We start from the raw sequence: 57671 nt of genomic DNA on the forward strand, positions 1-57671 counted from the left end.
AAGACAAATGGCCTTCTCAAAAGTTAGCTAAGCACCTTGCTATGCTTCCTCAACACAGCACATTGACCTTCCCATTCTTGGCTCATGAAGTTGTCGAGCTTGGTGGGATTCCTCTGCAAGAATCCAACAAGAAGCTGACCAGCATTGCTAGCCAAAAAATGGATGTTGCTGATGTGACTCACTTGAGTGAAAGGCTTTATCCTTCGCTATCAGGCGGTGAAAAGCAGCGAGTGCACTTGGCTCGAGTATTAACTCAGCTTCACCACTCTGGTGACCAATGTATTTTGATGCTTGATGAACCAACGTCTGCACTGGATCTTGCCCACCAGCACAACACCTTAAAGATTGCGAGAGAATTAGCCGACAACCACAATGCCGCGGTTATCGTAGTTTTGCATGATCTCAACTTAGCCGCGCAGTATTCCGATCGATTGGTGGTATTGAAAGATGGCAATTTGGTGTGTGATGGCAAGCCTTGGGATGCACTGAAACCTTCGATGATAGAAGATGTGTATGGTTACAAAAGTATCGTAGAAAAACACCCAACCATGAGCTTCCCTCAGGTTCACCCCGCACAATAAGTCCGATTAAGGAGCGACTCGTTTTGAGTATTCGTTCTTGATAACAATGACGTAATCCTAAGCCTCGATTTGTTCGGGGCTTTTTATTGGCTCACAGCCACTCTCTCGGCTTAAACTCAATTTTATTAATAACCACAGCAGCAAGCACCAAAACGACTCACCTTGAGCATTTGAGGCTCTAGAAATGAACACTACCCGTTAGGGTTACTTAGCTTTTAACACTGAAGAGTAAAACAAGCCGCGAGCGTAAGCATATAAAAAGAAAGGAAATAACATCATTCAACAAGACTGCGACATCGATGTGGGATTGAGAGAAAAACGTACAAGAAGTGAAACTGCAAGCACAAAAAAGCCCCCGCAGGAGCTTCTTTTATTGAGTGCTGATTATTGGCTCATACGAATCAATGATTTACCAATCAACCACTCTAGTTCTTTACCGCTAGTATCGCCAAACTGAGTTTCAGTCAGCTTGTATAGACGATCAATACCGTTTGCAGCGAACTCATGTGCGCTCTCAGCAGTAACGATATGATGGAAAAGTAAACGTAAGATTGCTAGGAACTCAGCGTCTTCAAGTGCTGCAACCCAGCTAGCTGAAAATGCGTCAAGGCCATTTTCGAAGTCAATGTGTTCCATGAACATCTTGAAAATACGACCGTCTAGAGCAGCAGTAAAATCCGTTTTCTTTGGAAAGTGATGACTTATACCTGTACGAGAAACACCCGTTTGTTGACTCAACGTCGTGTATGACATCTTGTCGTAACCCAATCTTAGTAGCTGGTCTACAACGGCATCCATGATTTTCTGGATCGTGATTTCTGTATCTTCTTTACTACGCTTTGGCATATTCAGGCTCTTCTCTTTGTAAATCCATCTAACTCAATCAAATGAAGTCAGAATGAAAATCGTTATCAGCATTATGTGAGCAAGGTATTTTTTCGCAAGTATTTCCATTAAATACCAACAAATACTTTGTACGAACAATTTTACAGTGCTGCCTCTTTGGGCACTTTGTCTAATTATTCTTCGAAAGTCACCTTACCTCTCTAAGTGGTTAATCTAAAATAACAACTTAGAATATCAAATACCCAACAATAAATTCATTGTATAAATACCTATCAAGCAATAGATAGTCTTATAAAATTAGTTACGACGCAACTAACTGAATGATATTCTAACAAATTAATGACACTGCTTATCAACAAAACATGAGATAGATCACATACATATTTGGCGACGCGAATGTACACATTCATTTAACCCCTTCAACAAACAACATAGCATACCAGTATAAATTAGTTCAAAGATTTTAATTTTTGTAGATACAGTTCAAATTGCTCGTTAGAATAACCTCAGACTTTGTAAGAGGATTATTGTTATGAGCCAAGATATTGGTAACAACGATGTATGTGAGGCTTGCGGCTGTGCAGGCGAAATCGGGTTCATCATTAAAGAAGGCGACGATGTTGCTGAAGTAACGGTTTACGGAAACTCAAAAGCACTTATTGAAGCTGAGTTTGCTAAGTACGTTGAACTTGCTAAACAAGTGTCTAGCAACGTTGAATTTGAAGCATCAGAGATGACTGAAGAAAGCACAGAGTTGAACGCTCGCTTTAAATTTGAAGTTAGCGCTGAGAAGATTATTTTTGAACTTAAGACTCGCTCTCTAGCGCGTTAATATAAGCATTTATATTCTTATTAAAAGACGAGTTGAATTACTCGTCTTTTTTTAATTGAACCCAAGCCAGTGAACCATTTTGCTCAAAATCATTTTCTGCAGCGCACTGAATCACTACGCCCCCCACCTCTAACACAGCCCCAATGCTATAAGCCTTGTCATCGTAATAACAAACTCGTTGCTGTTGACCGCCTTGTGTCACCACCACTGCAGCTTTACCGGGCGTTGAAATTACTTTGTTGGCACTCGCAGACATTGAGCCAAACATTGAAGCGGCTATCAGAAATACCTTAATAATTCGTATATTTACTCTAATCATTGATTTACCTATCATCTTTGCTCCATTCCTCGTTAATCTACCACCAAATGGGTAAAACACTATGCGAGATTAATTTTTCCATTATAGTGTAAGCGTCTATCGTAATAAGAAGCCTGTTATGCTCAGAATAATTGCACTTATTATTGGTTCCTTAACCATAACAAATGTCAGTGCTGAACCACTCGATCACTATCAAATATTGAACCATCTCGATAATTACGGAAACTTATATCTACGAAATAAGCCTTATACATCACTTCCAACTGGCTTGGTGGTAGATGGTAATCTCAATATAGAGAACACGGCGATCACACGCCTACCCAAAGGGTTAGAAGTGAACGGCAGCCTTAAAGGCTCTAACAGCCAACTCGCTCGAGTCCCGAGCGGGGTTAAGATAAAAGGTTACGTCGACTTGATTGGCAGCCAAATCACCAGTTGGCCAAGAGGAGTAAGAGTGGGCGGTTTTATCAACCTCACCGATACTCCACTGGAAAGGCTACCGAATGGCTTTAGGGTGAAAGGCGATCTGAGCGTGATCCGCACTCCTTTAACCGAGCTACCCAACGGGATCGTGATTGATGGCGACCTTTATATAGGCGGTTCTGGAATTACAGCATTCCCCGAGACTATGACTGTCAGAGGCAACATCTATCTGGGCGGCAACACTGTAACCACATGGCCAACCAATCTAGATCTCGGTGGCGCTGTCGCACGCTAATTCAGACTAATGCTCTAATGCTCTAATGCTCTAATACGTTAATGCTCGATCGCAGCAGCAAGTAGCGATTCAGAAACAAAAAAAGGAGCCCAAGGCTCCTTTTTCAATTCAATCAAGTTGCTAATCAACTAGCAAGCTAACTAACGCTCGTTAACCAATGTTCTTCACTGGGTTGGCGTAGCTATCGATCAAGTACTGACGCGCACCTTGTGGCAGGCTCGACAGTTTAGCTTCAAACTCTTGTTTAACGGCCGCTGTAATCGACTCATCTTCTTTTTCTGCTGCCAGCAAGTTTACTGGGAACAGTTTGTAGTTATCGTGGATCTGACGATCGATCTCTTCAGCAAGCGCTTCAGGCGTATCAAAATCTTGGTCGATAACCTGACCGAAACCAACGTGAACGCGTCCTTTATCACCGATGATGCCTTGAATGATACTTTCGATATCTTCAAACTCACCCTTTTCGTAACTGCCGTTTACGTCTTTTTCGAAAAGCTCTATCGCTTTAGCCGTGTCACATGGGTCGTTCTCGTAAGAAATAGCCACAGGAACAATCTTCAATGACTTCACGTATTCAGGGAAAGCAATTTTTTGCTTACGTCCTTCAACGTGGAACATTTTCAAAATTGCTGGCTCAGTAAAATCGTTACCGTCTTTCGCACGACCTTCCTTTTGAGCGATCCAGATTGAGTTGCCCGTTTCTAGAGAGTGCTTAATGTAAGAAGACAACTGCCCTAGCGCTTTCATCATCTCACGCGGTCCTTTCAAAGAACGCTTTACGATGAAGCTCTTGTTTAAACGCATCAATTCAGTCGCACATGGCTTTTTCAACAGGTTGTCTCCGATAGCGATACGACAAGTCTGATGATTATTTTGATGCAGAGCGTAATTTACTAACGCAGGATCCATAGCAATGTCACGATGGTTTGATACAAACAGATAAGCTTGGTTCGCATCCAGTGACTCGATACCAGTGTACGTCACACCGTTAGTGGTTTTCGCTAACGTGTCGCGTAAGTACTTTTTCACTTCAATCTGAATGGATTCAACGCTAGTCAGCTTGCTCCACTTCATTTTTAAGTACACACGCAAAATCGGGCTCATTAATGCTTTGAACCAAGACGCATGGTTTGAAAAACGGTAGTGCAAGATTGCACTGATAAATTCTTCATCATTAATAAGACGGTTTAGTGCCGCTGGAATTTCATCATCGCCGTAAGGACGAATATCAACATATGGATCGGTTGGAGAGGTCATTTTTTAATTCATATAATAAAAAGCTGGCTCATTCTACGCGTTGTTTTGACTTCTCGCAGCTACAGAGCCCATACTTTTGACAAGGTCAGACCAGAAACATTGAAAATCCCCTGTTATTGTTGGCATTCTTTAAGATTAACGGTAATCTTGACGCCCCAAAATTAAGGTACTATCTATGAACTTCGCTATTGAATATACATCGGCTTACTTTTCACACTTGGTGACCACACCACGCAAGAAAGTACTTAAACATAGCCTTGTATCGGTTCAAAGTGGCTTGGTTTTGATTAAGTTAGGCAAACAAGAGTATGCCGTTGAACCAGGACAAAGCGTCTGGATTCCATACGACTGCCTAACGTCACTGACCTACTTTCCAAACACTCAGGTTAACCGTGTCGATTTTTCTGTTCGTTTGACGGATTCATTCCCAAGACAAGCGGGTTACATCACGCAAACGAACCTCTCTTCGGCACTACTAGAAAAGCTAGAACAAACCAAAGCTCGTGCTTCCAATGCCAATAATACGGAACAAGCGTTTAAAGATATGCTTTCTGTCTTGAAGCAAGAAGTGTTGTCGTTTAAACCACTGCTTTGCGAAAGTGCTCTTTCTCAGCGATTCAATCAATGGAACATTGATGACTCAAACTTGCCACAAGAGCACACTCTGGTGATGGTGATGCGAGAAGCGAAGAAGCGCATGCAGTCAGGTCAAAAACGTTCACTTGTGATTGATGATCTGTTCTCAGGTAAAGAAGAAGAGTTCGAGCAACTGTGTATGCTTGTTTTTGGTGAAGATTTATAGCTTGGCGGAAAGTGAGTGCTGGTATTAAAACTCGCAAGCCAGATACTAAAAAGCCGCAAAAACTGAGTTTTTGCGGCTTTTTTAATTTTTACTATTTAGACGTAGATAGCAATCTATCTGTGTATCTGCCTGTCTAAAATGGCAACTCAACCTGCATCATTAGGTCGGCGTCACGTGAGTCGTGCCAACGATAATCAAAGCGCATACGCGGCTGCCCTTCGACTTTATCGCCAAAACCGATGCTGAGTTGAAGACCATGATTCATCAACCACTCCTCTGTAGACATATCATACTGCTCGTCTTCAAGGTCTTCTGGAAACCACATACCCAAGCCAACATAGTTTGACTCAATGCTTTGTGTCAGCAATGGCGAGTCTTTACTTTGAAGTACCCAATCAGACCAATAGTCCGGTGTGCTTTCAGGTTCATCATCGCTCAGCCCACTGATTTCCATCATACGTTGGCCAAAAGACTCAATGCTGGTCGAGAAATCTAGACAATTGTCATCTTCATCAGAAGTCAGCATGATTGAATCTAAGCTAAAAAAATCACACTCAGCATACGCAGGCATACTACATGCTGCCATGATCAACGTCGCTGATATCGCGCTCTTTAGCATAGTCCTCTGACCTCTTGATTAGTGAACTTACATTATCTGATACAGTCCACTATCTTGCAACATCTTTGTAACTGACTTTGTACTCAGTTTTGCAACATCGCTTCCACTTATCAGTGCATTACGTATGTCTGTGCTGCGAATTTTCACTTTTTCAGGGCAAGCCATTACAGACCACTGCTCGGTAATCTCATCTGATTTATAGAAAGATGAGAACTTAAAGAAGTTATCTGGGCCAATAACAAACGTCAGTTCAGCGTCACGATGTAACTTTTGAAGTTCACTGAGCACTGCATAAGTCGTGACGCTTTCACCTGGGGTAAATAGGCTCTTTTCGATCAAAGAAAGCTCCACTTGATCCAGTGAAAGATCGCTAATAAATGCGTTAACTAACTGACATCTCATATCAAAGTCTAGCATCTCTTTTCCCCAAGCATGGGCAATACTTGGAACGAGTAGAATTTTGTCAAAGTGAGCCAACGAATCAATCACACTTTTGTGCCCTAAGCTCGGTGGATTAAACGCACTACCGAAAATGGCTATTTTTTCCATTGTTTATTACTGCCTTCTCTTTCTAAGCTTGTGCAAAGAGGTTTTTAAATCGGATGATTTAGGTATGATAACACTAGATTTTTAATTTGCTTGCAGGAAAGGAATACGAATGGAACAGTTAATTCGTGACGAAATGCGCGTACTACCTTCAATTGACCCTCACTTCGAAGTGACTCGTCGTGTGGACTTTATTAAAACGAAACTTCAGCAGTCAGGCTGCAAGTCTCTGATCCTTGGTATCAGTGGCGGTGTAGACTCAACGACCTGTGGCCGCTTGGCACAGATGGCCGTGGATAGCCTGAATGAAAACTCTGGCAGCAACGACTACCAATTCATTGCGGTTCGCCTACCTTACGGCGAACAAAAAGATGAAGATGAAGCACAACTTGCTCTCTCTTTCATCCAGCCTTCTCAATCTGTTTCTGTAAACATCAAAGCGGGTGTTGATGGGCTTCACGCAGCATCTCACGTTGCACTTGAAGGTACAGGTTTACTACCAACAGACTCAGCAAAAATCGACTTTGTTAAAGGTAATGTGAAAGCTCGCGCTCGCATGATCGCGCAATACGAAATTGCGGGTTACGTTGGTGGTCTTGTGATTGGTACTGACCACTCAGCAGAAAACATCACTGGCTTCTACACCAAACACGGTGACGGTGCATGTGATTTAGCGCCTTTGTTTGGCCTGAACAAGCGTCAAGTTCGTGAACTTGCAGCAACGCTAGGTGCGCCAGAGCTATTGGTTAAGAAAGTGCCTACTGCCGACCTAGAAGAGCTTGATCCACAGAAAGCCGACGAAGCAGCATTGAACCTTTCTTACGACCAAATCGATGATTTCCTTGAAGGTAAAGAAGTCCCTCAAGACGTGTCAGACCGCTTAGTAGGCATCTACAAAGCAACACAGCACAAGCGTCAACCGATCCCAACGATCTACGATTAATTGTTTGAATTAATCTTAGAATCAAAAAGGCCGGAAGTTCATTTCAGTGAACTTCCGGCCTTTTCTATTCAATGTGCTTTTCTTTCTGGCCTTCCGACCTACCGAGTTAGTCTACAACTTCGATATCAGTTTGAGGCACACTGCAACACGCCAGTATTTGCCCCATGTTGCGTTCATGCTCTTGCAACGCCGGTACATCAGGTTGATGAACTTGCCCAGACTCAAGGGTCACTTTACAAGCACCACAGAAACCCGCGCGACAGCTTGATGCGATAGACACACCTGCCGACTCAGCTTGCTCTAGTAGTGTTGATTGGTTGTTGCCTTCGAACAGGTAGCCGTTAACGCTCAACTGCAGTTGCTTCACCGCTTCTTCCGTTGATTGAGCAACACCAAACGCTTCTTGATGATAATGCTGAGGATTCAGCCCCATTTGAATCAGCAATTTCTTGGCATTATCCATAAAGCCGTCAGGGCCACACACGAATGCTTGGCGCTTATGAAGGTCCTCAATTTTGGCGACATGAGACACACTCAAACGACCTGACAAACCATCCCACTCTTTCGTTGGTTGGCTTAGTGAATAAATCACACTTAGACCAGCATGTTCGCGAGCGATCTTATCAATCTCAGCTTGATAAGGGATATCTTCTTCACTGCTGCATTGGTGATAGAACACCACATCATCAATCTGACCATGGTCGGCTAAGTAACGAAGCATCGACAACATAGGGGTGATGCCGCTTCCCGCTGATAACAGCAGTAATGGATGTGTTGGGTTATCTTCTAAGTAGAATGCGCCATCTGGATTCTGAGCAACTAGCGTGTCACCGACTTGGAAGTGATCATTGAGCCAGTTTGAGATTTGACCATCGTCCACTCGCTTCACGGAAATCGCCAAACGACCTGCGCGTGAAGGGCTAGAAGATAACGTGTAACGACGAGACACTTTCTCGCCATTAATCACCATTTCAATCGGTAGATGCTGCCCCGGCTGATAGCTTGGTAATAAATTGTTCTCTTTCGCTGGCTCTAGCCAAAAGGTTGTGAAGTCGCGAGCGATCTCTTCACGCTCGACGCAAGTTAAGTGCAGTGACTCGACCCAAGAGTCTTCGTAGTGTTCTTTCTCTTTGGTTTCAAGTACCTCAACAACGTCACCCGCTTTCACCAGACCTTCATTTTTCGCCACAAGGTTCTGACCAAAGAAAACGCCACCACGTTCATTGGCTCTGAACGTAGAAAAGGTATTGAGTGGCTCTTTTGTTGCTCTGAATTCGCCGCTCTCAACATCGACTGTCGTTAGGATACAGCGCTCACAAGGCTTCACCGCTTCGAATTCAACCTCACCAATTCGAATGCGCTTCCAACCATCTTCAGCAAACGCTTCAGTGTTTGAGACGACAAAATTGGTGCGGAACTGATCCATGGAATGCGTTTCAGGACTACGGCGATTCAACTCATCAAGCGAAGCTTGGCTGATGATTAACATCGGGTAACCATCGGCGAAACTGACATTCTGACCAAGCTTTTCTCGAACACGATTAGATTGCTCACCACAGAACAGAAGTTCTACGCGAACACCAAGCACATCGCTAAACCAATCATCCGCCTCGTCGTTGGTGGTATACGCAGTGAAGCTATCTTTCCACACTGTTGCAGGCGCTTCTTGCATCTTGAAGTTTGCATATTTTAGGCGCAGCGGTTCTTTGCCTTCGTAAGTAAAAATCAAACCGTCTGGCTGCAAGCTAGAAGACACATTGACCATTTTAGGGTACTTACGCGCCGTCACCATTGAGCCGTCAGCCAAGGCCAACATAAAACGTCTGTCGAAGGTAAGGCCCTGTTTTTCGACCCAAGCAGAAGAGAGTGCAATCCCACCTACTGATTTAACCGGAAACACATTAATTTGAGATAAGGAGGGCTGTTGACCTGAAAGCTCTTGCTCCAAAGCCTTTTGATCCAAAGGTGACTGCGACATAACGATTCCAATGTTTTGTTGTTTGTCCCAATGCTAACAAATGGTTATAAATAGATAAACTGGCAGGCATTAAACACTTGATACTAAGTAGGCATGATTAAACTAATAGAATGGCATTATGTTCCGGCAAACCTAAAACTCTTGAAACTAACGATGATGCTTTACACACTAAAAGTAACCCGAATTTATTCACGCTATTTTTAAGTAGATCAGCAATATGCTGCACCTTGTTTCGACAATTGACTCAATGAGCCAGGTTTGCCTAAGTGATAGCCCTGAAAATAATCTATGCCCTGCGATTGTGCAAAACGTAAATCTTCATGGTTTTCTATACCTTCAGATAACAATTCAATCTGATACTTCCGAGCTAAAAATCTAAGACGCTCCCAAAAGGTCGAATTATCACTCCGGTTTCTCATTAACGACCGATCTATTTTCACTATGTTCGGTTTAACAACCCTAATCAGTGCTTCACCAGTGTTATAACCACTGCCATAGTCGTCTATCGCGATTTTAATTCCAAGACCACGACATACTCCAAACTGGGACATCATCCTTTTCTCGTCAATGCCAACCGGGTATTGTTCATTCTCAGTAAGCTCAATCCATAAGGTTATACCCAACTTATTACATGCTTGCCAAATTGGGGAAATATCACGTAGAAAAGTGAAACTTAAAACGTGATCAGGGGAGATATTAATAGTCAGAAAATCAATCATTTTCTTCTGAGACAATAATTCCTCGGACACTCTTAACAAGAATATTTGAGTAAACCATGCAATCTTCTTAGAGTCTAACAGACAGCGAATTGACGATTCAACATCGTGCCCTTTTTCCCAACGTAACAAAACCTCAGCACCGACAGTTCCATTGCCATTAGTTATCGGTTGAAAAACAGGATAAAACAATCCCTGATTAACATCGTCAATAAGTGCTTCGGCTTGTAAATTTTCAGACAACATATTCGTATTCATAAACAAACCTCTTTTTGTGATTAATCCATACTACAGATCAATAACTAGCAAGGATTAGCATGAACAAATCATATGTAGCTTTACATGCCTACTTCTTAACCGTGAAGACAAACTGCATAAGTAGTTAAACGAACTCCTGTACAAATACACAATGCCGTTTCAAAACGGTAATCTCGAGTCTGTTACATTTAGATAGGTTATTAAAAAATGCCATAAACTATCATAGATGACTATACTTCAATTAGATCAAATTACGCTTAGGGATAATGTATGTTTGGTGACTATTTAAAGGAATTGAGAGTCTCACTAGGTCTTACTCAGAGTGAGCTTGCTGTTAAGTTAAACCTTGCAAATGAAGAGTTTCGCTCTGTAGACGTGGTAACTCTCAGTCGTTGGGAACGAGGAAAAACCAAACCAACACTTGCAAAATGCCTAAGAATCTTGCGTTGTTTACAGGTTGACCTGAGTGACTTTTATGAATTAATACCTAATCCAAGCGAAACAAAGCTACTAGACGAGATTGAACAACTTCGTTTTAATAACAGGGTAACGAAGCTTTCATCATTAAGTTATGAAGAGCCACAAGAGCCACAATCAACTTTAATTACTGAGATGCCACTTCTTTTGAAAGATGATGACAAGATACTATCTAGCCTTAAAATCTTTTACGAAACAGCCATCCATACACCGAAGGGTTTTTTCGACATTAATCTATATGACTACCAACAAAACAAACGAGCTATTTTAAAAAGATTTATAACAGAAAGCGGGCAGTTGGTAGGTCACTCAATTAGTTTTATATTCGAAAGTGACTATTTTGACAAAGTTACTCATTCAAAAATCATTGATATCGACCTGACAAAATCTGTCAGTTATAAAAATTCGACTAAGTTATCGGTTTGTAATTATAATCGTTACTCTTCTAATTTCCAGATATTTCGATGTATGTTAGTTTCTCAATTTATAAACCTAATTCACTATTCAAATGTTCAACGTTATTATTTCTTTAGTGCATGGCCTGAAATCGGACAAATTTTAGAGCAACTTGGATTTAAGAAAATAGCATTTGATATTGAGTCAGAAAAAGGAGGTTTTAAATTAGGCAACCGCTCATTCGAACATTGCTTATACGAAATTGATACAGCGACACTTCTTTCTCAACCCGAAATAATAACCCTCATAAAAACAACCCAGTGGGATAACCAATACTCAATCAAAAATCATTAGGCATAGCCAAACAGCCTTTAAATTAAGATGCCTACCATCTTAAGTTTCTACACATAATAATACTTCGCCTTATGCAAAAGATTGGAGAAAACTACTGTGTTTGGCGAATACTTAAAAAAATATCGAATCGGGAATGAACTAACACAAAGTCAAGCAGCTACAAAGCTCAACTTACTCGGAGGAGATCTATCGAACATTGATACAGTTACACTTAGTCGATGGGAAAGAGGAACAACTAAACCAACTCTTAGCCGTAGTATTCGTGTTTTGCGAGAATTTACCAACGATCTTGAGCCTTATCTATCTAAAGTTAGTCATTTACTACATCAAGACCCTAGTTCTAAAAATAGAGTTGATCAATTCGACTCTCTGATGGAAGAGAAATACCGTAGTTTAAATAACTTGATCGCCAGAGCAAATTATCAGTCAACATCGATGATCGAACACAATCCTGTTTGTGAATATCCGATTGGAAATTCTAATGATAGTGAGATTGTAAATTCTGTACTTGTTTTTCATGAGAAAACCTCTGATGAGAATATTAAGCATGGACTCTATAAAATCGATTTTTTAAACTATTGCAATGAAAAACGTTTCATTGCCTATAAATATGTCGACAGCGTCACAGGGGAGCTATTAGGACATAACATAGGCACTATATTCACGACTGAAGGTATGATCTCCGAAATTGAAACACTTTCTCAAAAGTCGATTGATGAAATAGATTTAAGAAAAACCGTTCCTTATAATAAAATCCGAAAATTAGCTTATTTTGCGGTGAGCCAGCATTCGCTGTACGAGCGACCTTTTCGTCTACAATTAAATAGAGAATTCAGGTTTCTAGCAAAACACGCTAACATTACCGACTACTACACAACAGTTGCTATAAAGAGCTCAGCAGAAGTACTCGAAAAAATGGGATTTTCTGTTGTTTCGTACGAGAAAAAATCAACCAACGGTGCAATCAAAATTGGTAAACACTATTATTCTAAAGCTTTAATGCACATAAAAACAAGCCAGCTATTTACTCAACCCGAGTTCTTGAACTTGCTTACAGGCTGTCAAACCTGTTCAAACCCATGCTAAATTAGCTCTCAGTGTTGCTAAGCGGTCTCTTTCCGCGCACATTAACAGGAGTACCAATCCATCGAAAGATAGTTCTGATGGATGAACTCCTGCTTGCTTCAATCTTTCAAAACACAGCTCTACAGTTTTGACATTCGTATTCGATATTATTGAACCAATATACCTCATTATTTTCCCACTTAAATTATCAGTACAATCTATATACTATGTAATTAAGCGATTGAGTATTAAAGCATATGGTAAAAAGTTAGAATCTAATATGCTATGTTCGCTTGACTACATGTCAACCTCACGAACAATTACATCATCTACTTCATTGTTTAGTAATGTTACATAACTGCTCTGAGTCATGCCTCTTACAGCTTTCGTGTTTTGCATGCCATCCACATTCGTTAGACTTTTGTCAGAATAAATTGCTCGTATATCTCCATCGACTCGGCCTGAAAACGTGACATCATCAGCACTAATAGAAGCAATCGCTGAGGTTGCAAAAAATAAAAACGAACATAAAACGACCTTAATATTGACAAACGACTTCATAAACACCTCAAGTGCAATTGGTTACATATGAGAGTTTAGCTTATTCGCAGGAAAAAAGAAGTCTAATGCCTACCAGCCACTCTTGCATCCGTGATGTTAGATTTGTAAACATTAATTTGTTCAGAAAAGTCCATTCATAACGATCATGATATAGCATGGATACGGCCACATCAATTCACCAGACTTATGCATATTATGCACTGGTTAGCGATTTGATGGCAGTTAAACCTTAGGGAGAGACCGAAGAGTAAAATGCTAATACATATCTTGCAAGTCTTCATAGTAGTTTAATGGTTTTACATTAAGAGAATTAAATTTTATCTAACTTCGTAATATTTAATACCTGAACCTAAGATCTGGTATGTAAACCATGATTCTTGGCAACACTTGATTATTCACATCAACGTAAGCTATGTAAGATCATAGATGAATAGTTAGACAGATTTAATCGAGTGCAAAAAAAAAGCATCACCATACCTTATAAGAAATAGGTCTAGTAATACTTTAATATTGATCAGGTTACCGGTAAGAGCTTATTCTAATACTTGGCCAGGAATGATCAAATCAGGATTTTCAATATCATTACTCTCAATGATCTCTTCTAAATCGAAGCCGAACTTTCTACGTAGTTCATATAACCAATCACCTTCTTGTACGACATAAGGTAATGTCGGCTTAACAGCAACTTCGGATATACTGTTAGACATAGTATCGAAGTCACAGTCCGTATCAGTTGGGTCAGATGTGCAATCCGGAGCTTTCGTAATTTCAAGTGACGAAGGGCGAGGTTCAACTTGGTCAGACTCAATCTTACGCTTGCTGTCATTGAAATAATAAGATAATCCGACCACGGCTTCTCGTTGATTTTGCCCAAAATCATCATTCAACGTTTGATTAAGTGCGATACTCGCACCGAAATATTCATTCAAAGCATACTCAGCAAGGTACTCTATTGTTGGATATTTATCTTCAAATCCGACTCCAACCTTTAAATCAATTTCTTCTCCATCATGTATACTATAAAGCAAACCTAAATCAGGTATGTACTCAGAATCATCTAATAATTTATAATGTTTGATACCTAGATTCAATTGAAGTCGGTTATATTGGTAGAGAAAATAAATAGATTGAGAATTCTCAAACATATCTCCATCAAAATTATAGCCATAGTTTGCCCCTACCCCCAAAATATGAGCAGTTGGCTTCTCAGCAACCGCTGCACCGCTGGTTAGTACTAGAAACATAAAAAAAATATTATTAATTAGTCGGTTCACAGGTTCACCTCATAAACAACATTAAACGACCCTTGGTAATTACCTGAACTAAGTGCATTTCCATCGACATCAAAACTAACATCGTATGCTACATCAACTTTGTTACTACCTTCTCCATTCACTGTAATCACTTCTGAATCAGGAAAAGATGCGGTATTAAGTACTCCGTCTTGGACAATCACCTTGTCAGGGCTTTCGCAGCCAATGGCACACGTGATTGTGTAGGGTATCTTTTCTAGCGAGTTATCAATATTTGTAAGCTCATAGTCACCTGACGTAGGGCTAAATGTCATAATAACGCCTGTAGGTAAAGTCCCTAACAAGCTAACATCATACCTCGTTGTACCAGAGATCCTTTTTGTTGCAGTATCATACTGGGGTTCAATATTCCCGTCTCCAAGTACCGTTAATGATTCAAGGATCGCAGCTTGATAATCAATCGTGATAATTAACGTCTCCGGCACTCTGGTATAAGTCATCGTACCGGTTTGACTTGTAAAAAAGTAAGTCGGTGAAAGGTTAATTGATGCCGTAAAAGTTCCAGATCCAACAGGGGCTGCGAACACATCATTACTGATATTAGGCAAAGAGAAAGCAGGTCGATAAAACTTAAAAGGCTCTATTCGGCTTGTTGCTGTGTAACCCATTCGCGACACACACAAAGTCGACTCTTGGCCCACTTTCGCACTCGAACCACTTATATTTGTAGCTGCACACTCATTGGCAACTCCCATTCCCACATTTGACCCGTAGTCTTTTGATGTGAAATAACTAGCCGAGCTACCCAAATTGTACTCAACACCTAACAACTCCAGGCTGGTGTTAAAACTTTCGCCTGTAGAATGATTAACAAAGCTAACGTTATTAACGGGTTGGTTATCCATCGTTGCGGGATACCACTCTGCCGTTGGTTGCTCTTGCGCTATCGTCCATGCAGATGGAGATATAGCTTCACTACCGAAATAACTATTTGGCGCCGCATTGTTCCAAACCACAGAGTTGTTTGCTGTAATCGTTCCGTATACATCTGCAGCATGGCTACTATCTAAAGCCGTGAATAATAGCGCTATACTAATTAGGCTATTTCTTTTTAATAGTGATATTTTTGTTATAACTGTAATCATGGTTGGCTACCTTAACGGATAACGAATCGACATTTTGCAGGCCTTCTGCTAATTTTATGGTTTTCTTTCGACCAGATAGTATTGTATTAGTTTGTTTACATTTGTTACTAACAGAATTCGGTTTACAGTTATCAAACTGTATGTAGAAAAATGTGTTACCATTATTTTCCACATAAACTTCTGAACCGTTATATTTAACTTTGTAGTCAACATTAGTATTTTTTGCAGGTACAATATAATAAGGAGCATAACCATAATTAATACCAATTATACTTTCTTTTTTATCTCCATCGATAACGCTAGGCATGAAAGTCACTTGATAAACTTTGTCCTTCTCTAAATCATCACAATTAACCTGACATAAATTCTTTACTGATACACGACGTCTTTCCCCCGGATTTAATATCAGTTTATTGGGTAATAGCGCAAGATCCCATAAAGGTAAATTATCTTTTGTTAGCTCTACCTTTTCTAACTCTCCGTTTTCAACCTTTACTTGGCTAACGTTACCTTTTATATATTCAGGTTCAGTTTTCGAACTAGTCAGAGTAAAAACTTCATTACCATCTTCTCCAGCTATAAGAAGCATTTTATCTATGCTAAATGCATGGCTAAAAGAGGTCGTCATTAATAGTATCGAAGTAAATATTACACGTTGCATAATTTTCTCTATGTTAGTTATAAGCATATGGCGTCATCTCCATATGAACTGCATAATTAATGAGTTCATCAACATACAGTTTGTTTGCCGTAGTTAGTTGCTCAGGAGACTTAGCGAATATATACAAATAACCGCCAAGCTTTTTGTTTATAATTTCAACACCTGAGTTGTTCAGTTTGTTCTGATAGTTCAATACAATATTACTATCCTTGTATTGCCCTAAGTAGTAATAATAAACACCATCAACTAGGGCTATCTGATAACCTTCACTATTTTCTTCGAATGATGGCATACAGAAGTTATTACCTAAATTCAAATTATTAACCGATGATAACTCCGGTATTACACATTGGTTTTCCTTAGATATAATTTTGTAAGGTTGTTTATCTTTCACCTTAAATTGATACACACCTTCAACAAGCTTGTCAGTAGAAACACAACCTCCACCGATACATTCAACTCCGTCTATTGGATTTCCATTTATATCACTAAACGTCGATATAAATGATTTCAACTCAGACAACGACGTATCCAAACGGATAACAGTTCCTGGATAACTAGTAGCCGACGTATAAGACTCACCATTGTTGTAAAAATCAGAGGCTTCCGTATCAAGCTTGAATTCATATTCATAGAACTCTTTTAATGGATATACCGTCAAAGCATCTCCACTAACATAAGCATTGCTTTGTTTTCCATTCTGCTCGGAGTTAACTACCGCCAAGAATTTTCCATCCGAAGACAGTTCCCCTGTATCATTATTCGAAATAAAATAAGAAGATGACTTTTCACTCGTAAACTCTATTCCTTGAGAAGTTATGATATTACTTGTACCAATATATGCAGAAACACTTGTATTACTACTTGAATTGATATAGGCATAAGAGTTTGAGTCAATATGTTTATTCTTATAATTTGCAGACAATGATAAATCGGCACTGCTTTGGTCTTCAGTAGAATCTTGATAATAAAGTCCCGCAGAGCTTGATACATTTAGATTGTTTCTGTTAATTAGACTACTTGAGACTGTATCTCTATGCGATAGCGCAACATCACCACTATCATCTATTTGTGCTTGTGTACTATGTGTGTATGTGTTTTCCTGGCCTATTGGAATAATTATTGAGGCCATAACACCATAATTTATATCGCTCGATTCACTTGCTGATAACTCTAAGTTCACCTTTGAGTCAAGTGGTAATGATGATATCTGCACGCCACTTCTTGCAGACCAACTTTCTGATTCATTATTATAACCATTACTAAAATCTTTATATTGGTTTTTTGTTAATATACCCGATATATATGATGATATATTTCTCGTTAAGTACTTGTTGTAATTTACTGATAATGATGTATAGTTCGAGTTACTGAATAAAAGTTCAGACAAACTAATATCTCCAATACTATTATCATTTTCACTATCAAATTTTGTGTAAGATACACTTAAGTTATAAATCCCCACATCAAAATTATAAAAACTAGATCCATCGTCAAATAATCCTGTTACTGCCGATATTCTGGACACTTCCCCTAAAGATAAGTGACCACCAACATAATTATAATTATCTTCCCCTGTAATAAACGAACCTGCACCCAGTGCAAAAAAATCCGTAACTTGATAGCTCAATTTCCCATTGGTGAACATTGGACTTTCATAATTATCATAAGCAAAGTTGATGGATTTCTGGTCAAAATCGTCCTCTAGTCCCGTATTCGTCAGGTCTCTTGATAAATAACCGGCTGTAATATGATAATCTAGTTCGCCGGTTTTAATCGACGAAGAGCTTGTATTGACTATCAACCTATCTTCTGTGTAAAACTCTTCACTGCCATCAAATATTCGAATTGTCGCAGTATAAGTACCAGATGGTAGCTCGTTATAGTCAAAGTATTCTTGCCCTGCATCCACATTACGACTTAATAGAACACGGCCTCTATCATCATTAATTTCTAGTCGACCAGCTCTTGAAATGTTCAAATATACTCGTCTAGAATTAGGAGATGATTTTTTTACTAGCTCTCTCGTCGATCCAATCGACAACATGTAACCAGAAGTTTTGCTGCCATTTTCTAAAAACTGAGTACTATTCCAAGAGCGTTCTTGGTATTTATACCCGACAGAGAAACGAGTATTACCACCAACATAGTTATACGATGAGTCATCCGAACTGAAACCATTGACATCACTAAAGTTTAGATCATTATGCAAATAGCCATACTTGCCAAAACCTGCATAATTTTCATGTTGATAAGAATAAGACGATGTATAATCAGTGTTGTCGCTATAAGAACCAGATAGATTCAAACCATGTGACATAATGATCGCGTTTTGATCGATCTCTTCTTTTACAAATTTTATTTCTGACTCTTCTATTATCTCAGTTAAGAATTGTGAGTTAACATGAATAATCAATGATTGGCTATCTGGAACATAAACAAAATCATATAAATCAGGTAGTAGACCACATTCACTTCGATAACCTTTACAATCTAGGCTCGATTCAACCCCATTTACCAGTGTTGTTGCCATCGCATCGCTAACATCTTTCTCAATACCAAGTTCATTCGCCAATGCTTGTGCTACAAGTTGTTTTTGTGAAGTGGGAATTCTTACTTCATCACCCGAGATGAAAGCTTCCGAATAGAATAATTTGTTCTTATCAGCCGAGAGAATTAGTGGCATTCTTATCAACTTCTCTTCAAACATATCTTCAAATCCATCTGGAATATTTGCGACGGATTTTGAACTATATATTATGGCCAAGAAAAATATGATAATTAAGTTTAAACCAAACCAAAGTCTAATAAACATTATAGTTGAAGCTCCACATTGAACGTAATACGACCATTGCAATCTAATGGCTCATCACTCGGTATATTTTTATTTGTCACTAATTCAAATTCATTGGTAGAGTTTTCATATTCAGTATTTTTAATATTATTAAATTCAAAGTTTGGTATATCTGAAATATCAGAGTAATGTTTTCTATCGATATAGAGATCGATAAAATCATCATACATAGTCTCACCGCTATCGTTGAGAACACATTTAGAAGTTAACTCTGATATGTTATAACTGTATTCAAACGAATCCCCAGTGCTTGTTGGTATATTCGTTCTAATATAAGAATAAAAACGCCCATTTAGAAAGGTTTCGTTCTCACTATCATACTTCAGTGCAATAAACTCATCAGATAAATCTACATTTATAGAATAGTCATACAAATTCGCTCTATTTATTTGTGTATTTACTGGAAATGAATAGCTTTCATAGCCAAAGCTATTGAAACTAAAAATAACAAGCAATAATAGAAAGAAATAATTTATATAGATATTCATTTTCATCAGCCTCGAAAAACAAGGCACTTAATTAATTAAGTGCCTATCAAATAATGAGATTGTTTCTTATGGCAAAGTTGCAATCATATCAACGTTAACGATAACTTCTGTACCAGCAATATCATCTGGAGTTGAGTGTGCTGTATCGTTAGCAACATACAGTTGAACCGTATCGCCTGCTGAAAGTTGAGTTGAAGCTAAGTAGTCAGCTGCAGTAAGCTCCGTCGCTGAAATGTTATCGCCGACGACAATGTTAGACTGTACTTCACTCATTGAAGCTGGAAGCACATTTACTTGTGATACCGTCCAGTTAGCTGGAGTTAAAGCCCCAAGCACAGCCCCCGTGTAGTCATGCGCTTCCAAAACAACTGGTTTAGTCGTTGCGAACGTACCGTCAGCGTTCACCTGTAACGTACCAACAAAAGAAGCAGGGTCTTCACTACCGCCCGCACCAGTAACAAGGATGTCACCGTTGGATACAAAACCAGGAACAAAGCCGCTGAATACTACAGAACCAATAGAGGTATCGCCAGGTGCAGCAAAAGCCGGAACAACAGTAATTGCAGACAATAATGTAATGAGTGTTAATTTTTTCATTTTATTTCCTTTAATATAATATAAGCATTGCGTTAGCCTCTTGCTAAACAACAGGCATATAATATTAAAATAACTACGCTTTAGGTTAGCACGTTGAAATTATTTATAGTTAAATATGCCTAGTCGATATATCGCCGACTAGTTCATTTATCTAGGGAATAAGATCTGTACAATAAATACTTTCAGTTACACTAAATTGGATATCATAATAACCATTATCAAACTTTGAGAAAGGTGTTTCAATTGGATATGAGAAGGGGTAACGCTGGTGACTATCTGAGTTATAAAAATGAGCATCATAACTATTTTATTATATTGCTTTATATAATATTAATTATGACCATCACAAGTTAAACTACCTAAATCGTAACCTAAGTTATTATAATCTAGCGTTTAATTTACAAGTGATGTCTTTAGTTGGGGAAATAGAGTGAGACGGAGAATTTACCTTGCGGTTATTAATTAATAAATATCAACATGACAATAACACGTAAATAATTCGCATTAAAAATGCCAGTAACATCGCTACTGGCTTACTAAAGATTTTCAACCTACTTTAAAGGGAGACAGACTCATAACTATCATCTATAGCATGATAAAAAAACGTGTACTTGGCTACCAAAGTAATTTTGGTCGGCCTCAGGAGTATCTTCAGGACCTCTATAATACGTGATACCACCGTTATCACTAGTTGGTTCCGCGTAATTATTAATGTAAAACTTATAGAGAAAACCATTTCCTCGGAACCAAAACTCATCTTGGTAATCGGAATTTGAATATATACGACCTACAGTTATGGCTTTATATGCAGGGTCTGCATTCCAAGCGCCAGCAAACCGAAGTGCAATAGTTGACGAGTCAAATTCTTTCCACCCACCACCATCGAAGTTTATTGATGAGCAGTAATATTCAGTCTGGCTGCTATCATATCCAGACTCTATAAAGTTCGTGTCATTTGCGTTATACCCAAAACTTCTGATTACCGAATACGAATAATCGTCAGTATCATTCGGAGCAAAAATCGAAGTATTATTATCACTATAGCGGAGTACTTGTTCTCTCGTAAACAACGGAAGAAATTCACTTCCTTCATATGAAGTTATACCCAAAGGTGCGAATAAAGTAACGTTCAAGTTATCACAAAATGATTCATAGCAAGCTTCAATATTAACATTAAATTGAGGTTCAGTATTTGCGGTAGAATACGCTGTCAAGATACCTGTATGTTCATCAAAGGTAGTAACGTTCAACTCAGTTACTGTCCAATTGACATATTCGGCTGGAACTTGTTCCATTTGGCCAATTGAGTTAGTTATAGTCGCCTGATATAATTCATGTTTATCTACATCTAAGTCACGTTGAATCGAAGTCACACCATTTAAACTGATAGATACTGGGGTGATTTCTGGGATATACTCAGTATTAGTACAAAGAACATAATTTACCTCTTCATTATTACTAGCAGTGACTGAACCATCAAATAGATTGACTAGTGTTGTGGTAGTTTCATCAACCTGGTCACTAGTCCAATACGGTTTGTCATTTGGATATCTATAGTCTGTAAATATTTGACCATCAGGCTTCCAAGCATAAAGTTCTTGCAAATCTACTTGATTCGGTAAAAAAGCACCTCTTGCAGTACAAATTGCTTCAGCAACACCTTTCGAATGCGCTACGGTTGTTACATTATCGACGGCATTGGTGCCATCTCCTGTTCCTATTATTTCGAATTCAATACTCGCAGTTTCTGCCTGCTCCATAGTTAAAGGTGGAGTAACAGATTGATATACATTGCCTTCATTAAAAACAATTATCGGGTATAAGTCTTCGGATTTTAACTTTATTATCCCGGTGGCAAAGCCTCCTTTGTTATCAGAGACAACGTAAGTGATATTGTGATAGCCAGAATTAGAAGTAGTAAACGTGAAAATAGTGTCATTGAACAGATTACCATCTAAGTTAGCATCTTCTATAATGGCAACATCAGCATCGTAAGCATAGACATCAATTAATTGTAATGAATCACCATTAGGATCAGAAATGAGACTCAAAACGTCAATTGTGACCGTTTTCCCGTATGGAACTTCTGACACTATTTTTAAGGTATCAGGATCGGTAAATGTCTGTATATATGTAGAGTTAGCTATTGGAGCACCATTTACTGTTGTTGAAACTGCAATATCCAGGCTACCACTAAGAACATTTACTCCATCACTATAGCTATATAAAACCCTCTCAACTCCAGATTCAAGTCCAGCACCTGGAGTATACTCTATAACGTTATTCGCGGGATCAGATACTGCTGATGAAAGCGTTGAATCGCTATTAGGCAAAGTTAGCGTCATACTAAGTGTATAGCGACTCGTGTCGACCTCGTACCCCAAATTTGCTAACTCGTCCTTCACGTTCACCGAAATGGGTGTTCCAGTTGAAGTTGCAGATGATATGGGTATTAATTGTTCACTGTTTTCAGCTATAGCGATTCGAGCTGTAGCCTCACTATAGCCATCATAAGATATCGCTGTTGACATTCTTGACACAGAGGATCCAACACGAAATCGGTAGTCACATAGGTTTACTTGCGTTGCTTTAATATAAAAACCATTTTGGTCGTTAGAAACCACATCGCAATGATAGTCAGAATTAAGGGATTCAACATTCAGCAGAGCAACAGGTGTCCCATCAGAACTTTCCATATTGTTGGAGAGATCAACATAAAAAGTTTCACGAGGTTTAGTGTGCTGCATGGTATCTTGAACGGAGTAAAGTACGTTCGATTGATCTGGCCTATCTGGGCTATCTGGGCCCGAAGTAGAACCAACTCCTGAATCACCATTACAACCTGAAACAGCCAAGATTAAAGCTACCTGCAACAAATTAGCCTTCTTTGGCAACACATCTAACATATCGTTTGACCTTTTTAAAATTTAACCTTGTAGCATACGAATGCTACATTAGATTGCGATGTTATCTTTTTGTAACTGGATATGTTTAGCAAATATGTAAAATTGACTCTTGGAAATGCCTAGTCATAAAATCACGGCCAAACTTCAAATGATTAAATGTATATCTTGATGGGAATACTGATTATAAGCATTTGGTTATAAATAGATAAACTGGTAGGCATTAAACACTTGATACTAAGCTAATATCTTGAGATGTTTAAACGGCTGTCTTATATACATAAAGACACCAATGCATTAGCTTTCGCCATACGTTCTATAATTTGAACACGGTTATCGCATTGAACCTTCATTGAATAAAAAGGATTTATCATGAACAAACTCGTCATTATCATTTTATGTGTACTGCTTCCGCCTGTTGGCGTGTTCTTCGCTCGTGGCGCCGGGAAAGATTTGGTGATTAATATCATTCTTACTTTCTTCTTCTGGGTTCCAGGAATGATCCATGGTCTGTGGGTAGCCACCCGCTAACCCTTATTAACAAATAGATACCGAATAAAATATCCATAAAAACAAGCTCCTAGCCATGAAGAGTTAAAAATAGGATGAAATGAAAGTACTTTTCCACTATCATCCTGTCGCCTAAACGTAAGCGATTGCTTTCACAGATTTCGCCGAGTTTAGGCTCCAACTACATAACACTTCAAATGGTGGGAGCCTTCAATGACACAACTTACGATTACTCGTCCTGACGACTGGCACGTTCATCTACGCGATGGCGAAGTATTAAAAGATACAGTTCGCGATATCAGCCGTTACAATGGTCGAGCGTTAATCATGCCAAATACGATCCCACCGGTAACCGATACCGAAATGGCTCTTGCTTACCGTGAACGCATCATGGCACAGCAGCCAAGCGAGCAATTCCAGCCTCTAATGGCACTTTACCTGACAGACAACACAACACCTGATGAAATTCGTAAAGCGAAAGAATCTGGCGCTGTTGTAGCAGCGAAGCTATACCCTGCTGGCGCGACGACTAACTCTGATTCAGGTGTAACTTCAGCTCAAAAGATTTACCACGTACTCGAAGCAATGCAAGAAGTGGGTATGTTGCTGCTGGTACACGGTGAAGTAACGGCTCACGATGTTGATATCTTTGACCGTGAGAAGCAGTTCCTGGACACAGTACTTGCACCGATTGTTAACGACTTCCCTAACCTGAAGATCGTTCTAGAGCACATCACGACGGCAGATGCTGCGACTTTCGTTAAGAACGCTAACGAGAACGTAGCGGCAACCATTACTGCTCACCACTTGCTTTATAACCGCAACCACATGTTGGTTGGCGGCATTAAGCCACATTTCTACTGCCTACCTATCCTTAAGCGCAACACACACCAGTTAGCACTTATTGAAGCAGCAACAAGCGGTAGCAAGAAGTTCTTCTTGGGTACAGACTCTGCACCACACGCTAAAGGTGCAAAAGAGTCAGCGTGTGGTTGTGCAGGTTCTTACACAGCGCACGCTGCGGTTGAACTGTACGCTGAAGTATTCGATTTAGAAGGCAAGATTGAGAACCTAGAAGCATTCGCGAGCCACAATGGCCCAGACTTCTACGGCATGCCACGTAACTCAGATACAATTACGCTCGTTAAAGAAGAGTGGAATGTTGCTGAAACCATGCCTTTCGGTTCAGACATCGTTGTGCCAATCCGTGGCGGCGAGACGATTGCTTGGTCTGTAAAATAAGCACTTGGGCTGTTAAATAAACACCCTCCATTTAGCGAAAAGGGTCACCATAATAATTATGGTGACCCTTTTTTGTTTCGATAAAAGACTGTCTTATTCCCAGCAGTAATTTAACGATTACTTACCGCGAATTTTTCCGATAGCAGTCCAAATAGCAACGACAATCAATCCAGATAAAACCCCAATCACACCATTTAATAGCGTTGGTACCACCGCAGTCGCAATCGTATGTCCACTAAAATCCATAATAATCGGTTCAATTAAATGATGAATCGCAGGAACGTTGTGCACCACAATACCGCCACCAACCAAGAACATCGCAGCCGTGCCGACAACCGCAAGCATCTTCATCAGCTTTGGTGCAAAGGCGACTAACCCATTACCCAATCGGGTTTTAATGGTACTCCCATTCGATGTGCGCTGGAGATAAAAACCTAAATCATCCAGCTTAACGATCCCAGCCACTAAGCCATAAACACCAATCGTCATCACAACGGCTATCAAACTTACGACAAGAATCTGAGTCACGATACTTGTACCCGTTACGGTACCCAGAGCTATCACAATGATTTCCGCAGATAAGATGAAGTCGGTACGAATTGCGCCTGAGACCTTTCGCTTCTCATACTCTTCAACAGATTCACCCGAGCTGCTTTCCTCATCTTTCTCTTCGTGTTGATGAGCATGAGGAAAAAGCTTTTCTAAGATTTTCTCTGCCCCTTCAAAACAAAGAAACAGACCACCAATCACCAGTAGTGGCATGATCAACCAAGGAATGAATGCACTGATCAATAGTGCTGCCGGAACCAAAATCAGCTTGTTTTTAAATGAGCCTTTTGCAACCGCCCATACCACTGGGATTTCTCTTTCAGCAGAAACACCGGATACCTGCTGGGCGTTAAGGGCTAGATCGTCACCTAATACGCCTGCGGTTTTTTTAGCGGCTACCTTAGACATCAATGCGACATCATCCAACACGGTTGCAATGTCATCTAACAGTGTTAGTAAACTTGCTCCAGCCATTTTGTTGTCTCTTTATAAAGAATTGAACCATCAATAAAATGTAACACCATCAATTCACTCATCAAAGTTATGAGTCTGTAAAAAATAAAGTCACAAGTTGTGTTTTCTATTGCTGTCTCTGTTAGACAGGAATAATCTGTCTTAATCTTTCACGAACATAAAAGAAAAAGTATAGATGAAAAGTGAATCTACCTACCCGATTGGTAAGCTAGGGCAAAAATGGCAACAAGCAGAACGTGAAACATGGTTAGCTCAACGAACGGTTAAGCGTGAATACCAGCAAGAAGTTGTACCAAAGATTAAAGCACTGGCAGACCGCTTTGACATCGAACAATACGGCGCACTGAGCTACGACGAAGCTCGCTTCCCACTCTTCGCTATCAAGAGCAAAAACTGGGACGAGTCAAAGCCGACGATTCTGGTAACAGGTGGTGTTCACGGTTACGAAACCAGTGGCGTGCATGGCGCGATCAAATTCGCTGCGACTCAAGCAGAGAAATACGCAGCGCACTTCAACATTGTTGTCGCACCTTGTGTAAGCCCTTGGGGCTACGAAGTGATCAACCGCTGGAATCCAAATGCTGTTGATCCAAACCGCTCTTTCTACGACGGTACGCCAGCAGAAGAATCAGCAAACCTACGAGCTCTAGTAGCGTCTCTGCCAGAAGTATTGGTTCACGTTGACCTGCATGAGACGACTGACTCTGATGAAACTGAATTCCGACCTGCACTCGCAGCTCGTGATGGCATTGAGTACATCGAAGGTATGATCCCAGACGGTTTCTACACTGTTGGCGATACTGAAAACCCACAACCTGAATTCCAAGCTGCTGTCATCGCTTCAGTTGAAAAAGTAACCCACATTGCGCCTGCGGATGACGAAGGCAAGATCATTGGTTCAGACGTCACTCAACACGGCGTGATCAACTACCCAATGAAGAAGCTTGGCTTATGTGGCGGCGTGACTGACTGTAAGTACGGTACAACCACAGAGGTTTACCCAGACAGTGACAAAGTAACAGACGAAGAGTGTAACGATGCTCAAGTTGCTGCTGTTGTTGGTGCTTTGGATTACGTTATTCAGCACGAATTGAACGCGTAAGCGTAAACCCGCTCATAGCTAGAACCGGGCACCTAGACTAATAACTAAGAGCCAAGAACTAAAAGAGCCACAAATGACTACTCACTTGTGGCTCTTTTTTGTTTCTCTTTCGCTGATGTCTTCTACGGCATAAAAAAGCTCCCTTGCACGCGGTGCAAGGGAGCTTTGAATCTGCTGATTAGAGTAAGTTCCTATCTAGAGGTACTTACTTAGTGGCCGGAGTAACCGTTTCTTGCCCTTTACCGACTTCTGTCAGTAGGCCTTTCAACAAGCTCACACAACCAATCAAAAGAATGATCGTAAACGGCAGTGCTGCAATAATCGTAATAGATTGCAGAGCTTGGATTGATTGAGTACCACCAATCCACAGCATTACCATTGCGATAGCGCCTGAGATAACCGCCCAAACGACTTTCTGTTTCACTGGCACTTCTAGTTTACCACCCGCTGTCATGCCATCGATAACGATAGAGCCTGAGTCCAACGTTGTAACGAAGAACACAATGATCAGTGCGACTGCGAGAACTGACAGAATGCTACCGAACGAGTAAGCATCTAGCATGTAGAACAAGCTTAGAGATACGTCTGTAATGCCTTGGTCGAGGCCAAGTTGTCCCACATGGTTAATTACTTGCTCGATAGCTACGCCACCGAAGATCGACATCCAAGCCGACGTTACCAATGTTGGGATAATCAATACGCAAAGTAGGAATTCACGAACCGTACGGCCTTTAGAAATACGCGCTACGAACATACCGAAGAAAGGTGCATACGCTACCCACCATGCCCAGTAGAACACAGTCCAACCATGCAGCCATGTTGTGTCTTCACGACCCGCACTTTGGCTCAAAGCTACGATATTTTTCACATAGCCCGTTGCCGCCGTTGCCATTGAATCAAGCACAGTTGTGAAATTCAATACAGCGATAAGACCAAGGAATATGAATGCAATAACCATGTTCAGGTTACTTAGGAACTTAACACCACCGTCCATACCACGTAGTACAGAGATGATCGCCAAGCCCATGATCAGAACGATGATAGATTGCTGAAGGAAGATGTTGTTTTCCAAACCGAACACGTGGCTAATACCACTTGCTGCTTGTGTACCACCTAAGCCCAATGAAGTCGCAAGGCCAAACAGAGTAACCAGTACGGTTAGTACATCGATTACATCACCAGTTTTGCCCCACACACGCTCACCCAGAATTGGGTAAAACACAGAACGCATTGATAGCGGTAAGCCTTTGTTATAAACAAAGTACGCCAGACAAAGCGCCGTCATGCCATAGATAGCCCATGCATGAAAACCCCAGTGGAATACGGTTGCGCCTAGCGCCAGTTCACGACCAGCGGCTGTGAAAGGTTCTGCGTCTAATGGCGTTCCGAACCAGTTCGTGAAGAATGCAGTTGGCTCTGCAACACCCCAGAAGATAAGTCCAATACCCATACCTGCTGCGAATAACATCGCAATCCAAGATGACATTGAATAGTCCGCCGTCGCGTCTTCACCACCTAAACGGATTTTACCCAACGGTGAAAAAGCAAGAACAACAGCAAACGCTAGCATGATGTTAGCTCCCCACATAAACAGGAAGTCAAACTTTGATAGAACAGCACCCTTAATAGAATCAATTGCAGCTTTAGCATCTGCAGGAGGAAGAGCAAGAAGAGTGATGATGAAGAGAAGAGATAAGCCTACTGAGGCTACGAAGACTGTGTTATGGACATCCATGCCCCATTTACTGACGTTATCTTGACCAACTTGATAGTCAGTAGAATCAATACTGTATTTTTTTGATTTAAAACTCATAAATTATGATGTTCGCATATCCGAATCAACGAATATAAGGACGCTCTCCGTATCCAATTACTACTTGATTGGCTCGCCGAACCGCCTAAATAAAAGGCAATAAAAATCACAATAGTTAGTGACAAATGGACTTACTGGCTCAATCCCAAGGCGCACATTATAGCACAGCTCAAAGCATTTTGACTGAGTTTTAGCTCAACAGTCACCCAAACCACCGTTGATAGTGATAGTTAACCCAATAAAAACAGAATAAAATAAAAAAATAAAAACCTTCAAATACAACAATTTAAATTAAAATGACGCACCGTAAAATCACATCCAAACTTTTTGCAGATAATTTTAATAATCACCCAATTTACTTATAGCTCTAATAAAAAAGCCCCGCTATAGGGGCGGGGAAAGTTACCAAAGGTAAAAGAGAAATCAGTGCTCAAATGTCAGTGCTGCGTCTCACAGATCAGCACTGCACATTTCAAAGACAGTTCGTTAGATTGCGAAGCAAAAACCTAGGTTATAGTCTTCACCATTTTTCGCCGTGAACTCTTTGTCTTCACTTGATGCATTCGGGCGGCCACTTTCATCGCCTTTTACTAAGCTCACCCAGTGACGGATGCCAGAAGAACGGCTCGCCTCAGTTTGACCAAACGTGGTGCACGTCTCTAATTGGATATCTTGAATATCAACCAACTCCAGACGGCCTGTGCCTTTACGAGCGCCGATTGTCACTTCAACGTGCGTACCGCTTTCATCACGGAATAGGATTGCTGAAGGCTTAGATTTATCACCTGTGTAAGCCACAAAGTGTTTAGCGCGTTTCAGTCCAGTATGTTCGCCATTCTTGAAGTAAACCTGAACGTGTCGGTAATCGATCTCATAGCTCACTACGTCTTCATGTGAACCCGTCTCTAAAGGAAATAGAGTATCAAGCAACTGTTTCGCCATTTTTTGTTTTTCGAGTTGCTTGTCTGCTTTCACCATTTCGACGGCAAAGACAGCTTCAGCAATAAATGTTGAATGGTTTCTGTGAAGTTCTGTTTTGTCTAGTGTCAGCATATTCATAGTCTTTCCCTCTTACGGCTTTGAATTTCATGTCGGTCAAAAATCCTGATTGACCCTTTTCAAAATTGTTCTTTACTGTGTTGCTTCCATGTATTTCATACTACTTGTATTTTTAAAACAATTTCACAACAAAAATTTCACACTGTGAATTTTACTAAATTGCTTTTTTACACACACCCGTATTTCGAGCCCCTAGCCCTTTATTTACCTGGGCTGAGGGCTCACTAGAAACACTTTTACGTCTTGTTTAATTTTGTGTAATAACCCACCCCAACCAACTTATTGTCGATCACTCGGTAGTAGGTATGCTTGGTTTCGACTTTACTCGACAGCGGATTCAGCCATCGATAGGTGTAAACTCCACGCCCATTTTCTTTGGCGAGATTCAACATCTCAGTAAGAATCGGTTTATCGTCTGGGCTTAGAATTTTACGCTGATTTTTCCATCTTTCAGAGTAAACACGTCGACCATGCGAGCTTCGATGATGCTACCATCTGGGTTAGTCGCAGAGAACGTCGATTCACTCACCGCGCGGTCACCACATACAAAGTGGACAGGGTCGATCCAAGCTGCATCTGGAAAGTTCTGCCAAACCAATTCAAAGCTATTGCGAACGGCTTCGTACCCTTCAATAGTATTTCCAAGCAAGCCTTCACCTGCCACGGTGTGGAAGACACAGTCTTCAGTCATGAACGACATTAACGCTTCGATATCATGGTTATTCCAAGCATCACTGAATGACTGTAAAAAGGCGGTGTCGACTTGGTTTTCCAGCACGAACGTCGTTGCATTGGTTTGCATATTCATATTCCAGAATCCTTTATGTTTACGTTATTGGTTTAAATTTCAGTAGCTTTGCGCCACTTTTTTATTAGAGTTTTTAAACTAGAAACCCGATTAATTTAACAACTTGATAACAAGTCGCACAACTCTAACTTCGAGTAGTGTTATATACAATCTCTAAGCTCACAGATTTCGTATTTTTATAAATTTAATTAGTGTTCTAAGTTTATTTAAACAAGACTTCACTCTATTTAAACAATTAAAATCAGACTTGAGCGAAGCCTTAATTTTCAATAAAGATATTAATCGTTAGTCGAAGTCAAAATCTTGATGGTACTTTCGACCATATTGTTCCAAAGTTCGATTATGAGTATTAACTTGTAATTCGATGTTGCTTCCATCTTTACCCATAACCTTATTTCCATCGACGTGTGATTCATTTTTCAAATCAACCAGTGTCTCTTCGTTATACTCTGCAGGTTCATTTAACACATTCATGGATATTAACTCCTTTATCAGATTTACTTTGGCTGACGGAAGAACATGAACGGATACTAGACCGTTTGAATATTCTTTCTCATCGTACAAAGGCTGAATGGCATCATTACTGCCGTCCTTAAATGGATGAATGGAATACCACTTATCCGTTCGTTGCTCTTGCTTATCGCAGTCGGCTACTTTGAAGATCTGAGTTCTTTCAAGTTCATAAGGTGAGTTAAAAACACTAACCCTATGATAATTAATCACTTTAACAATATTGATGCAGTCTTTACTTTGGCTATGGCACACAGACCACAACGCATTAATCAGGCTATCTGTCCATTCAAGTAAACGGGTGGGAAAGCCCTGCTTTTTGGCTAAACACATCAATAACCAATCATTTATGTCGTATGAGCTCAGCGAGTGACCACCGTAAACTCTCACTGTTGAAAGCAACTCTTGTTCGACACGGCGTATGTTCTTACGATTGGAACGGCCTAAACTTGGCATTAGATTATTATTTTCATAATCACACACGTTTTACATCAAACCACGTTGGTCACTGCATTCATTCATTAATGAATCAATTATTTTATACAGCTCTTCGAGTGAGCTTATATAACGTTTATTGTTCACAGCATGCATGTAATAGGTCACTTAATTTAAATTTATTACAATTAAAAATTAACTATCATGGTTAATCAGTATCGTTACGAATGATTTTAAAAATGACAATAGGTATATGTCTTTATCAATGGCCATATATCCTCATCAATAACTAACAGTTATAAAACCATTAACTAAGGAGCAATTAGCTAAGGGTCGATTAATAAGGAACGACAAAGTTTATATAACTAAAACCACTTATATGTACAACAGCCATTTAATTCATGTTCTAACGTTTGACTAAGGATTATTGAAATACGGGTTGCCGGTATTCACTTAAGTACATTGCCAATACCCGTTAATATTGCCCGACCACATTCTCGATTGCACTTTCTCTAACACTCTCGAAAATACCATGGCCGGACACATAGACAGAACCTTAAGCACTAAGCTCAGCGTAAATTCCGTCTAACGTAATGTTTTCTTTAGACTTCCTCTGCGCGGACTTTTGAGCGTTCCTTGATATATAACTGGTAGCCCATTCGATTTTATTGCTGATTTCTGACCATGCGCCGTGACTGATACATTCAAATATTGGTAACAGCCAGACATCCACATTTTTTGCCGCTTTAAACAATGAGACCGATGGCATTATCTGAAGCGCAATACTACGCCTAATGATCAGCGCAAGTAAACTGGCCCAGATGAGCCCATCAACGATGGCCTTTTGTGCGGTGACAAATCGTTGCCAGTTGGTGTGAGACTTTAACTCTTTAAAAAGCAGTTCCACCTGCCATCGACAGCGGTAGATCGCCATGATGTCATCGGCAGTAGAGGTGTCTGAAGGTAAGTTAGTTATCCAAATGCAGAATCGTTTTTCTTCAGCAAACCATCGTCGCACGACTCTAAACTCTTGTTTACCTCGAAGGACTTTTAGGTCAAGGACCTGCGAACGGTTGGTACCTCGAGTAATGTCTTTCAGCTTCTTCCCTTCTAGCTTAGGCAGCAGTCGCCCCTTGCCGTTCCTTGCCTCAATAATCATAGGGTTCAGAGACTTAGCACCTCGGACAATATAGAATCCGCCATGCTGTTCAAGCTCTCGAAAGAAGTGGAAATCAGGATACCCTGCGTCAGCTAACAGCAATTTGTTGTTCATCGTTTTGGGCTCAGGTAAAAAATCTCTTTCTGATGCCGTATCAGCGCTGATGTTCATCGCGACTGGAGAAAAGCTTTTCAACGACATTGTCATATGACATTCAACCGCTGCAGGGTTACGTTTAAATCGACTCGGATAAACATCCGCCAGGTCACGATGGATGTGGAAAGAGCTGCCATCTTGAAGCAGTACATCATCAAAGGTGTCGAGCTTATTTGGTAGACCGACATTCTGCTGGCGAGCAAATTGAGCTATTGCTCGCATAACAAGTTGCCGCATGAAATTAGGAAACTCATTTTTCCTCAACTGGTTATGGTAAGGCTTGTATGCCACGGCACCTTCAGGGCTCAAGCACATCCCATTGAATTGTCGCAGTAAATCCGCAATGGAAGTGCAGTTTCCTTTGCTTAACGCGGCCACTAAGCTAATGACTAGCTGCTCGGGTAATATCGCCCGACACCGTTTCATCAGGCCAGTACTTTTCGCCATTTTTTGGAGGGTGTCAGCATTAAAGAATTGCTTAAATTGCTTCTGTAAGGAGATAATCGTCATCGGCTTCACTATTGATGTAGGTAGTTTGTTTGGCGACGATTATCTGATCATAAATGAAGCCTTTTTTCTATCTAAATAAACAAGTTAGCTCTTAAGATCCTGTCTATGACAGAGTTTAAGGAAGGCATTCTTCCACAAAGTATCCAGCAACCCATCGCATTGGTATTGGACGAATACGACGCGGGTCGACCTGATGTGATGTTTGTGATTCAGCAACTCTTAGAGCAAGACGGCAAATACACTTCTCTCGAGCAAAACCGCGTGATCACTCCCCACCCTTCTTTCCGCCTGTTTGCTACGTGCAACACGCTTGGCTTGGGTAATTTTTCAGGTTTGTATTCGGGTACTCAAGTGCTTAACCACAGTCAGTTAGATAGATGGAACATCATCGCTACGCTCAACTATTTAGACCCACAACATGAAACCAAGATAGTGTTGTCAAAGCGCCCGGAGCTAAACGATGAAAGCGGTCAACAATTAGTAGAGAAAATGATCGCCACCGCTGGTTTAACGCGTAACGGGTTTCGGGCTGGCGACCTTTCGACTGTGATGTCTCCGCGTACAGTGCTCACTTGGGCTGAAAACATCCAAATATTCGACGATGTAGCGACGGCATTTAGGCTTTCATTCTTAAATCGCTGCGAAGACGAAGAGAAAGAACTGGTTAGCGAATACTATTTCCGTTGCTTTGGTGAAGCCTTGGAAGCGCATACTCAAAATTATTCGCACTCGGAGTCGTAAACCATGGCCAATATTTCTTCTCAGCAGAAAAAGATCCTCGATATTGGTGTGTCTGTCGCCAGAGCAATCAGTGGTGAACTCGATCTGAACTATCGGGGAGAACGACTCTATAAAGGCAATAAGCCCTGTTATTACCAGTCTGCCCACACCAACGATCTCACCTTTGTATCTCGCCACGAGCTGAAAAACAGTAAGCTTTCGATGCAAGGCAAGATCGATTCATCGGCATTACGACTCTTGCTTTCAGATGCTGATCTTCACTACTCATTGCGACCGAAAAACGAGGTCGAACGTCTGTTATATGACTTCTGCGAGCAGGTGCGAATTGAATCGCAAGTTCCATCTTATCTAAAAGGCGTTACCACCAGCATTCAGTTCAACTTTGCGTATTGGAGCGACCAATATCATCAGAATGGCTTCACCGAATCACGAATAGGCATGTTGCTGTTTACTCTGATGCAAGTCATCCACACCCGCTTAACCGGTGTTCCGGTTTCGGACCCCATTGCTGAGACCATTGAATCGACTCGCGCCGGCATCGTGCCTACCTTCGGTCACAGCTTTAAACGCTTAAAGCAACATAGAACAGACCAAGAACAGTTTGCACACAGTGCCAATGAGCTTGCAGCCCTTGCACAAGAGTTAATCATCCAAGAACAGGAAAGTGATAACTCACCCACACCAACCGTTGAAGAAGACATCAAGATCCTTGCACAGCTTGCCTTGATTGTTGATGGTGACATTCAAGATCAAGACGTCGATACCGACATCACAGGCAGTAGCAAGGTATTCGAGTTGTCGGGCGCCAATTATCAGGTCTTTAATTCAGAATTTGATCAAGTCATCGCCGCAGACAAACTCGTCAGGCGTACCCTATTACTCGAACTGAGACAAAAGCTAACCGATGACATCATGGCGAGACAAGTCAACACTCGCCGTTTAGCCGCTATGCTTACTAGCTTTGTTGCCACACCACAGAGGAACCGACGTCAGGACCATTTAGAAGAAGGCATTGTTAACGCCATCACCATCACCAAGCTCGTCACATCGCCATTGGATAGCACTGTCTTTTATCAACCTGACATCGGTACATCTCTTCAATGTGCCATCACATTTTTGATGGACTGCTCTGGCTCAATGCAAAAGCACAGTCACAAGCTAAGCCTACTGATTGATACAATTCTCAAATCCGTTGGACTGGCCAACATCCCTTTCGAGATTATTGGCTTTACGACCAATAACTGGAACGGTGGCAAGGTCTATCGGCAGTGGCTTAAACAAGGCCAACCAAAGCACCCGGGCCGCTTAAACGAAGTTCGGCACATCGTGTTTAAGGATTTTGATACCCATTGGAGACGTTCTCGACTTGGCATTGCGAGTCTTCGTAAAGCCGACATCTTTAAAGAAGGGATTGATGGCGAAGCGGTTCAGTTCGCGAGTCATCGATTGCAGCAGCACACCGCCCAGCGAAAGGTTTTGATTGTGTTCTCAGACGGCTGCCCGATGGATACCGCTACCAGTACCGCCAACGATCAGTTCTATTTAGATAACCATCTCAAACAGGTGATTGAACGTGAGTCGACCAAAAACGGTATTGAGATTCATGGTGTGGGAATGGGAGTGGATTTGAGCCCGTACTATCGCAGCAACATCACGCTAGATGTACAAGAGAGCTGCTTGTTTGGGCTATCTAGGAGCATATTTGAGATGCTAAAGCGTGTTTAAACAGGGAAGCTTAGGCTAGCGAATCACTAGCCTCCTTGGTCGAGAATGGTTTTACGAGGAGCCAAACAACGACCATGCAGAGACAGCCATCAAATATCCGCCTATCAGCATTAACACCGTAAACACTAGCTTTCTGAGTTGATCATTGGACAACGGCGGTGGAAAACGTCGAGCAAACATTGTGACAAGCGCCACCAGAGGAACAGCAATAGCCGATAACCACAATATGCTTTGTTCCATGTCGCCTGCCGCATAGACATTGACAGTACGGGACATCGACGTACAAGCGAACACCATCAGCAGTGTGCTTCGCACCAGATCGAGCGTAAAAGGCTGCCGATAGAGATGATAAACAATCGGTGGACCTGCCATCCCAAATAATCCACCCGCTAACCCAGAGCTAAATCCTGAGACAAGGAAAGATACGGTTGCCGAACGGACCGTTCTAGTTTTAGGTTTAAACATAAAGCTCAAACCAGCGAACAACACCATGGCACCCAATAGCCCTCGTAGGATTTGGGTTGCCGACTCGCTCAACGCGCCCAGCAAGTACACGCCCATCGATACGCCGGGAATAATACCGATGACTAACACCACCAGAATCTTGAGTTCCCCAAGCAGTGGCTTACCCATCAACGCCACCAAGCAATTGAACAAGGTCACAATACTGACCACAGCGGCTATAACGGGTAGGGATACCAAATTAAGGCTGACCGTTAGCCCAATCACAATGATACCGAGACCAAATCCAGTGACAGTTTGGAAATAAGTACCTACCGCAATGGTGGCAAGAATGGCGAGTAAAACAGGTAACTCCATTAGCTATCCTAATTAGGTTATTTGGGGGTAAATATGAGTGCAAGATTCCGCATTAGTTTAAGCAACGAGTGTTAATACCGGAATTCAAACTCCGACTCTTCTCTTTCTTCAACATCAGCTTCAGAGTCAGCCTTAGAGTCAGATGCTTTCCCTTGCTGCGCTTGTACCGCGGTAACGGCAATGACATTAAAGATATCTTCGGCACTACAGCCTCTGGACAAGTCATTCGCTGGTTGATTCAGCCCTTGCAGCAACGGGCCAATCGCAACAGCCCCACCTAGCCTTTCCGCAAGCTTATAACCGATATTACCGGCTTCTAAGTTAGGAAATATCAACACGTTAGATTGACCTTTGACCTCTGAATCAGGCAACTTTTTCGCCGCTATTTCAGTGACAATCGCCGCATCGAGTTGAACGTCCTGATCGACGGCGATTCCGGGACAACGTTGTTTCACGAGTTGAGCAGCATTACGAACCTTATCGACCGATTCGTGTTTGGCACTCCCGTTGGTCGAAAACGACAGCATCGCTACTTTAGGCTCTTCCATCAGTAGCGTTTGAGCACTGTTTGATGCGGCCACGGCAATCGATGCCAGCTCGGTTTCAGTGGGGTTAATCACCAAACCACAATCGCTGAAAATCATACCGCCTTTAAGATTATGGAAAGGCTCACACAGCATCATCAAGAAGAAACTCGACACCAATTCGCTGTCCGGTGCAGGGCCGATAATCTGCAGCGCAGCTCGCACCACATCAGACGTGGTATAAACCGCGCCATTAACTGTGCCGTCTACCAGTCCTTCCCTTACCATCAAATTGGCAAAAACAAGTGGATCTTGAACCAGCTCTAGGGCGTCATCATAAGTCATGCCTTTAGCTTTCCTTAATGTATACAGCCGCTCAGCGAGCACTTCTTTGAGTGACGACGCCTGTGGAGAAACAATATGAATGCCAGCGAGGTTAATGTGGTGAAGTTCTGCAGCAGCGATGATCGCCGATTCATCGCCCACAAGTGTGATGTGAGCGAGCTGTTTGTCGATTGCTATTCTTGCAGCAGCTAGCACTCGCGGGTCCTCCGCTTCACTCAAAACAACGCGCTTACGATCTAAATGAGCTTTATCAATAATCCGTTCAATCGCCTTCATCTTTAAATCCCATTTATTGAGATTAATTGTTCCATAATTTATATTTATATTATTGAAATAACAAAAAAGGTCAAATTTTATTCAGATAATTGAAGAATAATGATTTGGTATGTACACTCTTAGGCATAGACATATCGCAAGGATGAATCACTGTATGCAAACAGAAACACCGCAAGTTCAAGGGGATACACCGACCCTCCGACTTTTTGCACTATTAGAGGTGATAGCGCAAAAAGACGAGTTTATTTCTCTGCAAGGTTTAGTCGAAGAGACCGGATTGCCAAAACCCACGCTGCACCGAATGCTTCAACAGTTAGAAGCGGCGGGCATCATTCAAAGAGATGGCGACGAAAAGCACTACAGCTCAGGTATTCGACTCAGAAAACTTGCCGAAAACCTACTTTTGAATAGCACCATGCACAGCGCGCGACGCACTATCCTTGAGAACCTGAGAGCAGAAGTCGGTGAGAGTTGTAACCTGACCGCTCTTTCAAGTGGCGAAATCATCTATCTCGATCGTGCCGAAACTGAAGCCCCCCTTCGCTTTCACCTGCACCCCGGCTCTCGCGTTCCCGTGCACTGCTCGGCTACCGGCAAACTGTTTTTAGCACACATGTCTAAGTCGCAGCGCAGACGATTAATTGGAAACGTGCCGCTGACTCAATACACCGTGAACACGATTACCGACTATTCGACTCTAGAGAAAGACATCGAAGAAGCGAAAATCCAAGGTTTTGCTATTGATGATGAAGAGTTTTTGCCAGGCTTAGTCTGTATCGCTGTGCTGATACCCTCACCAACAGGTCAATCAAACCTAGGCCTAGCGATACAAGCACCTGTGATTCGAGTGAAACCGGACGAAGCAATAAAATTCTTGCCCGCACTTCAAAAAGCAGCAAAAGCGCTGGCGAAAATCGAAGCTGATAATTGGAGTCAGCAGTAAGCACTTTCTTAAAGAATTTCGAAGTCCATGACTTAACTGATCATGGATTTCGAAAGCCCTACTTTGGTAAACAATGCTTGCGCAAACAAGGGCTTCAAAACTATCGAATTAACGACCACAATCTGCGACTAATCAACATTTGGTCGAAGTGATCTGAACACTCGCCAACCCGCACATCAGCAACACGTCTAAAGTAATCACGACAAAGGAATCACGATGCTAAACATTGATAACCAGCACTTACTCTCTTTTATGGTGACAGAAGCGAACAACGCAGTTGCAGTCACAAACCCAGCAACGGGTGAACTCATCGGGCACGCACCGATATCATCAGAAACAGAGTTATCGAGCGCGATTGAACGAGCTCATGTAGCGCAAAAAGAGTGGGCAAAAATCCCTGCTAAATCTCGTGCTGCACTACTTCATCGCTGGCACCAGTTGATCCTCGAAAACAAGAATGACCTTGCTCGAATCATGACGATTGAACAAGGTAAACCGTTAGCCGAAGCGGCAGGCGAAGTGGTGTATGGCGCGAGCTTCATTGAGTGGTTTGCAGAAGAAGCAAAGCGCACTTATGGTGATTCCATTCCTAGCACAGTCGCAGGCAAACGTTTGGTGACCATCAAGCAACCGATCGGAGTGGCGTGCGCGATTACGCCATGGAACTTCCCTATTGCAATGATCACTCGTAAAGCGGCTCCTGCCTTAGCTGCGGGTTGTAGCTTTGTCGTGAAACCTTCGGATGAGACACCGCTTTCCGCGTTTGCTGTGGTTGAACTGGCTTATCAAGCGGGTATCCCTAAAGATCTACTTCAAGTGGTGCTTGGTGAAAGCCCTGAACAAGTGGGCAACCTATTCACTTCGCATCCGCTTATCAAAAAAATCTCTTTCACTGGGTCGACCCGTGTGGGCAGTATTTTGATGGCTCAAGCAGCAAAAGGCATCAAACGCACCTCAATGGAACTTGGCGGTAACGCACCATTTATTGTGTTTGACGATGCCGACATCGATGCAGCCGTTCAAGGGGCAATGGCGTCGAAGTTCCGTAATGCAGGTCAAACATGTGTCTGTGCAAACCGATTCTACGTTCACAGTAAAGTGTACGATGAGTTTGTGGCTAAATTCGATCAAGCGGTTCAGCAGCTTAAGATTGGTAACGGCTTAGATGAAGGTGTCACGATTGGCCCTGTTGTCAGCCTGAACGCAAAGAACAACATCCAAGCTTTGGTAAACCGAGCGATTGAACAAGGTGCCACGCCTGTCACGCCAACTCAGGAACTTAATGGGCTTTTCATTCAACCTGTTGTTCTTAAAGATGTAAAACACAGCATGGACATCGTTCAACAAGAGATCTTTGGCCCAGTCGCGCCCGTGATGAAATTCGACACGGACGAAGAGCTTATCGAGATGGCCAACGATACGATTTATGGTTTGGCGTCTTACTTCTACAGTCAGAACATCCACCGAGTGTGGAACATTGCAGAAGCGCTTGAGTACGGTATGGTCGGCATTAATGATGGTCTAATCTCAACCGAAGTCGCGCCTTTCGGTGGTGTGAAACAATCAGGTATTGGCCGTGAAGGTGCGAAAGAAGGCATCGATGAGTACATGGACATTAAGTATCTTTGCTTTGGCGGAAAATAAGGTTGGTAGTAACTAAGTTCTGGCAGTGATTAGGGCTCGGAAATAATTAAGTCTTAGTGAGCACTAACCTGCCCCATTCTCCCCCCTTCCCACCACAAAAATGAATCAAAAAAAAGCCGCGCTATAAAAGCGCGGCACCTTGGGCTCGGTTAAAGGGGGTTTCTTTTTTTAGTATTTTACATTCTCTGTTTTTGTTATTCGGTTGCTTCACTATCCCTGCGCTTTCAGTTTTAGACGCATCGCGTGCAGCACTGGCTCGGTGTAACCGCTCGGCTGAGCACAGCCTTCGAATACCAACTGACACGCCGCTGAAAATGCAATGCTGTTTTCAAAATCAGGCGCCATGTTACGGTAACTCGGGTCGCCAGCGTTTTGCTCATCCACCACTGCGGCCATACGCTTCATGGTTTTCATTACCTGAGCTTCCTCGCAAATGCCGTGACGTAACCAGTTCGCAATATGCTGGCTTGAAATACGCAGCGTCGCTCGGTCTTCCATTAACCCTACATCGTTAATATCAGGTACCTTCGAACAACCAACGCCTTGGTCAATCCAACGAACCACATAACCCAAAATACCTTGGGTGTTGTTATCCAGTTCACTTTGAATATCTTGCGCGGTAAGCTTTTGATCGCCCAGTAACGGGATAGTAAGAATATCATCGACATTGGCTCTCACTCGCTCACGAAGCTCTTTCTGACGGCTTGGTACACTCACCTTATGATAGTGCAGCGCGTGCAAAGTCGCGGCGGTTGGAGAAGGAACCCAAGCGGTATTGGCACCCGCTTGTGGATGTCCGATTTTCGCGTCCATCATCTTCGCCATATTATCCGGCTCTGGCCACATACCTTTACCAATCTGGGCTTTACCTTGCAGGCCACAAGCTAAGCCAAGATCAACGTTTTGATCTTCGTATGCGCCAATCCAAGTCATGGTTTTCAGCTGTGTTTTAGGAGCAAAAGGCCCCGCTTCCATACTGGTGTGAATCTCATCACCCGTTCGGTCTAAGAAACCTGTGTTGATAAACACAACACGATCTTTAGCTGCACGAATACATTCTTTAAGGTTAACCGAAGTACGACGCTCTTCGTCCATGATGCCGACTTTTATCGTGAATCGATCTAGCCCTAATGCATCTTCAATACGGCCAAACAATTCATTAGTAAAGGCGACTTCTTCAGGGCCATGCATCTTAGGTTTTACGATGTTGATACTGTTCGCAGTCGAGTTTTGGTACGCGCTGTTGCCTTTTAAATCATGCATCGCAATTAACGAAGTGATCATGCCATCCATAATGCCTTCAGGCACTTCATTACCTTCGGCATCAATAATCGCAGGGTTAGTCATCAAGTGGCCGACATTACGGATGAACAACATGCTGCGGCCTTTTAGTGAAATCTCACCACCCGTCACGCTGGTGTATTGGCGATCGGGATTAAGGTTACGAACAATAGTTTTGCCGTTTTTCTCTAGTGATTCTTGCAGATCACCTTTCATCAAGCCTAACCAGTTACGGTAAGCCAATGCTTTGTCTTCACCATCAACTGCAGCAACCGAGTCTTCGCAATCCATAATGGTTGTTAGGGCAGCTTCGACCAACACATCTTTAATACCCGCCACATCAACGCTACCAATCGGTGCGCTTGGGTCAATTTGAATTTCGATGTGCAGATTATTGTGTTTAAGAAGAATGCACGAAGGGGAACTTGCGTCACCTTGATAGCCAATGAACTGGTCGCTATCAATGAGAGTGACTTCTTCGCCGTTATCGAGTGTCGCTATGAGCTTATTGCCGATGCTAGCGTTACTGATGCTGTATTTGGTCACGTCTTTATGAGAGACACCGTTTAATGGCGCTGCATCATCAAGGAACTCACGAGCATAAGTCACTACTTTAGCGCCACGAGCAGGGTTAAAGCTTCCGCCCTTTTCCGCGCCATCACTTTCACTGATCACGTCCGTTCCGTAGAGCGCATCATATAGACTGCCCCAACGCGCATTGGCTGCGTTAAGTGCAAAGCGTGCGTTCATTATTGGCACCACAAGCTGCGGCCCTGCTTGTGTTGCGATCTCAGGTTCTACGCTGGCTGTCGTCACTTGAAAGTCATCGCCTTCAGGAACCAAATAACCGATCTGCTGTAAGAACTGTTTGTACTCTACAGGATCTAGCGTTTGCCCGGCACGCTCTTGGTGCCAAACGTCAATTTGATGTTGAAGATCTTCACGCTTGATAAGCAATGCGCGATTTTTTGGCGCCAAATCTTCAAGAATGGTTGCAAATGATTGCCAAAAGTCTTCAGCGACAATGCCTGTTCCAGGAATCACCTGCTCATTAATTAATTGGTAGAGGGTGCTATCAATGTTCAAGCTTCCCTGTTGAATACGACTGCTCATAAAATCTCTCTCAAACTAATTGATGGCTACTCAATAAATTTTCGTGACTAGCTCAAATTTACTTTACTGATTTAAACTTACTTAACGGACATGAATTTAGCTAATTTATGCCGGTTATATTGGATATTCATATAAAAAATACCCTACAAACTATGTTATTCCGTCACTCCACTCTCGATTTCGTTAGCGACACTTTTAATCAAACGACGCATCCACTGATGGTCTGGATTGGTTTGTAACAATGGACTCCACGCCATCTTCACCTCAAAGGGTTCAATCGCAAATGGCGCAGGCTTGATCAACAATCTAGGATTATTGCGCTGCAGTTGAGCTGCTTTGGTAGGAATAGTCAGGATAAGGTTCTTCTGCTGAGCGAAGAGAATCGCCGACAAATAGTGTCGAGTAAACACCGTGATGTTACGGGTTTTACCGATGCGCATTAATGCCTCATCTATCCAACCAAGCTTTTGTGCTTCACTTGGGTTTATTCCCACTCCCGTTCCCATACCTGTCTTACTTACCCAAATATGTTGTGCCTTTAAATAAGACAAAATATCGAAGTTGTCGGCGATCGGGTTGTCACAACTAAATAGGCAAGAAAACCCGTCGTGCCAGAGGCTCATCTGGTGAAACGACTGAGGAATATCGTCAAATCGGTTGATAATTATATCAACGGTACCTTGCTCTACATCCTGATAACTCACGTCACTTGGCGTCATGATATCCAGTCGTATTTTCGGTGCTATCTCACTTAACCTTTTCAGAAGAGGTTGAATAATGGTCGACTCTGCATAGTCACTCGCCATGATACGAAACACGCGTTCACTGTCTTCTGCATTAAACTCTGTGGTCGGTTGCAGTGTCTTCTCTACATTCGCCAAGATGTTTCGAATCAGTGGCTGCAACTTATGCGCGCGTTCGGTCGGTATCATCCCTTCACTTGTTCTTACTAATAGCGGGTCTTCAAACAGATCACGCAATCGGCGAAGGCCATTACTCATGGCAGGCTGAGTAATACCCAATTGATTTGCTGCTCGTGTAACGTTTCTCTCACGTAGCAACATGTCTAAATACACAAGTAAATTAAGGTCTATACGAGCAATATTCATAAGAAAAATACCGAATATAATAACTATAAATTAACAAAATTATCACATACATGATTATTATTTGTCCATGGTTAGATTTAATCCAAATCAAATGACCTCGCCAAATTGGCCAACATGTCCACGTGAAACTAAGGAATAGTTATGTCGCAAATTACACAAGATATCGAAATGATTGAAGTTGCAAAAAGCGCTGCTGGTGCTCCATGGGATGCAATTAACCCTGAATCTGCTGCTCGTATGCGAGCTCAAAACAAATTCAAAACAGGTCTGGATATTGCGCAATACACGGCAGATATCATGCGTGCAGACATGGCGGCTTACGACGAAGACAGCTCTCAATACACTCAGTCTCTGGGTTGCTGGCATGGTTTCATCGGCCAACAAAAGCTGATTTCTATTAAGAAGCACTTTGATGGCAAGACTGACCGTCGTTACCTATACCTTTCTGGTTGGATGGTTGCTGCACTTCGCTCTGACTTTGGCCCACTTCCAGACCAATCTATGCATGAGAAAACATCCGTTGCTGGCCTAGTAGAAGAGCTATACACATTCCTACGCCAAGCCGATGCTCGTGAACTGGGTGGTTTATTCCGTGAGCTAGACGCTGCGCGTGAAGCAGGCGATGTGAACCTACAAGACCGTATTCAAGACAAAATCGACAACCACGTGACACACGTAGTGCCAATCATTGCCGATATCGATGCTGGTTTCGGTAACGCAGAAGCGACTTACCTAATGGCTAAGCAGATGATTGAAGCGGGAGCTTGTTGTCTACAAATCGAAAACCAAGTAGCCGATGAGAAACAATGTGGTCACCAAGACGGCAAAGTAACGGTTCCACACGCTGACTTCCACGCAAAACTTCGTGCGCTTCGTTACGCTTTCCTTGAGCTAGGCATCGACAACGGCATCATCGTTGCTCGTACCGATTCACAAGGTGCTGGCCTAACAAAAGAAATCGCCGTAGTGAAAGAGCCGGGCGACCAAGGTGACATCTACAACTCATACCTAGATGTTGAAGAGATTGATGTTGCTGATATGGCTGAAGGCGATGTTTGTTTCAACCGTGACGGCAAGCTAGTTCGACCTAAGCGTCTACCTTCAGGTTTATACCAATTCCGCCAAGGTACTGGTGAAGATCGTTGTGTATTTGACTGTATCGAAGCAATCAATGCAGGTGCTGACCTACTTTGGATTGAGACTGAGAAACCACACATCGGTCAAATCAAAGAGATGATGGACGGCGTACGTGAAGTACACCCTAATGCGAAACTGGTTTACAACAACTCTCCATCATTCAACTGGACGCTAAACTTCCGTCAGCAAGCTTACGATGCGATGGTAGCAGAAGGTAAAGATGTTTCAGCTTACGACCGTGCAAGCCTAATGAGCGCGGAATACGATGAAACTGAACTGTCTGCAAGCGCTGACGAGAAGATCCGTACATTCCAAGCAGACGCATCACGTGAAGCGGGTATTTTCCACCACTTGATTACGCTACCGACTTACCACACTGCTGCGCTGTCTACTGACAACCTAGCGAAAGAGTACTTCGGCGACCAAGGCATGTTAGGTTACGTTGCGAATGTTCAGCGTAAAGAAATCCGCCAAGGCATCGCATGTGTTAAACACCAAAACATGTCTGGTTCTGACATGGGTGATGACCACAAAGAGTACTTTGCTGGTGAGAACGCACTAAAAGCTGCAGGTGAAGCGAATACATCGAACCAATTTGATTAATCGCTAACGCTAAAGCCTCCCCCGTCCTTCTCTCTTACTTAGGTAAGATCCGGGGGAAGGCTTTGAGATAAAGCTTGTACTGCCAGCTTTATCTCAAAGCCTCAGATTTGTGTTCCACACCACGGTTAACCGAACAACTTCTGTTTAAGCTAACTGTATACATATTTGTTCAGATTCCTATTTGTTGAGAGTGCCTATGACTTCAATACCTACACACCTACAAGATGCAAAAACACTGTTATCAGAGAATGGTTTCGCGACGGGTGATACTTGGTATCACGGCACATCTTCAGCTTTATTGGCTTCGATTCAAGGCCAAGGTTTAAAACGTTCTGGAGACAAAGCGCTCAACGAAGCAGCTTCAAAAACTATGGCAACCATCGGCAACAACTATACCGAATCGGTTGAGCCAGTGTTTCTCACTCAGAGTAAAGAACTGGCGTACTACTGGGCTCAACAAACCGTTCGTGAGCGAGGCGTTCGATTCGAAGGTGAAGAACAACCTATCGTACTAGCGGTAAACCTATCTGAAAAGCAACGCACCAAAGTAAGACCGGACGTAGGCGCAATGAGTCTATTGATGATGAGTGTGGGCGAGCAATTCATGTCTCATCTCACTGAAATTTATCAAGCCAACAACATTGCAGGCCCCGACATCGAGCTTCGCACTGCCGATCGCATGGACTACCTCAATAAACTCGGTATGGCCTACATTGATGAAGACATCAGCCGAGCTTGTGTTCAGGAGTTAGCCGAGCCCGAGCTGGCCGACTGAAATCGTTCAGTGAATCAGTCTTCTTAAAAACAAAAATGGCTCCCAATACGGAGCCATTTTTATTTGCTATCAGCCTATCTCACAAGATACAGACGCATCTAGATTATGAGCACAGAAGACCTTTCTGTGCAGGTTGCGTCATTTCGATGTCACCTTGTAGAGAACGGTAAACGATGGTGTTCCACACTTCACCATTATCCATTTCAAACTCAATAGCGTAATTCAAACCCGCGACAACCTGAGTTCGCACACTCAGGATCTGCTTGAGCTCAGCTGAAGTGTTCATTTGACCAAGAACTGCGTTTAAAGCTTGCTTGGCTTCTGGTGTTATCTCACTTTTCGACCAACCACCCGTCAGGTTTTTAGTGCTGCAGATGGGGTTCGCATTCTCTTGCGGTTGAGTTGGTACTTCTGATTTCTGACTACACCCAGCTAACGCCACGACACTCAACAAGGTTGCTGTTCCAAGTAATGATGTTAATCGTACGTTCTTCATAAATTCTCTCTACCTCAATCATTTACGAGGGATTACTCGCAATAATGTTTCATATGCAGGCAAGCTTAAACCTCGAATGTCATCACTTCATCAGAGATTATGGTGTAACTACTCTATAAACACAGGAGATTGTCAGGAAAACAAGACGAGCACTGGAGCTCTGCTTTTATCCACCTGATATTTAAATCATTAAAATGAGTAGCGAGAGAATAAGCGAGTATAAGACAGATATAATGCATCAGTTAATTACATATCTTACACCAAATACATTCACGCTGTAATTAATAAGATGAGCTCATGTTGATTTGGATTATGATATTGGTTCAAAAAATAGATATTTGAGATTATTTTATAAATTCAAAAGTTTATGCTCGGCTTAATCATGTCTGATTTTAAAACTGTGATCCAGCCCTACAAGTTGTTGATAATAATGTACTTTGTTCATCTGTGAATTCATTCAAATATGGAAAATCTTTATTGTTAAGGGTGGGTGCAAGTAGTAAAATCTCACCCGATTATGCAACTTACTTCTCACAACATGGACACAAGTAAAGTTACGATTGGCTCTCTCAAAGTAACGTAACTTCAAACACATACCTAAAATCAGTGTCCTATAGATAGTGCAGATCAAATAAAAATAATTATATAAACCTAGGCTAGGTTAAACATGAAATTAACGTCGTCTTTAGGCTCACTGTTGGCTAGCAGTCTGTCTATCGAAATAAAACAGCGAGCGCTGATAGAGCTCGTCATCAACACTTATCAGCCACATGAGCGCACTGAGCTTTTTCAAAACGTGACTGAATATCGTAGAAGCCAGTTAGAATTGCTTTTCCCAGAGCATCAAAACAAAAGCTACTCTGTATTGTTTGAGGTGATGGACTACCGCGATCTGATTCTGCGCTATCCAAATACACTATCTGCAGAGATTGCTCTTCTAGAGCAGGCTGTAGGGCAGTGCTATATGCATTGGCTAGATTTCTGGTGTGAGTGTGAAATTGCTGCGATCAAAGCAAAATCTCCATTAAATCCAAGCTCCATTTCTCATGTCGACCTCCCTATCAATGACAGTGCTTATTACGGTGCGATCATCGAACAGATAGAACATGAGCCACTTTTGGTACAAACACCGAGTCACCCACAAGGAATGCCAATCAGCGATGCCATTGCTTTAAGCAATCTCGAGGTGTTCATCAAGGGCGAGAAATGGTTTGAGATGCTGCCTTTATTACACCTTTCTCAGGCAGGTAAGCATTTTATTCTGCTCAAGCATCCAGTCGATGAAGCCTTTCCAACACTGGTTTCCTCTGCGCTGATTCAAGACTGGTCTAAGAATGACACTTGGCTAAGTTACGCACCGACGTTCAGCAATGAGCAATGGCAATACTGTTTACCCAATTACGGCTACGATGAACTCGCAGGGTTACAACTTTTCACACCGCCTACACTGTCAAAATGTTACTCTCTCCCAGAATTTGACCAACAATTCCAGTTACAATTGTCCGACAAAGATGCCCTGTGTGAGGTGTTACGTCTGACAGTCAGTGGCAATACCCAACAAAAGCTCTATTTCCTCTACCTTTCTCAAAAAGAGCTGATGAGTGTGTTACACCAAATAGGCTATAAGATTGGCTTCACTATTATCGAGCAACCTTTCATGCTTCAGTTTTATCAAACCATTGATTCCAATGCATACTTCCATTCTGGATATTGCGAATTAAATGACGATGGCACGACAATTTATCGTGGATTCTGGAATTTTGAGATGATGGTAAAAGCGTTCAATAATGTCGATTTTCGAAGCTACAAACGCGCAGTGCGAGAAAGCAGAAAGTCATTAGAAAAGTCGCGCTCGGCAGGAAAAACTAGCTCGGTGAAAAAGGATGAACATGTTTGATTTCGGCCTAGAGGCGATCATCTATGCAAAAGCAATCACACTGCTTGCAACCGTGGCTGTGGTTGTCATGTGGTTGTTCTATTACTGCTATCGCCTGAAACAGAAGAACGAAGTGATCGCAGGGACACACCATGCCCCTTACATCGCGTATTCGATCTGCATTGTTGCGTGGATCAGCAGTAACGCTTATTTCCATACCGACTTATTACCGGAACTTGGGGCCTCGGCCGCCGTGTTCGCCGCAAAGTTTGCCAACCTCGCCTCGTTCTTTGCGTTTGCCTTTGCCTATTACTTCTCGTGCAAACTCGCCGCTGAACAACGTAATGGTAAGGTTCATGTGTGGCAGCAAGCCATTTTCGTCACCCTGACCGTCTACTCCTTCTTTATCAATTTAAGTCCGGGGTTAACCGTTGAACACGTCACCATTGCAGGCCCAAGCCAGTTCGTGATTGAGTTTGGCCCGCATACGCCGTACTTCTTTATTGGGATGATTAGCTTTGTAGTGCTAACACTACTCAACCTGGTGGCCATGCGCGCCAACAGCAGCAAGCTAACTTTAGCCAAAACCAACTATATGATCGCCGGCATTTTAGTCTTCATGCTGTCTACTGCGACGATCCACCTAGGCATGACCTACTTCTTGCGTGATTTCTCGCTCACTTGGCTGCCACCAGCTTTGTCGATAAGTGAAATGTTGTTCGTTGGCTATGCCCTGCTGACCTCGCGCTTCTACAGCGTGAAATACCTGGCGTACATGAGCCTAAATGCGATGTTGGTTTGTGCTATTTTGGTGATCCCTTTTGGCGCGATATTTATCCCGCTGACAGACGACAGTCAATGGCTTGTTGCTATCCCAATCTGCGCGATTATCGGCATCACGTGGCATGTTCTCTACAAGCGCGTAAGCCACTACGCCTCGTTCTTTGTCTACGGAAACAAGAAAACGCCAGTACAACAGATCCTCTCACTAGAAGACGATTTCAAGCTGTCGATTGATGATGCAATGCGTCGATTAGGTAGCCTATTGCAGATTCCCGAAGACAAGTTGCGTCTGGTGAACAGCAACTACAACGAAACCTTCTACGAAGATTACCTGTCTACCAACAAGTCCGTTTTAGTGTTCGATGAGCTGTCTCAGGAGCTTGATTACACCGCACCAGCCAAGCGCTCGATAAAAGCCCTATATGACAAGATGAGCTCAAACGACACCGCTTTGGTGATGCCTTTATTTGGTCAGGGGAAATCGGTCACGCACTTATTGGTCTCATCACATAAGAGCAACGATAAGATGTTCTCTAACGAAGAGATCTCTGCACTGCAAACCTTGTTAACTCGTGTACAAAGCACCATTGAAGCCGATAGACGCATTCGCCAAAGCCGTGCCCTTGCTAACTCAATCGCTCATGAAATGCGTAACCCACTGGCTCAAGTGCAATTGCAATTTGAACTATTAAAACAGCACATTGATAATCAAGCTCCAGCGAAACAGATCTTACTTGATATTGAGAACGGCCAAGCTGCGATTCAACGTGGTCGACAGCTGATTGATATCATCTTGCGAGAAGTCAGTGATAGCTCACCCGAGCATGGACCAATCACCATGACCTCTATCCACAAGGCCGTGGATCAAGCCGTCAGCCATTATGGCTTTGAGAACGAGAAGATCATTGAGCGAATTCGTTTACCACAACATGCTGATTTTGTGGCAAAGCTGAATGAAACCTTATTCAACTTCGTCATTTTCAACCTGATACGTAATGCAATCTATTACTTTGATTCTTATCCAGAAAGCCAAATTGAGATCAGCACCAACACCGGACCGTACGAGAACGTTCTAATATTCCGAGATACCGGCCCCGGCATTGACGAAGCCATTACACATAAAATTTTTGATGATTTCTTCTCTTACCAAAAAAGCGGTGGTAGCGGCCTAGGGCTCGGTTATTGCCAACGAGTGATGCGTTCATTTGGCGGCCGAGTTGAGTGCCACTCTAAACTTGGGGAGTTTACTGAGTTCCACCTGTACTTCCCGGTGGTACCCAATGCCCCCAAAGCAGACGCACTTCGTACGCCTTACTTCGATGATTGGAAAGGTAATCAAACCGCAACTGAAAACAAAACCAACGCTGAAGCTAAGCCAGATAACCAAGCAGAAACGCAAAGTTCAGAACCAACAAGTACGCTAACCCCAGAGAATCATTTGGCTCCAACCGTGCTTATCGTCGATGACAAAGAGGTACAACGCACGCTTGTTCAGATGTACCTGAGTCGACTTGGTGTAAATAGCTTGCAAGCCAAAAACGGTGAGAATGCCGTCGAGCTGTTCAAAACACACAAGGTCGATTTGATCTTAATGGACGTACAAATGCCGATAATGAATGGTTTTGACGCAAGCCAAATCATCAAGGCACGCTCACCTCAAACACCAATCATTGCTTTGTCTGGCGAATCAGGACAACACGAGTTAGATATGATCAGCAAACTGATGGATGGTCGCTTAGATAAACCAACCTCTTTGAACGCGCTGCAACGCGTGCTCGATAACTGGCTAGAGAAAGGCTGTGCCTCGAATGCTTCCAAAGAAACCGAAGATGAAGAGTAGATGGCTAATGGCTAATGGCTAATGGCTAATGGCTAACAAGTTAATCAACGACTGATAAAAAATCCCCTCAAGAAAGGTTCTTGAGGGGATTTTTATTATGGGGGTGAACTCGTGAAATTCAGCGAGTTATATTTCATTAATATTGTTGTTCGCTCAGACGAACAAAGTCACACCCGTTTCTTGGTTAATTGAAATAGATAGTGCCACTCCATTTCTTACCAAGCTTAGATTGATAACGTCCGATCGCCACTCGATATCAGAAACTCGAACCTCATCGTTTTGCGTCAAGTTATGTACCGTGGCAACTTTAAGAACCGCTTCTTGGCTACGTAAAATCGTGTAAGCTAAATCACTGGTTGCAGGGTTGTCTGGCGCATACCCCAACAACAGAGTTGCTGAACTATCTGTTATCAGCTGCTGATTAAATTCAGTTTGTCCATCAATCGAATAACGCAAATCAATGGACACTTTAAGAGGCATGTCATGGCAGCTCGTCATTCTTGCTAAAGGCCCATCTAGTGGATTGTCGCAACCTTGTGCCTCCGTCAAAGCGCTGTGTTGTCCTCTGACATGCCAGACCAAATCTAGTTGTTGGTGGTGAGGGTTTTCCGCAGTATTGAATTCAATCGCCACATCCCCTAACCACAGAATTTGACGGCGAAACACAACGTCTTTGTACGCGGCTAAATCCCACTGAACAATAGTATGGCTATCGACCGTCGGTAACTCACCACACCAATCTGTTTGTGTGTCTAACCATGTGTAGGACTGTTCTTTTACAAATGTATTCACTTGAGGGTTGGCTGGCGGTTGATTCTTCTGATTCACCGCCAAGGTGTTGTGCGTCACCGTATTTTTATAATACCCATAATGCAGTTCAGCACCGTACCCTGTTGTTCCCAAGTCAGGCAAAATTTCTTTACCATTTCGAGTAATGATCACCCCTAGTCGATCATAGTGATCATGCTCACCACCATACGGAGAGTGCTTAATTAATAGCATGTTATCGTGCTCTCGATCGTGCATGATCGTGACGCCTGATTGTTCTGCATGAATAGACTGGCACATGAGCGGCTCTGCCACAGGTAATGCATCAACACCGTACAACAGTGCGTCGATATTGTTGCGTGGCTTATCCTGATAGATGCTCTGCAACGCCGATGCAAATAAAGGGTCTCGGAACTCGCGATACCCGAATTCGAACAAGTGGCTATGAGTTAACTTCTCTTGACCCGCAATACAATCGTTCAGACGTGGAAAGTCACCCGTATTGATGAGTAGCTTGAGCGGGAACGCCAACATGGTATGGAAGTTTGGCGCCGCTTGTAGTGAGTACTCTGTTTTACATGCCATTTTTTCGAAATTCAGAAGTGCTTGTAAAGCGTAGTAATGATAATGGATAGAACCTTCAAACCATAAGCCCTCCCCCTTTACACCATGCTCTAACTGATACTTCAAGCCATAAGGAGTGCTCACCGCAAAGTCGATGAATTTTCGGTCACCAAGTATCAAGCCTATCACGCCAATAGTCGCAGAAATCTTCATTTCATGGTTATGCAATTGATTTGCTCGATGTTGCATCAGGAACTCAGCGCCTTCGCGTAACAAGCGCTGTTCAATAAACAATTGCTCTTCGGTATTCAACTGCTCTTTAACGAAATCATAGCCTCGGGCAAAATCAATATTGCAATTCGCTTCACAGAGAGTCTGTGCATTTGCTTTTCCTGGACCGTTATATGGAATACCGCCATGTTCTTCGTAATTCGGGTAGTATTCTGCATAACCCAATAAGATCTCACGAACTTTTTCAAAGTATTTGCGGTCTTGAGTAATGTGCCAAAGCAAGCCTAGGTCATTACACGCTTTCGAATTGAGCCCATTAAGCCAACGCCACCATGCACCGTCATAAGGTTCCCCAGTAAGCACTTCCCCATCAACAGGGCACACATGTTCAGTGGGTCGGTCTCTATCCCAACTTAAGCGAACCCCATGCGTGGGGCAAAAATAGTATAAATTCCATGTTGCGCGGGCATCAGGTGGAACAAGAGTGTCTGAAGTAAGCACAACCTGATTATCTTGAATAATTTGTTCGATGATCTCTTGGCTGGCATTTTGACGAATGACCGCCATTTCCTGAGAGGTAAACTGCAGCATAATGGATACCTATACTAAATCTTTAGATGAATGAAAATTGAAGTATTGTTTGGCGTTTTGATAACAGATGTTCTCGACACTCTGTTTAAGCAAAGGCTCATCATTCGGTAGCTCCCCGTCATCGACCCACTTACCAAGTAAGTTACATAGAATGCGACGAAAATAGTCATGACGAGAGAGTGACAACACGCTGCGAGAGTCGGTTAACATTCCGACAAAACGTCCTAGAGCCCCTAAATTTGCTAGATCTTGAAGTTGTTTTTCCATACCCGCCTTATGATCGTTAAACCACCACGCAGAACCAAGCTGCACTTTACCTGGCTGCGCATCACTGTCTTGAAAAGCGCCTATGATTGACCCAAGCACTGGGCTATCTTTCGGGTTAAGGCTATATACGATGGTCTGAGGGAGTTGGCGGTCTTGATCTAACAAACTCAATAAATGACTAAGGTTTTCTGCAATGGGGTTGTCACTGACAACACTGAAACCCGTACCGCCACCTAGATCATCAAAGCGACGCTTATTCACATTAGTTAACACTCCAATATGAATTTGCATCGACCAACCATGCTTATGATAAGCCTTGCCAAGCACTTCAAAAACGGCCGTTTTAAACTGCGAAATTTCTTCACTATTCAGCGCATCACCACATTTAACCTTTGCTATAGCTTGATCAAGTACGTCAGGGTGATAGTGTGAAAAATCCACAACTTTTAACCCTAGGTCAGATAATCGGCAGTTATGCTGTGCAAAATAGTCCACACGAGACGTGATTGCTTGAGCGTAGCTTGCAAAATCGACGATATTAATGTCAGTGATGAACGCCAGTGAATCGAGTGTCTTTTGAAAACTACTTTGATTCTCTATTTCAATCAGGCTGTCAGCGCGAAATGTCGGCAAGACTTGTACAGAAAATTCTGAACAATTCAGTTTATCGTGATAGCTCAAATCGCTAAGTGGATCATCGGTAGTGCACAAGGTATCGACTCGACTCTCTTTAAGCAGACTTTGGAATCGGTGAGACTCTTGGCTGAGTTTTTGATTACAGTGTTGCCAAATAACCTCGCAATTCTCTGAGTTGAGTAGTAAATCGAGACCGAAGTATCTCTTAAGCTCCAAATGACACCAGTGATACAGCGGATTGCCGATAAGATACGGCATGCTCTCACACCACTTTTGAAACTTTTCATAGTCACTCGCATCACCTGTGATGTAATGCTCATCGACTCCGTTACTTCGTAATGCACGCCACAAGTAGTGATCGCAACTCAACCAAGCTTGAGCAATATTGTCGTATTGATGGTTGTCATAAATCTCTTTGGCATCTAAGTGGTTGTGATAATCAATAATGGGAAGCCCTGCCGCGTAATCGTGATATAAACGCTTGGCAGTATCCCCCTGCAATAGAAAATCTTTGTGTATGTATGAAGACATAATTCAAACTCTTGTAGAAAACTGTATTGATAAACTTTAGGGAAAAATTCAATCATGAAATTGTTTCCTAAAGCCCCTCTGCGAGGTGGTTCATATAAGCCAGAGAGCGCCCCCCTCTGGCCTATACCCTTGTTACTTTTACATGACTAGTTATTGCCGATTACTTGGATGTAGATACTTCTAACCGAGGCGTTTTCCTCGCACTCTTCAATAACAGAGAACCCACAGTAACAATCACTGCGCCACAGAAGATAAAGGCCATGCGACCCCAGAACGGATTCGGGATTAGTACCATCGCCGTTACAAGTGCACCGAAAACCAGAATGAGTTTGCCTAGCATGTCGCGTTGTTGGCGATCCATTTCATCTTGTCCTTCCTCTTCGATAACAGGAGTCGCAACATCACTCCAAAACTCTTTAAGTTCTGTGTTTCGTTCGCCCACTGGCTCTTTGTAGAACTTAGTTGTTAGACAGAAGAAACCACCCGTGATCACAAGGTGACCAATAACCCCAAGCAGAACTTTTAGGTCACTCGCTTCACGTCCTGTGAACGGAACCTCTAGGTTTAATAGATTGGCAACGACGTCTGCTGTAAGCACAAAACTCACGATGTAAGACACCAACATGCCCACAGCCAATGTCGCCCAGGCTGCCCAGTCGGGCGTTTTCTTAATAAACATACCGAAGAATAACGGCACTAGAATCGGCATCTGTAACAGCGTACTTACGTACATCATTGCGTCGAAAAGGCTCAGGCCACGAAGAGAGTTAATGAACAGAGCCACCATGATGATCAATATGCCGAAGACCATAGTCATGAATTGACTCACTCGCATCAGCTTCTTGTCATCCGCGTTTTTGTCTATGATTGGCGAGTAAAAGTTACGCACGAACACACCTGAATTTCGGTTTAGACCGGAATCCATTGAAGACATTGTTGCTGCAAATACAGCCGACATAAGCAATCCCACCATACCAACCGGCATGACGTTTTCGACAAACACTAAGTAGACTGCATCAGCTGCTTTACTACCAAGTTCAGCCGCGTGCACAGTTGCCGCTTCAGGATAGATAATTGCCGTTACCCAAGGTGGTAAGAACCAAATTGCAGGCCCAACCAGCATCAATACAAACGCAAGGAGTGCCGCTTTACGTGCGTTAACAGAATCTTTCGCCGTTAAGAAACGATATGAATCTTGCATGTTGTTGATGTTTTGCAACTGCTTAACGAACATAAAGATAAACCAAGCTACGAACAGCAATGGATAGTTCATATCAGAGCCCATGACACTATCGGCAGGGAACTGCTCGATAAGATTCGCTGGACCACCAATTTTTGCCAATGCAGCCACAGCACAAACCACCGTCACCGCCATGATCACAACCATTTGTACAAAGTCTGAAGCAACCACTCCCCATGCTCCGCCCAGTACTGAAATGAAGAGAACAATCAAGCCAGTCACAACGATCGTGGTTTCGATATCCACTTTAAACACAGCACTAACGAAGAGTGCGAGACCATTTAGCCAAATACCGGTGTAAACCACACTTGTCGGCATTGTCGCCCACGTAAACACTTGTTCATTCGTTGCACCGAAGCGACGACGCACCCCTTCAATAGGTGTAACAACACGCATTTGTCGAAAGCGGTATGAAAAGAACAACCACGAAAGTAGAAAACCAAATGCGTTCGCCATGAAAATAACCATGATTGGGAACCCATCGGTAAAAGCTTTACCCGCAGCGCCAGTAAATGTCCAAGCACTAAACTGCGTCATGAATGCGGTAGAGCCAACCATCCACCACAACATCTTGCCTCCTCCACGAAAGTAATCACTGGTAGAGCTGCCTGCAAAACGTTTAAAGATGACGCCAATCGCTATCATAAAGATAAAGTAGACACCAACAACGAGCATGTCGATATTCATTACGAACCCCTTTTCATTATTGTTTCGTTTAAGTGATTTAATTTTTAAAATACCGTTTCATTATTACATTAACGATATTTTATTTAAGGGTTTCCTGTGGTTTTTGTGATCCAAACAATGCAAAAGTCATACAAATGAGATCGAGTTTGGATTATTGAGTTCTGCGCTTTTTAATTTAAAAAGATCATTGATGGATATTTAGATACATCGTGGCGAGAAGGGGCGAAAATAGATCAAGTAACCTAGGGGTATAGCGACCAAATTACGCGTCTAGGAGGTATACCAAGCCATGACTCAGGCGCCGATTGCTTTGGTATGGACTGAATATCAGCCACTAATTATCCAAACATCTGATATAAAAAAGCCAGCCTCGTTTGGCTGGCTCTCTGAAATCAAGCGTTAGAATTAGTCCAAAAGCGAACGAACATAATCAGCAATTTCTTGGTTTTGGCAGTTATCAAAGAAACACTGTTGGAAACGAGGGCTACCCACAGCAGTCTTCACTAGATCTTGATCGATAGCGCGCAGTGAATCAATAAAGTTATCCTTCACTACCGCTGCTTTTACCTCATTAAGAAGCGCGGCATTGCGTTGTTGTGGCTCTGCTCGCTCTAACGGGTAACCTTGACC

The 57671-nt window shown here is 42.4% G+C and carries 46 protein-coding genes and 3 pseudogenes (2 of these 49 cut by a window edge); 18 read left to right on the top strand and 31 right to left on the bottom strand.

What is annotated here, in order from left to right:
- Window positions 1–581: the 3' portion of a heme ABC transporter ATP-binding protein gene (locus tag BCU07_RS13255; protein WP_017062759.1), read on the top strand. The gene continues 202 nt to the left of window position 1, outside the view; 581 of the gene's 783 nt are visible here — the last part of the coding sequence; its start codon lies off the left edge, out of view; it ends in the stop codon at window positions 579–581.
- 384 nt (window positions 582–965) lie between these two features.
- Here the strand turns inward: BCU07_RS13255 and BCU07_RS13260 are convergent, their stop codons facing one another.
- The gene (locus BCU07_RS13260; protein ID WP_004731875.1) at window positions 966–1427 is read right to left on the bottom strand and encodes a TetR/AcrR family transcriptional regulator; all 462 of its coding nucleotides are present in this window, start codon (window positions 1425–1427) and stop codon (window positions 966–968) included.
- Window positions 1428–1959: 532 nt separating this feature from the next.
- Between BCU07_RS13260 and BCU07_RS13265 the strand changes: the two genes are divergently transcribed.
- Window positions 1960–2259, top strand: coding sequence for a YfcZ/YiiS family protein (locus tag BCU07_RS13265; RefSeq protein ID WP_048609733.1), 300 nt, complete (start codon window positions 1960–1962; stop codon window positions 2257–2259).
- Between the two features lie 37 nt (window positions 2260–2296).
- Here BCU07_RS13265 and BCU07_RS13270 read toward each other — a convergent pair whose 3' ends face one another.
- Window positions 2297–2593, bottom strand: a complete 297-nt coding sequence (locus BCU07_RS13270) for a YnjH family protein (protein WP_052878733.1) — start codon at window positions 2591–2593, stop codon at window positions 2297–2299.
- Between the two features lie 103 nt (window positions 2594–2696).
- Here BCU07_RS13270 and BCU07_RS13275 point away from each other — a divergent pair, with 103 nt between their 5' ends.
- Entirely contained in the window at window positions 2697–3296 is a 600-nt protein-coding gene (locus BCU07_RS13275; protein ID WP_102427986.1) for a hypothetical protein, read from the top strand.
- A 150-nt stretch (window positions 3297–3446) separates the two neighbouring features.
- Here BCU07_RS13275 and BCU07_RS13280 read toward each other — a convergent pair whose 3' ends face one another.
- Window positions 3447–4553 carry a 1-acyl-sn-glycerol-3-phosphate acyltransferase gene (locus tag BCU07_RS13280; protein WP_017062764.1) on the bottom strand — a complete coding sequence of 369 codons (1107 nt, stop codon included), beginning with the start codon at window positions 4551–4553 and terminating at the stop codon, window positions 3447–3449.
- A 175-nt stretch (window positions 4554–4728) separates the two neighbouring features.
- Here BCU07_RS13280 and BCU07_RS13285 point away from each other — a divergent pair, with 175 nt between their 5' ends.
- The gene (locus BCU07_RS13285; RefSeq protein ID WP_102427985.1) at window positions 4729–5355 is read left to right on the top strand and encodes an AraC family transcriptional regulator; all 627 of its coding nucleotides are present in this window, start codon (window positions 4729–4731) and stop codon (window positions 5353–5355) included.
- A 133-nt stretch (window positions 5356–5488) separates the two neighbouring features.
- Here the strand turns inward: BCU07_RS13285 and BCU07_RS13290 are convergent, their stop codons facing one another.
- Both BCU07_RS13290 and BCU07_RS13295 read right to left on the bottom strand, forming a co-directional pair.
- Window positions 5489–5974, bottom strand: a complete 486-nt coding sequence (locus BCU07_RS13290) for a hypothetical protein (protein ID WP_102427984.1) — start codon at window positions 5972–5974, stop codon at window positions 5489–5491.
- Between the two features lie 27 nt (window positions 5975–6001).
- Window positions 6002–6523, bottom strand: coding sequence for a nicotinate-nicotinamide nucleotide adenylyltransferase (locus BCU07_RS13295; protein ID WP_017067959.1), 522 nt, complete (start codon window positions 6521–6523; stop codon window positions 6002–6004).
- A gap of 109 nt (window positions 6524–6632) precedes the next feature.
- Between BCU07_RS13295 and nadE the strand changes: the two genes are divergently transcribed.
- Window positions 6633–7463 carry an ammonia-dependent NAD(+) synthetase gene (gene nadE, locus BCU07_RS13300; protein ID WP_017062768.1) on the top strand — a complete coding sequence of 277 codons (831 nt, stop codon included), beginning with the start codon at window positions 6633–6635 and terminating at the stop codon, window positions 7461–7463.
- A gap of 106 nt (window positions 7464–7569) precedes the next feature.
- Here nadE and BCU07_RS13305 read toward each other — a convergent pair whose 3' ends face one another.
- Complete coding sequence (locus BCU07_RS13305) at window positions 7570–9441, bottom strand: hybrid-cluster NAD(P)-dependent oxidoreductase (RefSeq protein ID WP_102427983.1); 1872 nt, start codon at window positions 9439–9441, stop codon at window positions 7570–7572.
- Window positions 9442–9650: 209 nt separating this feature from the next.
- Entirely contained in the window at window positions 9651–10415 is a 765-nt protein-coding gene (locus tag BCU07_RS13310) for an EAL domain-containing protein (protein WP_017062770.1), read from the bottom strand.
- 270 nt (window positions 10416–10685) lie between these two features.
- On the opposite strand from BCU07_RS13310, the gene BCU07_RS13315 reads away from it, so the two are divergent.
- Entirely contained in the window at window positions 10686–11642 is a 957-nt protein-coding gene (locus tag BCU07_RS13315; RefSeq protein WP_102427982.1) for a helix-turn-helix domain-containing protein, read from the top strand.
- Window positions 11643–11738: 96 nt separating this feature from the next.
- The gene (locus tag BCU07_RS13320) at window positions 11739–12728 is read left to right on the top strand and encodes a helix-turn-helix domain-containing protein (protein WP_102427981.1); all 990 of its coding nucleotides are present in this window, start codon (window positions 11739–11741) and stop codon (window positions 12726–12728) included.
- Window positions 12729–13004: 276 nt separating this feature from the next.
- On the opposite strand, the gene BCU07_RS13325 is transcribed toward BCU07_RS13320, so the two are convergent.
- The 8 genes from BCU07_RS13325 to BCU07_RS13360 all read right to left on the bottom strand — a co-directional run bounded on the left by BCU07_RS13325 (window position 13005) and on the right by BCU07_RS13360 (window position 23172).
- Window positions 13005–13268, bottom strand: coding sequence for a hypothetical protein (locus tag BCU07_RS13325; protein ID WP_017062773.1), 264 nt, complete (start codon window positions 13266–13268; stop codon window positions 13005–13007).
- A gap of 533 nt (window positions 13269–13801) precedes the next feature.
- Window positions 13802–14542, bottom strand: a complete 741-nt coding sequence (locus BCU07_RS13330) for a LysM peptidoglycan-binding domain-containing protein (RefSeq protein ID WP_065584792.1) — start codon at window positions 14540–14542, stop codon at window positions 13802–13804.
- Entirely contained in the window at window positions 14539–15666 is a 1128-nt protein-coding gene (locus BCU07_RS13335) for a hypothetical protein (RefSeq protein ID WP_102427980.1), read from the bottom strand. Before BCU07_RS13335 ends, BCU07_RS13330 begins: the two co-directional genes overlap by 4 nt.
- Window positions 15623–16327, bottom strand: coding sequence for a hypothetical protein (locus BCU07_RS13340; protein ID WP_241910041.1), 705 nt, complete (start codon window positions 16325–16327; stop codon window positions 15623–15625). Before BCU07_RS13340 ends, BCU07_RS13335 begins: the two co-directional genes overlap by 44 nt.
- 13 nt (window positions 16328–16340) lie before the next feature.
- On the bottom strand, window positions 16341–19142 hold the full coding sequence (locus BCU07_RS13345; RefSeq protein ID WP_102427978.1) for a CS1-pili formation C-terminal domain-containing protein: 2802 nt from the start codon (window positions 19140–19142) through the stop codon (window positions 16341–16343).
- Complete coding sequence (locus BCU07_RS13350; RefSeq protein WP_241910040.1) at window positions 19142–19669, bottom strand: hypothetical protein; 528 nt, start codon at window positions 19667–19669, stop codon at window positions 19142–19144. Before BCU07_RS13350 ends, BCU07_RS13345 begins: the two co-directional genes overlap by 1 nt.
- Before the next feature lie 66 nt (window positions 19670–19735).
- The gene (locus tag BCU07_RS13355; protein ID WP_102427976.1) at window positions 19736–20266 is read right to left on the bottom strand and encodes a hypothetical protein; all 531 of its coding nucleotides are present in this window, start codon (window positions 20264–20266) and stop codon (window positions 19736–19738) included.
- Between the two features lie 581 nt (window positions 20267–20847).
- A complete protein-coding gene (locus BCU07_RS13360) occupies window positions 20848–23172 on the bottom strand; it encodes an adhesion domain-containing protein (protein ID WP_102427975.1) in 2325 nt (774 codons plus the stop codon).
- Between the two features lie 369 nt (window positions 23173–23541).
- Here BCU07_RS13360 and BCU07_RS13365 point away from each other — a divergent pair, with 369 nt between their 5' ends.
- Both BCU07_RS13365 and pyrC read left to right on the top strand, forming a co-directional pair.
- Window positions 23542–23700 carry a YqaE/Pmp3 family membrane protein gene (locus tag BCU07_RS13365; RefSeq protein ID WP_017059962.1) on the top strand — a complete coding sequence of 53 codons (159 nt, stop codon included), beginning with the start codon at window positions 23542–23544 and terminating at the stop codon, window positions 23698–23700.
- A 192-nt stretch (window positions 23701–23892) separates the two neighbouring features.
- Window positions 23893–24921: a dihydroorotase gene (gene pyrC, locus BCU07_RS13370; RefSeq protein ID WP_102427974.1), complete on the top strand. Its 1029-nt coding sequence runs from the start codon at window positions 23893–23895 to the stop codon at window positions 24919–24921.
- 117 nt (window positions 24922–25038) lie between these two features.
- On the opposite strand, the gene BCU07_RS13375 is transcribed toward pyrC, so the two are convergent.
- Window positions 25039–25944: a DUF808 domain-containing protein gene (locus tag BCU07_RS13375; protein WP_102427973.1), complete on the bottom strand. Its 906-nt coding sequence runs from the start codon at window positions 25942–25944 to the stop codon at window positions 25039–25041.
- 175 nt (window positions 25945–26119) lie between these two features.
- On the opposite strand from BCU07_RS13375, the gene BCU07_RS13380 reads away from it, so the two are divergent.
- Window positions 26120–27046: a M14 family metallocarboxypeptidase gene (locus BCU07_RS13380; protein WP_102427972.1), complete on the top strand. Its 927-nt coding sequence runs from the start codon at window positions 26120–26122 to the stop codon at window positions 27044–27046.
- Window positions 27047–27251: 205 nt separating this feature from the next.
- Here the strand turns inward: BCU07_RS13380 and BCU07_RS13385 are convergent, their stop codons facing one another.
- From BCU07_RS13385 to BCU07_RS13410, 6 genes and pseudogenes are all read right to left on the bottom strand, one after another.
- Window positions 27252–28859, bottom strand: a complete 1608-nt coding sequence (locus tag BCU07_RS13385) for a BCCT family transporter (RefSeq protein WP_017059966.1) — start codon at window positions 28857–28859, stop codon at window positions 27252–27254.
- 486 nt (window positions 28860–29345) lie between these two features.
- Window positions 29346–29918 (bottom strand): malate synthase, encoded by a 573-nt coding sequence (locus tag BCU07_RS13390; RefSeq protein ID WP_017064292.1) that lies wholly within the window; start codon window positions 29916–29918, stop codon window positions 29346–29348.
- Between the two features lie 236 nt (window positions 29919–30154).
- Window positions 30155–30349: pseudogene (locus tag BCU07_RS13395) on the bottom strand (hypothetical protein); the annotation flags it as partial.
- Window positions 30340–30726, bottom strand: a complete 387-nt coding sequence (locus BCU07_RS13400) for a nuclear transport factor 2 family protein (RefSeq protein WP_102427971.1) — start codon at window positions 30724–30726, stop codon at window positions 30340–30342. The pseudogene BCU07_RS13395 and the gene BCU07_RS13400, both read right to left, overlap by 10 nt.
- Before the next feature lie 285 nt (window positions 30727–31011).
- Window positions 31012–31827 (bottom strand): annotated as a pseudogene (locus tag BCU07_RS13405) (FRG domain-containing protein).
- Window positions 31828–32227: 400 nt separating this feature from the next.
- Window positions 32228–33496 carry an IS4 family transposase gene (locus tag BCU07_RS13410; RefSeq protein WP_102427970.1) on the bottom strand — a complete coding sequence of 423 codons (1269 nt, stop codon included), beginning with the start codon at window positions 33494–33496 and terminating at the stop codon, window positions 32228–32230.
- Between the two features lie 99 nt (window positions 33497–33595).
- Between BCU07_RS13410 and BCU07_RS13415 the strand changes: the two are divergent.
- Both BCU07_RS13415 and BCU07_RS13420 read left to right on the top strand, forming a co-directional pair.
- A pseudogene (locus BCU07_RS13415) lies at window positions 33596–34237 on the top strand (aerobic cobaltochelatase subunit CobS); the annotation flags it as partial.
- Window positions 34238–34240: 3 nt separating this feature from the next.
- Complete coding sequence (locus tag BCU07_RS13420) at window positions 34241–35962, top strand: cobaltochelatase CobT-related protein (protein WP_102429211.1); 1722 nt, start codon at window positions 34241–34243, stop codon at window positions 35960–35962.
- Window positions 35963–36013: 51 nt separating this feature from the next.
- Here BCU07_RS13420 and BCU07_RS13425 read toward each other — a convergent pair whose 3' ends face one another.
- Window positions 36014–36781, bottom strand: coding sequence for a sulfite exporter TauE/SafE family protein (locus BCU07_RS13425; RefSeq protein WP_102429212.1), 768 nt, complete (start codon window positions 36779–36781; stop codon window positions 36014–36016).
- A gap of 71 nt (window positions 36782–36852) precedes the next feature.
- A complete protein-coding gene (gene pta / locus BCU07_RS13430) occupies window positions 36853–37926 on the bottom strand; it encodes a phosphate acetyltransferase (RefSeq protein ID WP_102332700.1) in 1074 nt (357 codons plus the stop codon).
- A gap of 154 nt (window positions 37927–38080) precedes the next feature.
- Between pta and BCU07_RS13435 the strand changes: the two genes are divergently transcribed.
- Together BCU07_RS13435 and BCU07_RS13440 are read left to right on the top strand one after the other, a co-directional pair.
- A complete protein-coding gene (locus tag BCU07_RS13435) occupies window positions 38081–38869 on the top strand; it encodes an IclR family transcriptional regulator (protein WP_102429213.1) in 789 nt (262 codons plus the stop codon).
- Window positions 38870–39085: 216 nt separating this feature from the next.
- Window positions 39086–40513 carry an NAD-dependent succinate-semialdehyde dehydrogenase gene (locus tag BCU07_RS13440; protein ID WP_017065656.1) on the top strand — a complete coding sequence of 476 codons (1428 nt, stop codon included), beginning with the start codon at window positions 39086–39088 and terminating at the stop codon, window positions 40511–40513.
- Window positions 40514–40723: 210 nt separating this feature from the next.
- Here the strand turns inward: BCU07_RS13440 and BCU07_RS13445 are convergent, their stop codons facing one another.
- Complete coding sequence (locus BCU07_RS13445; RefSeq protein WP_065583554.1) at window positions 40724–42907, bottom strand: malate synthase G; 2184 nt, start codon at window positions 42905–42907, stop codon at window positions 40724–40726.
- 155 nt (window positions 42908–43062) lie between these two features.
- Window positions 43063–44016, bottom strand: a complete 954-nt coding sequence (locus tag BCU07_RS13450) for a LysR family transcriptional regulator (protein ID WP_012600244.1) — start codon at window positions 44014–44016, stop codon at window positions 43063–43065.
- A gap of 141 nt (window positions 44017–44157) precedes the next feature.
- Here BCU07_RS13450 and BCU07_RS13455 point away from each other — a divergent pair, with 141 nt between their 5' ends.
- Both BCU07_RS13455 and BCU07_RS13460 read left to right on the top strand, forming a co-directional pair.
- Entirely contained in the window at window positions 44158–45756 is a 1599-nt protein-coding gene (locus BCU07_RS13455) for an isocitrate lyase (RefSeq protein ID WP_012600243.1), read from the top strand.
- A gap of 196 nt (window positions 45757–45952) precedes the next feature.
- Window positions 45953–46531, top strand: a complete 579-nt coding sequence (locus tag BCU07_RS13460) for a hypothetical protein (RefSeq protein ID WP_017059982.1) — start codon at window positions 45953–45955, stop codon at window positions 46529–46531.
- 103 nt (window positions 46532–46634) lie between these two features.
- On the opposite strand, the gene BCU07_RS13465 is transcribed toward BCU07_RS13460, so the two are convergent.
- Window positions 46635–47027, bottom strand: coding sequence for a cystatin domain-containing protein (locus tag BCU07_RS13465; protein WP_102429214.1), 393 nt, complete (start codon window positions 47025–47027; stop codon window positions 46635–46637).
- Window positions 47028–47694: 667 nt separating this feature from the next.
- On the opposite strand from BCU07_RS13465, the gene BCU07_RS13470 reads away from it, so the two are divergent.
- Together BCU07_RS13470 and BCU07_RS13475 are read left to right on the top strand one after the other, a co-directional pair.
- Complete coding sequence (locus BCU07_RS13470) at window positions 47695–48924, top strand: acyl-homoserine-lactone synthase (protein WP_102429215.1); 1230 nt, start codon at window positions 47695–47697, stop codon at window positions 48922–48924.
- Window positions 48917–51526, top strand: coding sequence for a quorum-sensing autoinducer 1 sensor kinase/phosphatase LuxN (locus BCU07_RS13475; protein ID WP_102429216.1), 2610 nt, complete (start codon window positions 48917–48919; stop codon window positions 51524–51526). Before BCU07_RS13470 ends, BCU07_RS13475 begins: the two co-directional genes overlap by 8 nt.
- Before the next feature lie 153 nt (window positions 51527–51679).
- Here the strand turns inward: BCU07_RS13475 and BCU07_RS13480 are convergent, their stop codons facing one another.
- From BCU07_RS13480 to BCU07_RS13495, 4 genes are all read right to left on the bottom strand, one after another.
- Window positions 51680–53680, bottom strand: a complete 2001-nt coding sequence (locus BCU07_RS13480) for a heparinase II/III domain-containing protein (protein ID WP_102429217.1) — start codon at window positions 53678–53680, stop codon at window positions 51680–51682.
- 9 nt (window positions 53681–53689) lie between these two features.
- Window positions 53690–55114 (bottom strand): glucuronate isomerase, encoded by a 1425-nt coding sequence (uxaC, locus tag BCU07_RS13485; RefSeq protein ID WP_102429218.1) that lies wholly within the window; start codon window positions 55112–55114, stop codon window positions 53690–53692.
- 160 nt (window positions 55115–55274) lie between these two features.
- The gene (locus tag BCU07_RS13490; RefSeq protein ID WP_102429219.1) at window positions 55275–57041 is read right to left on the bottom strand and encodes a sodium:solute symporter family protein; all 1767 of its coding nucleotides are present in this window, start codon (window positions 57039–57041) and stop codon (window positions 55275–55277) included.
- Window positions 57042–57446: 405 nt separating this feature from the next.
- Window positions 57447–57671, bottom strand: partial view of an RpiB/LacA/LacB family sugar-phosphate isomerase gene (locus tag BCU07_RS13495; protein ID WP_048609763.1) — the 3' end only. Its footprint extends 414 nt past the window's final position; 225 of the gene's 639 nt are visible here — the last part of the coding sequence; its start codon lies off the right edge, out of view; it ends in the stop codon at window positions 57447–57449.

This window comes from Vibrio sp. 10N.261.54.E10 (assembly GCF_002877735.2).
GTDB lineage: Bacteria > Pseudomonadota > Gammaproteobacteria > Enterobacterales > Vibrionaceae > Vibrio > Vibrio crassostreae_C.

Bases quoted from the DNA above. Each gene is read 5' to 3' on its own strand.
- BCU07_RS13260 (WP_004731875.1), bottom strand. From the start codon at position 1,427: ATGCCAAAGCGTAGTAAAGAAGATACAGAAATCACGATCCAGAAAATC.
- BCU07_RS13265 (WP_048609733.1), top strand. From the start codon at position 1,960: ATGAGCCAAGATATTGGTAACAACGATGTATGTGAGGCTTGCGGCTGT.
- BCU07_RS13270 (WP_052878733.1), bottom strand. From the start codon at position 2,593: ATGATAGGTAAATCAATGATTAGAGTAAATATACGAATTATTAAGGTA.
- BCU07_RS13275 (WP_102427986.1), top strand. From the start codon at position 2,697: ATGCTCAGAATAATTGCACTTATTATTGGTTCCTTAACCATAACAAAT.
- BCU07_RS13280 (WP_017062764.1), bottom strand. From the start codon at position 4,553: ATGACCTCTCCAACCGATCCATATGTTGATATTCGTCCTTACGGCGAT.
- BCU07_RS13285 (WP_102427985.1), top strand. From the start codon at position 4,729: ATGAACTTCGCTATTGAATATACATCGGCTTACTTTTCACACTTGGTG.
- BCU07_RS13290 (WP_102427984.1), bottom strand. From the start codon at position 5,974: ATGCTAAAGAGCGCGATATCAGCGACGTTGATCATGGCAGCATGTAGT.
- BCU07_RS13295 (WP_017067959.1), bottom strand. From the start codon at position 6,523: ATGGAAAAAATAGCCATTTTCGGTAGTGCGTTTAATCCACCGAGCTTA.
- nadE (WP_017062768.1), top strand. From the start codon at position 6,633: ATGGAACAGTTAATTCGTGACGAAATGCGCGTACTACCTTCAATTGAC.
- BCU07_RS13305 (WP_102427983.1), bottom strand. From the start codon at position 9,441: ATGTCGCAGTCACCTTTGGATCAAAAGGCTTTGGAGCAAGAGCTTTCA.
- BCU07_RS13310 (WP_017062770.1), bottom strand. From the start codon at position 10,415: ATGAATACGAATATGTTGTCTGAAAATTTACAAGCCGAAGCACTTATT.
- BCU07_RS13315 (WP_102427982.1), top strand. From the start codon at position 10,686: ATGTTTGGTGACTATTTAAAGGAATTGAGAGTCTCACTAGGTCTTACT.
- BCU07_RS13325 (WP_017062773.1), bottom strand. From the start codon at position 13,268: ATGAAGTCGTTTGTCAATATTAAGGTCGTTTTATGTTCGTTTTTATTT.
- BCU07_RS13335 (WP_102427980.1), bottom strand. From the start codon at position 15,666: ATGATTACAGTTATAACAAAAATATCACTATTAAAAAGAAATAGCCTA.
- BCU07_RS13340 (WP_241910041.1), bottom strand. From the start codon at position 16,327: ATGCAACGTGTAATATTTACTTCGATACTATTAATGACGACCTCTTTT.
- BCU07_RS13345 (WP_102427978.1), bottom strand. From the start codon at position 19,142: ATGTTTATTAGACTTTGGTTTGGTTTAAACTTAATTATCATATTTTTC.
- BCU07_RS13350 (WP_241910040.1), bottom strand. From the start codon at position 19,669: ATGAATATCTATATAAATTATTTCTTTCTATTATTGCTTGTTATTTTT.
- BCU07_RS13355 (WP_102427976.1), bottom strand. From the start codon at position 20,266: ATGAAAAAATTAACACTCATTACATTATTGTCTGCAATTACTGTTGTT.
- BCU07_RS13360 (WP_102427975.1), bottom strand. From the start codon at position 23,172: ATGTTAGATGTGTTGCCAAAGAAGGCTAATTTGTTGCAGGTAGCTTTA.
- BCU07_RS13365 (WP_017059962.1), top strand. From the start codon at position 23,542: ATGAACAAACTCGTCATTATCATTTTATGTGTACTGCTTCCGCCTGTT.
- pyrC (WP_102427974.1), top strand. From the start codon at position 23,893: ATGACACAACTTACGATTACTCGTCCTGACGACTGGCACGTTCATCTA.
- BCU07_RS13375 (WP_102427973.1), bottom strand. From the start codon at position 25,944: ATGGCTGGAGCAAGTTTACTAACACTGTTAGATGACATTGCAACCGTG.
- BCU07_RS13380 (WP_102427972.1), top strand. From the start codon at position 26,120: ATGAAAAGTGAATCTACCTACCCGATTGGTAAGCTAGGGCAAAAATGG.
- BCU07_RS13385 (WP_017059966.1), bottom strand. From the start codon at position 28,859: ATGAGTTTTAAATCAAAAAAATACAGTATTGATTCTACTGACTATCAA.
- BCU07_RS13390 (WP_017064292.1), bottom strand. From the start codon at position 29,918: ATGAATATGCTGACACTAGACAAAACAGAACTTCACAGAAACCATTCA.
- BCU07_RS13400 (WP_102427971.1), bottom strand. From the start codon at position 30,726: ATGAATATGCAAACCAATGCAACGACGTTCGTGCTGGAAAACCAAGTC.
- BCU07_RS13410 (WP_102427970.1), bottom strand. From the start codon at position 33,496: ATGACGATTATCTCCTTACAGAAGCAATTTAAGCAATTCTTTAATGCT.
- BCU07_RS13420 (WP_102429211.1), top strand. From the start codon at position 34,241: ATGGCCAATATTTCTTCTCAGCAGAAAAAGATCCTCGATATTGGTGTG.
- BCU07_RS13425 (WP_102429212.1), bottom strand. From the start codon at position 36,781: ATGGAGTTACCTGTTTTACTCGCCATTCTTGCCACCATTGCGGTAGGT.
- pta (WP_102332700.1), bottom strand. From the start codon at position 37,926: ATGAAGGCGATTGAACGGATTATTGATAAAGCTCATTTAGATCGTAAG.
- BCU07_RS13435 (WP_102429213.1), top strand. From the start codon at position 38,081: ATGCAAACAGAAACACCGCAAGTTCAAGGGGATACACCGACCCTCCGA.
- BCU07_RS13440 (WP_017065656.1), top strand. From the start codon at position 39,086: ATGCTAAACATTGATAACCAGCACTTACTCTCTTTTATGGTGACAGAA.
- BCU07_RS13445 (WP_065583554.1), bottom strand. From the start codon at position 42,907: ATGAGCAGTCGTATTCAACAGGGAAGCTTGAACATTGATAGCACCCTC.
- BCU07_RS13450 (WP_012600244.1), bottom strand. From the start codon at position 44,016: ATGAATATTGCTCGTATAGACCTTAATTTACTTGTGTATTTAGACATG.
- BCU07_RS13455 (WP_012600243.1), top strand. From the start codon at position 44,158: ATGTCGCAAATTACACAAGATATCGAAATGATTGAAGTTGCAAAAAGC.
- BCU07_RS13460 (WP_017059982.1), top strand. From the start codon at position 45,953: ATGACTTCAATACCTACACACCTACAAGATGCAAAAACACTGTTATCA.
- BCU07_RS13465 (WP_102429214.1), bottom strand. From the start codon at position 47,027: ATGAAGAACGTACGATTAACATCATTACTTGGAACAGCAACCTTGTTG.
- BCU07_RS13470 (WP_102429215.1), top strand. From the start codon at position 47,695: ATGAAATTAACGTCGTCTTTAGGCTCACTGTTGGCTAGCAGTCTGTCT.
- BCU07_RS13475 (WP_102429216.1), top strand. From the start codon at position 48,917: ATGTTTGATTTCGGCCTAGAGGCGATCATCTATGCAAAAGCAATCACA.
- BCU07_RS13480 (WP_102429217.1), bottom strand. From the start codon at position 53,680: ATGCTGCAGTTTACCTCTCAGGAAATGGCGGTCATTCGTCAAAATGCC.
- uxaC (WP_102429218.1), bottom strand. From the start codon at position 55,114: ATGTCTTCATACATACACAAAGATTTTCTATTGCAGGGGGATACTGCC.
- BCU07_RS13490 (WP_102429219.1), bottom strand. From the start codon at position 57,041: ATGAATATCGACATGCTCGTTGTTGGTGTCTACTTTATCTTTATGATA.